Genomic DNA, 57,671 nt, shown 5'->3' on the forward strand with positions numbered 1-57,671 from the left:
GCTCGATGGCACCGAAACTCCGTCGGTCTCTTGCGCCCCATGCTTACATTAGGTTCTCATGGAGTAGCAGCGTTTCCATCGAGTCAGGTTTGCAGTTCCACCGAACCCCGACGCGGTGAGAATCCGTGTGGAGTTCACGGACTGTGGCGGGTGGGACTGCTGGGAGTGCCAAGCCCCCGGTACTCCTATCCTCAGCATCCACCGACCCTCGTGGTTGTTTTTGCCCAACAAGGGTCGAGTCAGCGTCAACGGACTCGGAGTTACTTTGAGTCTGCGTACAGCAGTCAACTCCACTCGTACGCTGTGAGCGTACGATGGTCATCAACTGGTTCCGATTACTGCTTGGTTGCTTGGGGCGGGCAGGCCGCCATCGTAGGACTGGGCGGGAATCGCTCCGTTCCCTGCCTGATTCCTACTCTAACAGAGTGTCGCCTGCCGACTTCAACGTTAGCTTTCAAATCTCGGTTGGGCTTCATCACGCGGATAGATCCCCAAGTGACGGCGCGTATCCACGGCCTGAAGACCGTGGTATTGCGCCTGTTCAGCGTATAATTGGGGCCTTCCACAGTTCGGGCCGAGACCTGTACCAGGTCCGGCAGTGATAAACGCCGCAATCGCCACGGCACGGCCACTGTGATCTCGAGCAATGGTCCGGACAGCCCGGAGACCCGAAGGTTGGCCGTTACCGATGCCTACTCGACGTTTCGCAACGGATACGAGACAGTCGTGACGGCGTACTCGAGTGGATCGTTGGTGTTTGATTACTGTACGCGGTTTTCAGCCGACGATCGAACAGATTCCGCCGATCGGAGCTGCCCGAACTGAACGAACAGCGAGCGAGCAACGACCTCCCGGTCGGCGTCACTCTCAGTTCCGATCGATTGTTTCGACGGCTCAGTTGAGAATTACCGGGGTGTTACAGGGGTCAGTAGCCCGTCTATAGTAATGAGTTCGGGTAGGTTGTAATCGAACCATGCTCACGCATCGATTATCTCTCCACGGTGGGACGACGATCCGTCGGCTCGAGACGCCGTCTCGAGGGTCAGGACGACTCGATAGCGGAGACTCGCTTGGACTCGCAGGCCGACACGACGCGAGTCGATCGACGACCGCAGGCGGAACATTTGATTGGTGATTGATATGTGTGGAATCATCGGCCACGTTGGGAACGGTGACGCGCTCGAGACGCTCCTGACCGGCCTCGAAAACCTCGAGTACCGTGGCTACGACTCGGCCGGCGTCGCCGTCCAGAACGGCTCCGGCATCAGCGTTCAGAAGCGGTCGGGAAAGGTCGACGAACTGAAGTCGTCGATCGACGGCGTCTCGATCGAGGGCTCGGTTGGCATCGGCCACACGCGCTGGAGTACACACGGCCCGCCGACCGACGAGAACGCCCACCCGCACACGGATGAAACCGAGGATGTCGCGGTCGTCCACAACGGGATCATCGAAAACTACGCCGAACTCAGAGAATGGCTCCGCGCGAACGGCTGTGAATTTACGAGCGACACCGATACCGAGGTCATCCCCCATCTCATCCAGTACTACCTCGACGACGGCCTCGAGAGCGAGCGCGCATTTCGACGCGCTATCGACGATCTCGAGGGGAGTTACGCCGTCAGCGCCATGATCGCCGACGAACACGTCCTCTATGCGGCCCGCAACGGGTCGCCGCTGGTCGTCGGCATCGAGGACGACGAGTTCTTTCTCGCCAGCGACGTACCCGCCTTTCTCGAGTATACGGACAACGTCGTCTTCTTAGAGGACGGTGACGTCGTTATCGTCGACGACACCAGCGTCGAGTTCACCGATCTCGAGGGGAATCTGGTCGATCGGGATCACGAAACCGTCGACTGGGACCCCGGTCAGGCGGCCAAAGGCGAGTACGATCACTTCATGAAAAAGGAGATCACCGAACAGCCGACGTCGCTGGCCCAGGCTATCGAAGGTCGAATCGACCCCCAGGCCGGCCGGATCGACCTCGAGGCGTTCGACGATGGCGCGTTCGCCGACGTCGGGAGCGTCCAGCTCGTCGCCTGTGGCACGTCGTATCACGCCGCGTTGTACGGCGCGTTCGCCCTCCGGGACGCCGGCATTCAGGCGACAGCAGTGCTTGCAAACGAGTACAGCGTCGCAGCCCCACCGGTCGACGACGAGACGCTCGTGGTCGCGGTCACCCAAAGCGGCGAGACGGCCGATACGCTGCAGGCGCTCCGGCTGGCCGACGCCGCGGGTGCCGAGACCCTGACGGTAACGAACGTCGTCGGCTCGACCGCCGCGCGCGAAGCCGACGACGCGCTGTTCATCCGGGCCGGCCCCGAAATCGGCGTCGCCGCGACCAAGACCTTCTCTTCACAGGTCGTCATGCTCACGCTGCTCGCCCAGCGCATCTCCACCGACCTCACCGGCGAAGCCAGTGTCGACCTCGAGTCACTACTTGCGGACCTCTCCCGGCTTCCCGACAAAATCGAACGCGTCCTCGAGGAGTCCAACGCCGAGCGGATCGCCCGACAGTACGAAGACTGCGTGTCGTATTTCTTCATCGGGCGGGGTCTGGGCTACCCGGTCGCGCTCGAGGGGGCACTGAAGTTCAAGGAGATTACGTACGAACATGCGGAAGGATTCGCCTCGGGCGAGCTCAAACACGGGCCGTTGGCGCTGGTCACGCCCCAGACACCGGTCTTTGCGATCTTTTCGGGACAGGAAGACGAAAAGACGCTGAAAAACGCCGAAGAGGCTCAAACTCGTGGCGCACCGGTTATCGCCATCTGTCCGGACGACCACCCAGCGGTCGAGGTCGCGACGGATCACCTGTCGATTCCTGACACGCGATCGGAACTGGCCGGACTGCTTGCAAACGTGCAACTCCAGCTCGTTTCCTACCACGCAGCGAACCTTCTCGATCGGCCGATCGACAAGCCACGCAATCTCGCGAAAAGCGTCACTGTCGAGTAACTGCTACGTTTCTCTTTCGTCCGTATCCGCGGCTCACAGTAGGCGTCAGATGACGAATCGAGAACGGGTCACGGGGCCTCGGACGTAGCCGCCAGCCGACGGACATAGTCGTCGGCCAGCGGTGGTGACGATCCTCCGGCCGCCTGGAGCCGCAGGACGAGAGGCCACCCCCGTAGCCCCACGTCCAGCCGTCTCCATCACTCGGACCCACACTCGACGACGTCGGAATCGGATCGGAGGAATGCGGTGATCGAGTACAGCGTGTTACCGATCGACACCCTCCACTTCGATTTGCTTATCGACGGCATATAAACCCCACACCTGATGATTACGGGAACCCGATCGAGTCCCGTTGAGCAACCCGAGTGGCAGTATCTCTCGAGACCGATGCACTCGTGGCTCGTCACCGGTCGCGCTCGACGATCTCGCCCGGGTTAGTCGTCGCACCGGCAGTCAGCGTCAATCCCGGCGTGAGACTCGAGTTGATGCCGGTTTTGGCGTCGTCACCGACGACGACGCCGAATTTTCGTCGCCCAGTCGAGATCCGTCGGCCCTTCACCGTCAGGCGAACGTCGCCGTCGTCGTGACGGAGGTTCGCGACGGTCGTCCCGGCACCGAAGTTGACGTTCCGACCGAGGACGCTATCGCCGACGTAGGAGAGATGGCTCACCGTCGCGCCCGACGAGAGCACGCTGTTTTTGATCTCGACGGCGTTGCCGACCGAGGTGTCCTCGTCGAGCAACGTCGCCCCGCGGACGTAGGCGTTGGGCCCGACCGACGCTCCCGACCGGATCAAGACCGGTCCCTCGACGACCGCACCCGGTTTCACCGTCGCGCCCTCCTCGACGACCACGTCGCCCTCGAGATGGGCGGCGTCGCTGACCTCGCCGTCGATCCGCCGCTCGAGCTCGCCGAGCTTCCACTCGTTGGCCTCGAGAAGTTCCCAGGGCCGTCCGACGTCCATCCAGCGATCGGTCGTCACCGGCGTGACGGCGTACTCGTCGATGACACGTGCGATGACATCCGTGATCTCGTGTTCGCCGCGTTCGCTCGTGGCGACGTCGAGCCACTCGCGGGCGGCCGCCGGGAAGGCGTAGGCGCCGGCGTTGGCGAGGTTCGTCGGCGGCTCGTCGGGCTTTTCGACGATGTGGCTAATCGTGCCGTCGTCGGTGCGCAAGACGCCGTACTGGCGTGGGTTGTCCACCTCGACGGCACAGACGGCTGGCGAGGCGTCGAACAACTGTTCGATCGCCGCCGGATCGTACAGGTTGTCGCCGTTGAGGACCGCAAACGGCCCCTCGAGGTGCTCGCGGGCGACGTTGACGGCGTGGGCGGTACCAGCCTGTTCGTGCTGGACAGCATAGCGGACCGGCACGTCCCGATAGCTCGAGCCGAAGTACTCCCTGACGGTCGTCGCCTCGTAGCCGACGACGAGGACGATTTCGTCGGCACCCGCGGCGATTGCCGCGTCGACAGTGTGGGCGACGAGAGGTCTGTCGGCCACCGGCAACATCGGTTTCGGCACTGATGCGGACAGCGGTCGGATCCGCGTTCCTTCGCCCGCCGCGAGCACAACTGCTTGCATACCGCAAGCTACAGCGGACCGGCGGATAATTATGTCGCGGCTACCGGGTCGCCAGTTCCACACAGCGCTCCCCTATACCGACGGTGGTTCCCCTCCTGGGGAGAGGAAAACGATCCATTTCTCGAGAGTAATATCGAATTACGCGCGGTTACGGCCGTCACACGTCCGATAGCAGGACAGTCTGTGACGCCGACTCCTCGTCGATGAAAGCCGAAACTAACGCATTCAACAGTCGTTATGGACTCTATAGTAAATACCGTTCTGTCGGAACGGGCTGGTGATGTCGACGGATTCATCCGAGACGAAGTGGACGCCGATGACGACTCGAGAGCACACGAGTGCCCCACGCTGTGTCAACTGTGGCACCCAAGTGACACGCCAATTCGCCCGCGTCTTCGGCGACAATCGTGACGTCGTCCACGCCTGTCCCGACTGCGCGACGTATCGTGAGATGAAAACCTCCGATTTCATCCCCAAAGACGCCCGATAGCGGGCTTCGGCTCTCCACCGCGCCCTCGCTCGCACGGTCGCTTGGCTGACCGGCCGTGGTCGGCGTCCACGACTCCTTCCATCGCGACCCTGATACGGTTTACTGTAAGTCGTTGCCCGCGCAACCGCGACCCGGACGGCGGTTGCGCCGGTAAATCGGTACAGCAATCCGTATGAGTCGCCCCCAGCACCGATAGACGCCCTGCGACGGACCGCTGTCGGTCAGTGTCGCGAAACACAGACGGGCCGTGGGTGCGACGGTCCATCGGGACGCCAGCCCGTACGAGCGGCGGAGACGGGTTTCCGACTGCCGTTAGCACCTCCCTATATTTCTAAACTGTTGTGGCCGTATATATGCCCGAGTGCCATCACGGACTCACGACCGATATGAGTACGACGGACCACCCGAATATCGACGACAACGAGGCGATTACAGCACTCTCTCCCAGCGCGAAGCTCGTCTACAAGGTGCTCGAGTACGAGGGACCGATGACTCAGGCCGAAATCGCAGCCGAATCGCGACTCTGTGCACGGACCGTTCGCTACGCGATCAGGACCCTCGAAGAGGAGGAATTGCTCACTAGCCGCGTCTGTCTCGACGACGCCAGGCAGTCGAACTACTGGATCGAGGAATAGCTCCGTTCGCCGCGACGCTCGGCCTCGTCAGCGCAGTTTCCGATACTGATCGACCAGCAGATCGAGACCGAACATCCCCGAGGTGATCTCGAAGTGGGTCTCGAGTCGGGGGTTGAACTTCGCCTTGTACCGGTTGATGCTCGGCACGCCGGCCCCGACCATGTCGTAGCGGTCGTGACCGAGCTCGAGGCCGTCGCGCATGACGTGCCAGTCGAGCACGTCGTTGATCGCCAGATCGACGTCGGCGTCGGGTTTGACGCCACCCTGCCAGCGATACCGCGTGCGGTCCGATTCGACGACCAGAATGCCACCGACGAACGTCCCGTCGACGCGACAGACGTACGGGCGAATCGCACCGTCGGGCAGGCACTCGTAGACGTCGCGTGCGAAGCCGGCGTTCAGGTGAAACGATCGATCCTGGTTGTCATACCGGGTGGCAACCTGCTCGACGATCCGATCGACGTCGGCGGCGTCACCCTCCACGATCTCGTAGCGCTCCTCGTCGGCGTTCCGGATGTTACTCCGCGCGTCGCTACTGAAGCGATCCAAAAGCTCGTCTTCGGTTCCCTCGAGGTCGACGACGTAGGTGTAGCCCGGCTCGACGTCATACTCGTTCCAGACGAACGGCCGGACATCGTCGAACTCGGCGGCGACGAACTTGGTGTAAAGGGGTTCGATCTCCTCGTCGATCCACTCGAGACAGCCCTCGAGGAAGCGTTTAATCCGTCGATCGGCCTTCCGTTGTTTGAGTTTGTCGACGTTCAGTACGGCGGGACCGAGATAGGGCGACCACGAGCGAGGTGCCGGCGAGAAGGCACCGGTAACCGGCCCTTTGGTGAACTCGAAGATGGGAAAGAGTCCGACGGCTTCCTGGCCCTTGAAGCCGGCCAAGAGGTACGGTCTCGTGTCGGTATCGTCGGCCTGGAGCCGCAGCGCTTCGGCCCGATAGAACGGATTCGTCCCGTCGGACCGTTCGACGTATCGGTTCCACTCGTCACCGTCCGTCCGTGGATTGAGCACGCGAACCTCGACGCTCATAGGTACCCCAGATCGGAAAGTCGATCTTCGACGGTTCCGTCGTCGGTCGCCGCGATCGGCTCGGACTCGTAGTCTGGATACTCGACCGTACCGATGTCCTCGACGATCGGTATCGTCTGCCCGTCCATCGCGGCATCGATCGGCACGTCGAACAGCGCACAGATCGTCGGCGCGACGTCGAAAATCGTCGGATTCGCGGCTTCGATCGACACGTCCTCGTCGAACGCCGGACCGCTCGCGGCGAGTACGCCAGTCCGTTTGTGGTTCCACGACTCCATCGGCTCACCGAACTGCGGGACGCCGAGATCGGCGCTGAGGGCGGTGTCGAACTCGGCCGGGACCGTCACAATATCGGGTGCCCCCTCGAGATATGGCCCCTCGAAGTAGGTCTCGCGTGGCTCGACGGCGTCGAACATCGGCTTGCCGGCGGGCGTCCGAACGGCCGCGAGTGCCTCGATGAGATCGTCCCGAACCGCGTCGTAGTTCTCGGGGGCGACGACCCCCTCGGGCTCCCGACCCTCGAGGTTGATCCGAACGCCGAGTTCGCTCTTCGAACGCAGGTACGCCCGCGAGTCCGGAAAGTCCACCTGCTCGCTGGCGGCCCGAATCATGTCGTTGGGCACCCGACGACCGATGGGTTCTTTGAGCCCGACTCGATCGAGCGCGCCGGCGACCCGCTGGGTCGTGATCCCGACGCGGGCAGCGACGTTCATCGCCCGCTGGAGCGCACTCGGATCGCGCTCACCGGCTTCGGTTCCCTCGAGCAGGTCGCTCTCCCAGACCGCCGACCAGTTGGGCATCCCCTCGCCGCCGCTCTGTGGGGCGACGTCGCCCCGTTCGCGGAGGAACTCGTTGATCCGGAACTCGGGGCCAGATACCTGCCCGATGCCGTGGTCGCTGACGACGAGTACATTCTCGGGCTCGACCGCCGCGAGCGTCTCGGCGAGTTGCCGGTCGACCGCGCGGTAGACAGCCTCGATCGCGTCGGCGTCGCCGGGTCGCTCGTGAAAGACGCTGTCGGTTTGTTGGAACTGGAGAAAGCCGAAATCGGGATGAACGCGCCGACAGAGATACCGAAACGCTTCGCCGCGACAGTCGACCGTTCGTTCGTAGCCCTCGATCGATCGATCGGGGTCGGGCGTACTCTGTGGGTAAACCCAGTACTCCCCGCAGGTCCGTTCGACATCCTCGAGAAGCCCGCTGGGATGACACTCCGGCTTCTCCGGGGCGGTCATCCCCGGAATCAACGCGCCGTCGAACTCCCCGGGCGGGTGCGTAACCGGGACGTTGACGACGACGCTCGAGAAGCCGTGATCGTCGAGTAACTCCCAGACCGGTCGTGCCTGGACGTGCGTCGAATTCACCACGTCCCACTCGTAGCCGTCGAACGTGAGAAAGTCGTACACACCGTGTTTCCCGGGGTTCTTGCCGGTGTATAGCGACGGCCACGCACTCGCCGTCCAGGGCGGAATCTGTGACTCGAGCGGACCGCCCACCCCCTGCTCGACGATGCGCTGGAGCGTCGGAATCGCCCCCGACTCGAACAGCGGCTCGAGGACGGGACGACAGCCAGCGTCGAGCCCGACGACGAGTAGACGCATGTCGTCTACTGCGGTCGAATCTCCCATGGGCTACGGTCCGTCCGTCTCTGCTTTGTTATTCGAAGACTTTCGCCCTGTAGGCCAGGACTTCACACGTCTCACTCGAGAAGATAGTGTCGGTGAACTGATGGTCGGCGATGCCAGATACCGGACGACTAGTCGGAGATGTCGGCGCCCCGAGCACTGTAAGATCCGATTGTCTCGGGTGGAACCGCCGTATCCTCACCATCACTAAGGCGACCGTTCGACGAGTCCCGTACACAATGTGTGGGTTGCTCTCTGGTACCAATCGATGGGTGCCGTACGCATGATCAGTGGGACACCATCGCTGTTCGTGGCGTCGCTCTCGTCCAGGCGACTGGCCGGTATCGAATCGTTCGTCGACGACTACGCTCGCGAGTTCGTTCGCTACGGCTCCGGCAAGGTCGCTCTCCGCGACGGACTCGCAGGTCTCGTCGAGGCGGGACAGAACGTCCTCGTCCCCGCCTACCTCCCCGATGCGGTCGTCGAGCCCTTTTTAGAGCTCGGGCTCGAGCCACGACACTACGCTATCGAACCGTCACTCGCGCCGGATGTAGCGGATCTGGAGCGACGCATCGACGCGAACACGGCAGCCGTGCTCTCGGTCAACTACTTCGGTTTTCCCCAGCCAGGACTGTCGGAACTGCAGTCGATCGTCGCCGACTACGACTGCTATCACGTCGACGACAACGCCCACGCCCCGCTGAGCGTCGACGGCGACACGCTACTTGGGACGCGTGGCCACCTCGGACTCACGTGTCTCTGGAAGCTGTTGCCGACTCCGAACGGTGCCTTGCTGTATCTCAACGACGAGTCCGTCCGCGAGCGCTACGACCCCTCGACTGCAAGCGGCATCAGCGAGAGCATGAACGGGACGGACTATCGATTCGTACTGACGTCGATAGTCGGCGACCTCCTCGACGAACACGGCCCCGTTCGCCGGTCGATCGACGCGATCCTCGAGGGTCGCCAGCAGACTCCCGCCGTCGGGAGTCCAACAGCACGATACGAGGCCGGCAAGAAGCCGATGTCGAAACTCGCCGCCCGTATCGCCGACGACGCCGATCCCGAACCCATCCGGAGCACTCGCCGCGAAAACTACCGCGCCTGGCAACGGATCCTCGAGGACCACGACCACCTCGAGTTCGTCTACGAGTCGTTACCGCCGGGGATCTGCCCCCAAGCCGCACCGGTCCGGGTCACGGACGCCGAGGCGGTTCGAAGCGAGCTTCGCCGCTGTGGGGTTGGGGGCGTCAAAAGCTGGCCGCGACTCCCATCGACCGTTCGCGACGATCCGACCTACGCGACGGCGACGACGCTCGCTCGAGAGATCTATACGCTGCCGGTTCACCAGCACGTCGACACGGCCGCGATCGAGGCGGTCGGCGACCGGCTTCGGTGTTGAGACGAGTCGTCTCACCCGTTGCCGGTGCAACCGCACCGTCCTGCGGGTGCAGCTAACCCGTACAGCAACCCTAGGCGTCCGGCGTGGCCGCCGTTCATTCACTCGAGGGCGTCGAGACGCCGTCGCGTTCGCTCGAGCCGACCAGATCCAGCCGGGAGCGAACGTCCTCGGCGAGTACGTATCGCCGTTTTTCACGACGGTCGAGCACCGACTCGGTTCGAAGCTCCGAGAGCAACCCCTGGACGGCGACGGCTGACCGGTCGACTCGATCCGCGACCGATTCGGTCTCGAGTGGCCCCTCGCGAGCGATCGTCGCGATCACGCGAGTCGCCGTCTCGAACGTACACTGCGAGCGACCGCTTGCCCCCTCGACCGCTGGGACCACCCCGATCGTCTCGAGGACATCGACGAACTCCCGGCGCTCGTTCGCGACGACGATCTCTGCCGGTCCGTCCCCGTCGTCGACGTTCGTGTAGCCGAACTCGATCGCGTCGCCGTCGCCCTGGACGATCGGATCGGTTTCGGGTTCGACGTTTCCGACCGCCGCCTGAACGGCTTGGTCGTCCGCAGCCTGGCTCGAGTCGGTGTCAGGCCCGTCCGCATCGGTGTCGCTCCCGTCCGGGCCGGCGTCGGACTCGCTCGCCGTGGTCTCGTCGCCGTACTCGCGCTCGAGTTCGCTGACCCGGCGACGCAGTCGCTCGTTTTCCATCCGCAGCCGATCGACCGTCTCCGTGCGGGACTCGAGCATCGCCTCGAGTCGCTCGGCGTCTTCGATGGCCTCCTCGCGGTCGGCTTCGGCGGTTTCGAGGTCGTCTTCGAGCACCTCACACTCGCGCTCGAGTTCGACGACCTCCTGGTGAAGTCGTCGGAGCTCCTCGTCGTTACCGTCGGGCAGTTCGGTCTGGACCGTCTCGGGATTGCTGAGCGCGTCGGCCATCTGCTTGGCCGCATTCGAAACGTCCCGAGCGGACTCGAGTTCGTCTTCCAGGGTTTCGATCCGTGTTTCTTTCTTCTCGAGTTCGTTCTCGAGCTCCTGGATGCGGTCCTGTTCGCGCTCTTTCCGCTCAGAGATGTCCTGTAAGTCCCCCACGAGCGCGTCCGAGACGGACTTGAGTTCGGGACGTTCGAAGTCGTCGAGACCGGGTGTCGCGCCGGCGTCGAACGTTCGTTTGCGCCGGAACTGGATCTTGCGGACGTCCGCTTCGGTCCAGTCGGTCTGGACGAACGCCTGGCCGTCGTCGAGATCGGAGACGAGTTCGGTGTACTCGGTGTCGATGATCCGGCCGACGACGTTGGTGTCGTTGTCCCAGGTCAGGCGGTGCCAGACGAGCCAGTTCGCCTGCGTGATGAAGTCCTTCTTGACATCGGCCGGGCGCTGACTGATACCGAGAATGCCAAGGCCGTGCTTGCGCCCGCGTTTGCCGATCTTGATCAGGAGCTTGCCGGTCTCGCCGACGCCGCCACCTTCCGGAATGTACTCGTGGACTTCCTCGACGACCAGCAGGAAGGGTTTCTTGAGTTTCTTCTCCTTGACGAACAGCTGACGGGCGGTCTCTCGCAGGAGTTCGTCGGCGACCTCCTCGTCGAGATACCCCGACACGTCCAGGATGATCGGGACGTTCTCTTCCAGGGCCAGCGTCGCCATCTGCTCGGCGTGTTCGGGCCCGATCTGGATGTCACACTCCTCGTCGGCCCCGGCGTGGAGCATCTCGTACTCCTCTTTCAGGCCGTAGTACTCCCCGTCGGTGTCGACGATCAGCAGGGGAAAGCCCGACTCGAGCAGTTCCTCCGCGATCACGGAGGCCGTGTTCGACTTCCCCGAGCCTGACTTCCCGGTGACGAAGCCGCGACCGGTCAACAGTTCGACGACCGGCAGGGAGAACTCGCGCTCGTCCTCGGTCTCGCCGACGAGGATCGTCCGGTCTTCGCTCACGTTCCGTCCACCTCGCCTGCGAACGCCCCGTTCATACTATCAGTACAGTTTCAGTCGGACACCTTGAATATTGGCCTCGGGTTCGAGGCGAAACTGATACTGTCGGACAGCAGTCAATACGAAGCCGAGCGTGTATTCGGGGTCGTCGCCGACGGTGACCAACCCACAGTACGATCGGCTTCACGGAGTTCTGTCCGACAGCATGAACCGGCCGCTGAGCCACGCAATCGGCCCGTAGAAACGGGTATCCTGTCCAAGGAACCCACTCGCAACACGTTCGGCAACTTCGCGGATGCCGCCGTCGACATCGTCGAACAATCGACGCGACGGAACACGTCAGCATGGTCGACGTTCCGGGCGTCTCGCGCGCACTGACCGAGAAGTTGCGGCCGTCGAACAGGCAGAAACCGTCGTTATCTGTGACTAATCCATCCTCCACAATACTTTAATGAAGGCAGCGTGAACGAGAAGTCTAGACAGATATGACGGGATCCTCACAGGAAGTTGGAGGGACAAACGGCGAGCTCTCTCAATTTACGAAAAATCGCTTCTTCAAGGGCAAACTGATGACCCCACGGATTATGGAGATCGACCGCTCGTATCACAGCGACCGGCTACAGACGATCAACCGCCACGTCACGGGGTCAGGTGTCGTGTCCGGACTCGAGGTCGAGTCGTTCGAACCGGTCGGGGACGGACTCGAGGTCACGATCAGGCCGGGATTCGCACTCGACGGACGCGGACGGCCGATCGTCGTCGAGCAGACGACGACCACGACGCTGCCAGCGGTGTCGTCGGACGAAATCTATCTGTTCATCGAGTATGACGAAGTTCCGGTCGAAACCGTCCCGGTACCGGATACCGACGGCGCAATCGAGGCGGACGCCGTCCCGAACCGACTCGTCGAAACCTTCGAACTCACGCACCGGGAGCGACCACCCAAGACATCGTGTGTGCCCGACGCTCTCGATCTATCGGCGGTGGATCCGTCAAACGGTGATCTCGACTCGTTCGCGCGAGACCTAACGAACTGGTACCACGAGACGAACAGAGTCGACCCGGAATCGGTCGACGATCCGGCCGTCTATCTCGGCGGCTACGAACGGACGGCCGATGGCTCGTGGGTCGAAATCACCGACGAGAGCGCACGCCCATACGTGTACGATCACGAGATGCTCTTTCACTTGCTCGTGAATCACCTCGCGAACACGGACAACCCACACGAGACACCGGTCCACGAACCGGCCGACCCGAATCCAGACGTTGCGGACATCGAAAACCGACTCTCGACGCTCGAGGACTCACTACAGGAGCTGGAACGCGAGAGAAATACGTTTGCACGGTATACGCTCCGAAAGACGATCAAGAACCGTGCCAGGTTTTTCGACGATCTCGGCGATCGTATCGAAGCCCATCACGGGGAAAGCAGTCGGTTAGCTCGGGAGATCGTTCGATTGTCCGGTAGCAACCTCGCGGACGGAGAGAACGTACGAAAGGCGTATATCCAACGCCTTTCGGGGGTGCTCCCAAATCTCATCGAGATCGGCGAACAACTCGACGGCGTCGTCACGGAAACCTCTCTCGAACGGTATCTTCGAGCCGTTTCGCAGCTGCAGTCGACGCTCGAAACCGATGCCGAACTGATCGAGGTAATCGATGCCGACGACCGCGTCTGTGAAGCCGTCGACTCACTCGAGATTCTCGTCGATGTCGTCCCTGATGCCTGACCTACGGTCCGTCCGGGGACGAGACTGCACCAGACGCCCCAAAAGGCCCGTAGGTAGCATTCACGGGACATTCTAGCAACGTTCGTTACTCGAGATGATGGAAAATCTGAACGGAATATTCCATGTAAATATCGAAAAATATATTAATATAATAGATATAGTACTTAACGTAGCACGTATAGAAGAGGATATAAATGCCAGAGTATCAAGCACCCGGTGTTTACGTCGAAGAAGAAAGTGCTGGAAGCAAATCTGTCGAAGGTGTCAGTACTAGTACGGCAGGATTTCTGGGACAGACGGTCCGTGGACCGATCGAACCACAGCTTATCACGAGCTACAACGAGTTCGAGCGCATCTACGGCTCGAGTCCCCCGGAGTCGGATCTAGACGTCGCAGTCAACGGGTTCTTCAAGAACGGTGGAAGCCGTTGTTACGTCGGCCGGGTTACTGCGGCCGACCCCAACGACGTTGCGACGAGAACGTTGATCGACGACGAAAAGAACGACATCATCGAACTCGAGGCGAACGGTCCAGGGGACTGGGGCGAAAACGTCGCCGTGATCGTTCGAGACGGGCAACACCCCGACCAGTTCGATATGGTCGTTCGGTACTGGTCGTGTGACCGAACGGAAGTGATGAATCCCGACGACGACCGTCCCGAACCCTCGCCGGCTGTCGAAGAGGTATTCGACGGGCTGTCGGCCGATCCTGTCTCCAACCAGTTCTACGAAAAGCAACTGACGAGTTCCGTTCTGATCGACGTCGAGTATCTCGACGACGGGCGACCGAAAAACGGGCTCGTTTGGTTGAGCAGAGACGACCACGAAGTCCGTACCGACGGCGGTGTCGTCGAAGCCGACCGTGAAGACGTGGTGCACATTCCGGACGATCTGGACGAACTCAACGACGCGGACCTGGAGTCGATCGCCGAACGCGTCGATATCGACGCGGAGCCATCGTCCGACGAATTCGCCGACGAACTCGAACGAATTCGAGATGGCGACCGGGACGTCGATATAGAGGTCGTTACGGAACCGCCAGCACAGGTCGACGTCGAGCCCGAAGCCGAACTCGAGTCCGAGACCGACGACGAGGTTACACTCAACGATTACGAGGGCGTCGATAAACCCGGGCTTCGAACCGGTCTCGCAGCGTTCGAAGCGATCGACGACATCTCCATCGTCTGTGTACCCGACGAGAACGATGTCCAGGGTTTGACGGATTCCATCGTCGCCCACTGTGAGAATATGGGTGACAGATTTGCAATCCTCCAGTCGCCGCAGAACCCGGGGCCAGTCTCCGAGATGGAGACACCAGTCGATACCTCGTATGCGGCGTACTACTATCCCTGGATCAACGTTCTGGATCCGGTAACGAACCGCGAAAAGCTGGCCCCACCAGGCGGCCACATCGCCGGGATTTACTCGCGTAGTGACATCGATCACGGCGTTCACAAGGCTCCAGCAAACGAACCGCTCCGGGGGATCGTCGGCTTACAACGTGACATTACCAAGGGCGAACAGGATGTCCTGAACCCGAAGGGTGTCAACTGCATCCGGAGCTTTCAGGGACGAGGGACCCGCGTTTGGGGTGCCCGTACCTGTTCCAGCGATCCCGAGTGGAAATACATCAACGTCCGTCGTCTGTTCCTCTACATCGAACAGTCCCTCGAAGAAGGGACGCAGTGGGCCGTCTTCGAGCCCAACGACGAGGACCTGTGGGCGCGCATTCGCCAGTCTACCGAGAAGTTCCTGAAAACGGTCTGGCGCGAGGGCGGTCTGCAGGGGTCGACAGCTGACGAGGCCTTCTTCGTTCGCTGTGGCGAGGAGACGATGACCCAGGACGACATCGACAACGGTCGCCTGATCGTCGAGATCGGTATCGCACCGGTCAAACCTGCGGAGTTCGTCATCTTTCGAATCTCGCAGGACACCAGCACCGCCTAACTGTACAGGTTCCAAACTACCCACACCGATACTAAATATACAACACACCAATGGCAGAACACGGACCCCTTCCAAGCACGGAATTCAAGGTTGAGCTCGACGGCGTCGAAGTACCCGGTTTCCTCGAGGTCAAACTACCCAAGCAAGAGACCGACGAGTACGACTATCGCGAGGGTGACGACGCGAAACACACTCGCAAGATGTTTGGCGACGTCCACTACTCGCCGCTCGTCCTTGCTCGCGGTGCCGACGAAGACAACGATGCCATCAATGGTTGGCTACAGGCCGTCCAAGAGGGCAACGAGGACGAGGCACGGAAAGACATCGCCGTCGTGATCATGGATCAGGCAGGCGATAACGCGATCCGGTACGAGTTCTCCGAAGCGTGGATTCGAGAATACGAACCGCCGACGCTGAACGCACAGGCTGGCGGCGGCGCCGAGGCCCTCGCCATCGAGACCTACACCGTCGAGTTCGAGGAGATGGAGCGCAAGAACGCATGACGAAACAGACGCTGTCCGGGCACGGATACGCCCTCGATCACACGTGGTACAACGGCAACTGCCGTATCGACAGTGAGGGGTGTCTCCACACCGACAGTGGTTCCTCACACGCACACTGCAGCAGTATCACCGTCACGTACACGGGCCACGAATGAGCGATCACACACTCCAGACCGAGTTCGAGTTCACCCTGCCCAGAGGCTACGTCGACGACGATGGGACGTTGCACAAAGAGGGGCGGATGCGATTGGCGACCGCAGCCGACGAAATCAAACCGCTCCAGGATCCGAAAGTCCAGTCGAATCAGTCGTATCTGACGATTACGTTGCTCTCGAGAGTCGTCACAGAACTCGGGACGCTCGAGACGGTCGAGCGAACCGTCATCGAGAACCTGTTCGTGACCGATCTCGAGTACCTGCAGGCGATGTACGAACGGATCAACAACCGTGGCCACAACGCGGTCACGACCGGCTGTCCGGAGTGTGCCCACGAGTTCGATGTCGACGTCACCTCCGGGAGACCCACCGTCTCCGGTGACGACTGGGAGTTCGACCCACCGGCTGCCACGACCACTGGGGACGAGAGCGCGGCCGTGACCCACGGTACAGACACAGCGACCGCAGTGACGGGGAGCGCGGACGACGGAGACGAGGAGATGGGTGAGCTGGCCCAGGGAAATCCGACCGAGTGATCCAGTTGTACGATCGCGAGACGCTCTACGAGGAGGTCGCGTTCGTCGCCTATCACTTCGGATGGAGTCACGACGAGGTGCTTGCGCTTCCCCACTGGGAACGGCATCGATGGTGTGACGAAATCAGCGAGATCAACGAGCGGATGAACGAGGCGCCGTCCCGGACACAGCAGCGCCAGAACCAGCACGGCCAGTCAGGGAGCATCCTCGAGGACGAGGGAGATGGCATCGTCCTCCAGAACGCCCTGGAGGATCTGTAGCCCACTCTCGTCGAGCCTCGATTTCACGTACTACTGATGACATACACGGATCAAAGCGACCCATACACGCAGTATAATTTCGACGTACAGATCGATGGCGAGCGAGTCGCCGGGTTTTCGGAAATATCCGGAATCACGATGCAACTGGAAACCGTCCAGTATCAAGAAGGTGGCGTGAACGATCACGTCCACTCGCTGCCGGGGACGTTTTCCCACGCGAACCTCGTGATGGAACGGGGGATGACCGAGGACGCGACGTTTTGGCAGTGGGTTCAAGCGGTCATGAGCGGCAACGTAACCCGAAAAGACGTGGTCATCACGCTTCAGGAGGACTTTCAGGGACAGAGCGTCTGGGGCTGGGAGTTTACCGGCGCGTACCCGACCCGATGGCAGGGGCCCGACCTCGTTGGTGGGAAAAACAGGATGGCCTTCGAGTCGATCGAGTTGACCTACCAGCGATTCGAAACCATCTCGGGATTACCAGACTGAGTGGCACAAACACGGGACAGGAATCAATCGTGGACGGCTACGAATTATCGGGGATGTCGAGCCGGTCTGTCGTATCGTCGTGCTTGTCGGAGTCTGTATTCTTGCCGACACGAGTCTCCCGTTCGTCGACACGCACGAACTCTTCCTCGGTCAACGATTGGATGACTACCGGAGTAACCTCGATCGAAGCGGTCGGACGATAGGTTGTGCCATCAAATTGAGACCACAGCGACAGTATCTCATCTACTGGTTCGTCGACGAGCGTTATCGTTACTGGCTCGCTCTGATAAAGGGGTGTCGTCGATTCTGCCGGATCGATCTGACAGTTATCGTGAAGGATCTGTAGCGCAGCGCCCAGACGGGTTCCCCGCTCGAGGGGGCCGGATCGTCCGTCGCCAGTTGCTGCTCGTGACTCCTCTTGGTCAGTGCTGTAGGCGGCTAGAAGATACCGCACCGAAAGCGTAAGCGGTGGGTCGGTGCGCATATTCCCGGTTATCTGCTTTGCTGCCGTTCCGCTCCGGTTGTCCGTTGTTATTCGGTACGGACACACCGCGAGTTCGAGCCCAGAAAGCGCGTCGACTGCATCCGGAGAAACCGCTTCGATCCCTGCTGGGTCGAGCGGATAGGGCTCTTTCGTTGCGTGTTTCTGTAACAGTTCGACGATCGCCATCGTAACATCAGCTATCGCGCTGTAAGTCATCGTTCATGTCGTTATGGTTGGCTTGTGTATTTTGTCTGCACTCACACGAATCCGGCAGGAGTGCGTTGGCACCGTTCTCAGCGGGTAGGCTGGTGACGGTCCTTTTGCTCGCGTTCCGTCGGTCCCTGGAGATACTCGAGATACGGCTCGAATTCACTCGCCTGAATCCGACTGTTCCGATCGCGTTTGTACTGTTCGAGCGCTTCGACGACGTGTCGCATCGTGATCGTCTCGGCGTCGGCCTCGGCGGCGTAGATCGCGATGTGTTTCGCGAGTTTGTCGATCGTTCCGCCGCTGTACTCGAAGTCGGCGAGCCATTCGGTGTCGATGTCCTCGACGGGCATCGACGGTGGGAAAATCGACCCCCAGATCGCCCGTCGGATCGCGGCGTCGGGTTTCTCGAAGCGGATCGTATGCGTGATGCGCCGGGAAAATGCGGTATCGATGTTCTGTGCGTAGTTCGTCGTCAACACGATGATGCCGTCGTAGTGTTCGATCCGCTGGAGCAGGTAGTTCACTTCGACGTTCGCGTACCGATCGGTTGCGTCCGAGACTTCCGCCCGATCGCCGAAGATGGAGTCGGCCTCGTCGAACAGCAAGATCGCGTTCGACTGTTCTGCGGCCTGGAAGATCTCCTCGAGGTTCTCCTCGGTTTCGCCGATGTACTTCGAGACGACCGACGAGAGGTCGATCTTGTAGACGTCCATCCCGACTTCGTTCGCCAGCACCTCGGCGGCCATCGTCTTCCCGGTCCCCGGCAGTCCCTTGAACAGGGCGACCACGCCCGCGTTCTTGTCGCGGTCGCGAAACCCCCAGTCGTCGTAGATGCGGCCGCGGTTCGTGACGTGGGCCTCGAGGGTCTCGAGTTGGCGTCTCGTCTCCGCGCCGAGTTTGATGTCGTCCCAGGACAGGTCGGGCTCGATGTGCTGTGCCAGGTCCTCGAGTGCGTCGGAGGACTGGGCGCGACAGCCCGCGCGAACGTCGTCGACTGTCGGCTCGCCGTCGGCAGCCAGCGTTCGGGCCGTCGTCAGCGCCGCCTCCAGCTGTCCCTGGGTCAGATCGAACGTGCTCGCCAGCCGTTCCGGATCGATATCCGCGGGAAGAGAATCCGCGCGGTCCGCCCAGAACTCGCGGCGCTGTGCGATGGTCGGCCGGGAAAATTCCCGGATCGCATCCAGCGTTCGGTCCCGTCGGTTCGACGGCGTCCACGACTCCCGGCCGACGACGTAGAGGCCAGTCTCGAGGTCGCCGACGCGGTGGACGATCGCCTCGAGGGACTGATCCGCGTCGGCAACAGCCTGGTCGGCGTGGTGGAGTACAAGCGGCAGGCCGAGCAGTCGCGCCTCGCGGACGACCGCCTCGAGGGCGTCGGCCGCGAGAACCGCCCGCAGGTCGGCCCGGAGCAGCCGGTCGCTCTCACAGACGGCTTCCACAGCACGGTGCATTCCGGCCCCCGCCGGGCCGTGGAGGTAGACGCGCCGGCCCCGACCATCGGGATCGGGCAGTGCCTCCAGATCCGCCCGACACGCCGGGGCTATTAGCAGGTCCTCGAGGGATGCGTCTGCGTCTGCGATCGTCAGTGGCTGGTCCTGGATTCGGGTCTCCCGCTCGAGGTGCGTTTGCAGCGTTGGATCGATGCCGTCGCTGTCGAGCAGGTACGACCGAATCCGGTCGTCGACAGCGACGTCAGTCTCGAGTAACGATGCCGACGGATCGTCGGAACGTTTGAGTGTCACGAGGTCGGCGTCGACGAGCGGAGATTCATCGAAGAGCAGCCTGACAGCACTGGCGAACACCGCGGGCGAGTCGGCAAACAGGTCGGCGCAGAGCCCGACCGTCGGACGCGAAGTAGACAGTTCATCGGTCAGGCCGGTCATCGCATCGGTGACGCCGGGGTCTAGGTCGGGCAACAGCGCTACGACCAGCACATCACGATGCGGTGGCTGCAGATCGAACGCGTCGACGAGGTTTCGAAGGCGAAGTTCGACACCCTGTTCGTGGGCTGCGTTACACTTGCGCTCGATACGGTCCCGTCGCTTCCGAAACCGATCACGGTCTCGTTCAGGAAGTGCATACTCGAGGGTAGCGGCCGACGCGACCGGCTCCCCGACTCCGTCGGCTTCGTCCATCGATAGCCCGTCCTGGGTGAACCGTGACGTGGCACTCTCGCGAAACGTCTCCAGACGCGCGTTGGCCAGCTTGCTTTCTTCGAGGAGATGCTCGAGTGTGTCGTAGTAGGGCACCAATATCCGTTCTATTGTCTACCTGTGCAAAATATATTTTGTGTATCTCGATCTAGTATTTTAGCTCAAAGTATTAGACAACAAATTTTATAGCAAGATAAGACAAATAGGAGAGCAAGATGGCATTTCGATCCGCCAGAGTGAACGCCGACGAATCGGCGGCCGATCGCCGGGATTCGGCGACCGCGTGGCAAGACGCCGCCGATTCCGCCGACTCGCCCGCCGCCGGTGGGAGAGACCAGTCGCCCGCGCCCGTCGATGCATTCGGGGTCGACCCAACCAAGACCCAGCGTGCGACGCTGCAACGTGCGGCCAAACAGTACGGCAACGACGACACCCGCCAGTGGGCTGCCGAAGGGATGCCCACCGACGCGATGGGCACGCCCAGCGAGATGGCGGCCTTCCGCGAGCGCCAGCAGGCTCGTCCCGCTGCAGTCCCACACGATATCGAACAGCAAAACGAAGCCTCGCTGCACCGGAACAAAGCCGCTCACCGTGATCACGAACCCGCCGGCGAGGCTGCTGTCCCCGAATCAGTCCGGGAGGTTGTCTCCGAACCCGGCCAGCAACTCGAGGGCGAGGTCAAAGCCGGCCTCGAGCAGCGGTTAGACGCCTCGCTGGATCACGTCCAGATTCACACGGGGCCGACGGCCCAGCAGGCCTGCGAAGAGGTCAACGCCCGCGCGTTCGCGGTCGGGAACCACATCGCGTTCGGTCCGGGCGAGTATGATCCCGAGAGTCCGAAAGGACAGCATCTCATCGCCCACGAAGTCGTCCACACCCTCCAGCAACCCGCCGCTCCCATCTCGATGATGCCAAAAACCGAGGTCGGGATGGAGGTCGACCCCGATCCGGCCGCCGAACGCGAGGCTGACGAAATCGCCGGCCAGATCATGCGTGGCTGGGAAACCGGTCTCGAGGGTGAGATGGCCGATACCGAAATCCACGTCCAGCGGTTTACTGGGGCCATCGCCGATATCGGGAGTACTGCGGCGAGTATGGTGAAGCTCAACCACGAAGCACAGAAAAACGCTCAGGAGGCCGAAGCCGAAAGTTACGCCCAGATGGGTGGCACCGAGGGCTCGCTCGAGGATCGGGTCGAAAATCTCGAGAAGCAAGTATCCAAACTCGGCGAGTACGTCTCTGAGCAGGTCGCCCCCGCCTCGACCAAACGACAGATGGTCACCGAGGCTGGGAAGGACGCCCTCTCGAGTGGGGCCGGGTTGGCAACAGGTGCGGGCATTGCCGCCTTAGGACTGGCAGGCCCGCTGGGTGCAATCGCTGGTGCGGCGCTTGCCGGGGCTGCCACCAAAGGAATGATGGATACGAGCTCTGCTGTTAGCCAGACTGCCAAGCAGGTCACTCCTGACTGGCTCGACGAGTGGGGTGACTCCGTTACTGATCGCCTGCCAAAATGGCTCGGTGGTCGGGATGAGGATGAAGATCAATACCATGGTGGTAATGAGATTGATGGGATCCGGTGATTAATATGAAGGCGACTATCCCCGGTGAAAATGAAGAAGGGATCGGTGTCGACGTTATCGATAATAACGGTGCAGAACATGAGATAACGTTCGAAAAGCAGTCGAATGAGATTGTCTATCACCAGTGTGAGCAATATGCAGACGACCCAGCTAATCGGACTCCTGAAGAAAATGAGTATAATAGGCAGGCCCGCAGATACGCCCGTTATTACGTCTTCCTGAACCGCGGTTACGACACGGTCGACCCGAAGTGGAAAAATCCCGTCCACCTGCAAGCAGTTCGCTCGGCGATCGATTCGATGGACCTTGAGGAGTTCGAGTCCCATTTCGGCGATCTCTACCAGCAATTGAAGAGTCACCACGACGACGACACGGAGCGCGTCCTGCATCCTCCGTCAGATTCCCAAGATGAAGACTATCACCTCTACCGCAAGCATGTTTACCTCGGCCTCGATCCCCTCGAGACCGACCTCGCGGATGACGCTCGAGAACTGGCCACCGAGTTCGGGCTCGATTTAGACCAGCACGCACCGACGGAAACGTCACTGTCGGGACTAACTGACGATGGCCTCAAGGCATGGACTAGCTTTTCTACTGAACTGTTCGAACGTTCTGACGGGGACGAACTGGCAGAATTGGCCGAAGGGTTCTACGTCGATACCACCTCTGAGCTGCATATGGCGTATCTCGACCACGACGGCATCGAGCAGGTGACGACGGCGATCGAACCCGACAGGGAACCCGATGCTCGGCTCGAAGTGTCACCAATCGAACCCCGGTCGATGGAACACTTCAAGGCTGCACTCGAGTTTAACCTGATCTGCCAGATTCGAGACTGTTTCATCCGCATGGGCGTTACCCCACCCGAAGAGTTCCAGGTGCTGGGTGTCGGTCTCATCGCTGCTGTCCAAGCCTACGACGAGGTCGACTTCTACCCGGATTATCATCTCATTCAAGACGACGGCACCTTCTACGGGGACATCAACTCGAAATACTTCTCAGATAACTCCCTGCTCGGCAGTGTGAAATCACTGCTGAACTGACCGAACCCCATGTCGACACGGACTCTCAGTACAGATTGCTCGAGACTCGCACCGATTCTGTCGAACTCTGCGAGCAAGTGGGCTACGAAAAACTGGAAACGTTCTCGGAACGCAGACTCGGACACCGAGACGAGCGAGAAGTCACGAGCACAGACAGCGGACACGTCGTCTTCGTCGGCTGCTGTCCGAAACGGGAGTCCTCAACCGCTGGCGGCGGCCGCCCTCGAGCGAGACGCGGCCAAAGTCGAGACCCACCTCGAGGCAGCGACGTTCGATAACTCCGCTGCGACCGTGGAGCTGGCCGACTCGGCGGCCCCGCGTCTGTTCGGTCGCGATCAGGGAGAAATTCAGCGTTCCCTCAAGGGCACTGATACGAGCACTGACGAGGTCCCCGGGCAAGTGCTGGACGTGCTGAGCAACGGTGGCCAGCCACTCGACGGGACGGTTCAGCGCGCCCTCGAGGAGCGCATGGACGCCGATTTCTCGGACGTGCGCATCCACACGGGCGGCACTGCAGCGAAAGCAGCCGAAGCCATCGACGCGAAGGCGTTTACGTGCGGGAACGATATCGTGTTCAACTCGGGCGAGTACGAGCCAGAGTCGCCAGAGGGACAGCACTTGCTCGCACACGAACTCGCGCACGTCACACAACAGAACGGTGGCGCGCCGATTTCGATGATGCCTCAAGAGGGTGCAGATCTCGAGATTGACCCCGATCCGCAACTCGAGCGCGAGGCTGATCAAGCGGCCGAACAGGCGCTTTCCGGTGAGGAGCCGCTGGTCGTGAATCGGATGGGGACGGATGTGCACATTCAGCGGATGCCTGCCGGTGCTCCAGTGAAAGGTGCAGAAGGTGGCGCGGGCCTGGCCGGCCGGGTGAGTGCCATTGAGGAGTCACTGAGTGAACTGGAGCCGTTGAAGTCACTGGCCGATCGGACCGACGAGCTCAAAGCACAACTGGACGGTTCGGGCGACGGCGGGGTCGCGAAGAAAGTTGGCGCGGCCGGTATTTGGGGCAGCGTCGGTGCCGCACTCACCCAGGCTCAGCATGCCGGTGCCGACGCCCTCGGCGTCGAAAGCCTCCTCGGCAACCTCACTGGCGATGCCCACGCCGACGCCGTTCTCGGAACTGTCATTGCCGGGACCACCGCCGCGAAGATCACTGGTGGCAAAGAAGGCATCTCCGCGCTCAAAAAGCGCGCCAAAGCGTGGTTCTCCGAGTGGCGAGCCAAGAGTAACGAAGACGAGCACAAGAGCCGGGAGGATGGGCAAACCGACGATTCATCACTCAAGTTTTGGTGATGAGAATGAAGGCAAAAATTGTTGGGGAAGATGATGTTGATGTGGGAGTGGAGGTCGTCGATAATAATGGTGCCGGACATCGTATTGTAGTCGGGCATGATGGAGATATAAACGGTCATTCACAAGAGGGGTATTCAGATTACCCGGAAGAACGCTCAAATACAGAAGGAGAGTCCATCACTCAGGCTCGCCGCTATGCAAAATATCACGTCTACCGAGAAACAGGGTACGACACGATTGAGCCGCGTATGAATCCGGATCGGATCGCTGCGGTACTCGCGGCCGTCCACACGATGGACGACGATCAGTTCGAGTCGCTGTTCGATCCGTTCCACCGGCAAGTCGTCAGCTACGACGATCCGTCAGTCGACCCACCGGTCGATTCCCTCGAGTACGTCGATCGCGAGGAGTTCAAACTGTACATGCTCGACGTCTACCTCAAGGAGGATCTCGAGGAGATCCGAGCGACCGCGGACGCGTACAGCGACGAACTGGCGACGATTGTTGACGAAGTCGAATCTCAGACCGACAGTGGCGGTCTCCGACAGAAGGTTGCCAGTTTCGCCGGCCAGGTCCAAGAGCGAACGGCGTCCGGCGACATCGAGCCGCCAGAGTTCTCTATCGAAGCAGTTTCGGATGTCCACATGCTCTACTATGAGGACACTAATGACGATCGCGTCGTCGAGGGCAACCGGCCGCTCGATCGTGAGCCCGATTCCCGACTCGAGTTCACACCGATGCCCGCCCACCCTATAGAGCAGTTTCGGCCCCTAATCGAGGAACACTTGCTCTGCCAGATCAGAGACTGCTACGTCGGGATGGGCGAGGAACCGCCCGCACAGTACCGCGTGCTTGGTCACGGCCTCTACAAATTCGCCCAGAAGTACCGCCACTTCGATTGTTACCCCGACTACGCCGATCCGAACGCCGATGTTCCAGGCTACAGGCCCTAAGTCAGACCTGCAGATAGCATTCATGAGTGTCGAATTCCGTTTCGTGTCGCCGCAGTCGACAGCGAAAAACTCATTGACCCCTGACTGGCGGTCGAAGTTCGCACCGACGCAGACATTACAACGTGGACAGCCATGCATTCAACAAGGCGGTGGCCAGCCACTCGAGGGGACGATTCAGCGCGCCCTCGAGGAGCGGATGGACGCCGACTTCTCGGACGTGCGCATTCACACGGGTGGCTCGGCGGCTGTAGCCGCTGAAGCGATCGACGCTCGAGCCTTTACGTGCGGCAACGATATCGTGTTCAACTCAGGCGAGTACGAGCCAGAGTCGCCAGAGGGACAGCACTTGCTCGCACACGAACTCGCGCACGTCAAACAACAGAACGGTGGCGCGCCGATTTCGATGATGCCTCAAGAGGGTGCAGATTTCGAGATCGATCCCGATCCGCAACTCGAGCGCGAAGCGGACGAGGCCGCAGCGCAGGCACTGAGTGGTGAGAAGCCGCTGATCGTGAGTCGGATGGGGACGGACGTCCACATTCAGCGGACGGCCACCGACGACGGTGGACTCGCGAGCCCATCCCGGATTCGCAAAATCGTCTCCGAAGAGATCGAACAGCGCGTTCCCGAGGCGGTAGACAAGCGATTGGAACAGCGATCCGAGGAAATCGAGGAGATGCTCAGCGGCTCGGGCGAACGTGACGAAGCGGCGTTGGAAGACCTCGGTGTAGATCCCGAGGCGATCGAGGGCGGAGAGAGCAGCGTGTGGGAACGGCTACGCGACGGGGCAACCGACAACCGAACGGCGGTCACCGCCGGAGTCGGCGCAACCGTTGCAGCACTGACGACGGTCGCATCCGCCGGCGCGTTGCCGCTTGCTGCTGGTGCTGCCGTCGCTGCCTCTGGAGCCTTCGCCTCGAGTATGCTCGGCAAAGGGGCTGCCGACGCCGCACTCGGTGAAGAGAGCAGTCTCTCGCCGGAAGAACTCGCGACGATCGTCGAAACGGTCAAACGTGAACTGCGAGAGAGTGGCGAGACTGGAGCGGGTGACTCGACCGGTGACGCAAAGAGTAGGAGGGGATAAATTATGGACGCGATCATAACCGGCGAATCTGAACGAGTTGGTCTTAGCGTCATCGACAACAATGACGTTGAGCATCTCATTGAAATGGATGAAAGTGGCGCGGTCAAATACCATGAGCAAGACGGCTACCCCGACGACCCGTCCAAACGCACCCAGGAGGAACACGAGTGGGTCAATCAAACGCGTCGATTTGCCAAGTTCTACGTCTACCGGCAGCGTGGGTACGAAACAGTCGACCCGCTTTCGAACCCGGATCGGATCGCGACCGCCGCGATGGCCATCGCCAACCATCCCGAAGACACCTTCGAGGACTATTTTGGCGAGTTCTACCAGCAGATGCGCCACGACGCCGGCGAGGCGTCGCCGGTCGTCGAGGTTCCGGATCTGCCACCGGTGACCGTCCCACGCGTCGAACAGGACATCTACCTCGGGCTGGACGAGACCGATACGGCAACCTTACTCGAGGAACTGATCGCCGACGGGACCCTGGAAGCAGTGATTCGAACGGTCGAACAGGCCACCGACAGTGGGGGGCTCGTGAGTCGTATCCAGCAGGCTTTCGCCAGCGACGAGGAGATCGATACCTCCAGTGTGGCAGAAACGTTCAGTGAGGGCATCATCGAGGCCATCGGACCGGTTACGATCCGGTGGGCAAACGGCGACCGCGACGAAGCAGTGACAGATGAGTCCGATGGAGCCGTCCCGAACCGCCATCCTGACGCCCGTCCACAGATGTTCGGCCGTGCGTACCAGTTCGACGACTTAGAGGACTTCCGCCACTCGCTAGTTCGCCACCTGTGCTGTCAGGTTCGTGATTGTTATATCACGATGGGCATCGCTCCACCGGAGGACGTTCGAATTCAGGGGCCGGGGTTCTACGATCACATCGGCTGGTACAGCAATCACGACTTCTATCAGGATTATCACGATCCACAGGCGACGATCACCGACTGGCAAGAACAGCACACGCCCGACGACGCGTACGATCTCTCAGGGCTGCTCGAGTCGGCCTAAGGATATCTTGCTGCGATAATCTCGGCCCCACAACACATAATTTACTGCGCTTACAACTCGGATACATCGACTATCGATGCTCTCACGGACTGTTTGCCGCGGTACGGCTGGCTTGCCGGGAAGAGGGGCGCAATACGATATCGAACACCGAAACGAAGCCTCGTTGCACCGGAACAAAGCTGCCCACCGTGATCACGAACCCGCAGGCGAGGCTGCCGTCCCCGACTCAGTGCAAGCGGTCGTCTCCGAACCCGGCCAGCAACTCGACGGCGAGGTCAAAGCCGGCCTCGAGGGGCGATTGGACGCCTCGCTGGATCACGTCCAGATCCACACGGGGCCGACGGCCCAACAGGCCTGTGAAGAGGTCAACGCCCGCGCGTTCGCGGTCGGGAACCACATCGCGTTCGGTCCCGGCGAGTACGATCCGTCCTCACCAGAGGGCCAGCACCTCATCGCCCACGAGGTCGTCCACACCCTCCAGCAACCAGACGCCCCTCTCTCGATGATGCCCAAAACCGAAGTCGAGATGGAGGTCGACCCCGACCCAGCCGCCGAACGCGAGGCCGACGAGATCGCTGGCCAGATCATGCGCGGCTGGGAGACCGGTCTCGAGGGTGAGATGGCCGACACCGAAATCCACGTCCAGCGATTCACGGGGGCCATCGCCGACATCGGCAGTACTGTGGCGAGTTTCGCGAAGGTCAACCACAAAATACTGAAAGGCGCTCAGGAGGACAAAGCTGACAAGTACGCCCAGATGGGTGCCACTGAGGGCAATATTGAAGAACGCGTCGAAAATCTCGAGGACCAAGTGTCAAAGCTCGGCGAGTACGTCTCCGAGCAGGTCCGGCCCGCCTCGACCAAACGAAAGATGGTCTCCGAAGCCGGGAAGGACGCCCTCTCGAGTGGAGCCGGGTTGGCGACTGGCGCGGGGATTGCCGCGTTAGGACTGGCAGGTCCGCTGGGGGCGATTGCCGGTGCGGCGTTGGCTGGGGCCGCCACCAAAGGAATGCTCGATACCAGTCCTGCCATCGGTCAGACTGCTAAGCAAATGGCACCCGGTCGCGTCCATGAGAAGGCTGGTGCCTTGCGCGACCGCCTGCCAGGCTGGCTCGGTGGCCGGGATGAGGATGATGACGAGTGGGAAGCGAGTAACAAGACGGACTTCTAAGTATGAGGGCAGAAATTAAAAAAGAAACGAATGATGGGTTCGGAGTTCTAGTTACTGACAATAATAATGTCAAACACAAAATTGGAATCTGTGATGACGGGGAGATTGATGGTCATGAGTGTGAGGATTATCCATCAAAACCTGAAAAGCGCACTCGAGAAGAAAGCGAGTACGGTAAGCAAGCCCGCCGCTACGCCCAGTACTACGTCTTCCTGAACCGTGGTTACGATACAGTCAATCCGAAGTGGAAAAACCCAGTCCACCTGCAAGCGGTTCGGTCGGCGATCGATTCGATGGACCTCGAGGAGTTCGAGGACCACTTCGGCGATCTCTACCAGCAACTGAAAAGTCACCACGACGACAGCACCGAGCGCGTCCTGCACCCGCCGGCAGACTCCCAGGACGAGGACTACCACCTCTATCGCAAGCACGTCTATCTCGGGCTCGATCCACTCGAGACCGACCTCGCCGACGATGCACGAGACCTCGCTGCGGAGTTCGGGCTCGATTTAGACGAGCACGCACCGAACGAGACGCCACTAGCGGGACTAACCGATGATGGCCTTGATGCGTGGTCCGGGTTCTCCACGGAGTTGTTCGACCGCTCCGGCGAGGAAGAATTGGCAGAGTTAGCCGAGGGCTTCTACGTCGATACGACCTCCGAACTGCATATGGCGTACCTCGACCACGATGGCATCGAGCAGGTGACGACGGCTATCGAACCCGATAGAGAACCCGACGCCCGGTTCGAAGAACCACCGGTCGATCCCGGCACGCTCGAGCAGTTCCAGCACGGATTGTCGTTCGATCTGGCGTGTCAGATTCGGGATTGTTTCATCCGAATGGGCGTTATGCCACCCGAGGAGTATCAGATTCTGGGTCTGGGCCACATCGCTGCTGCACTCGCCTACGAGGAGGTTGAGTTCTATCCGGACTACCATGCTCCTGACGAGGACGGGGCGTACCTCTCCGACCTCGACTCGAAATACTTCGGTGATGACTCCCTGCTCGGCAGTGTGAAATCACTGCTGAACTGACCGAACCCATGTCGGTACGAACCTACGGTACTGATTCCTCGAAAACTGCACTAATACGTTCGAGTTCCGCGGGCAAGTGGTCCATAGAAAACTGGAAACGCTCCCGGAACGCGGACTCGGACACCGAGACGAGCGACAAGTCACGGGCACAGACAGCCGACACGGCGTCTTCGTCAGCCGCTGTCCGGGATGGAAGCCCCAAACCCCTGGCGGCGGCTGCCCTCGAGCAGGACGCAGCCAAGATGGAGACCCACCTCGAGGCAGCGGCGTTCGATCACTCCGCTGGCGCTGTGGAGCTCGCCGATTCGGCGGCCCCGCGTCTGTTCGGTCGCGACGAGGGTCAGATTCAGCGCTCGCTCGAGGGGACCGACACGACCATCGACGAGGTGCCCGGCAAGGTCCTTGGCGTCCTGAGCAACGGTGGCCAACCGCTGGATCAGCCCGTCCAACGCGCCCTCGAGGGGCGATTGGACGCCTCGCTGGATCACGTCCAGGTTCACACGGGGCCGACCGCCCAGCAAGCCTTCGAAGCCGACGTACTGAGCGGGACTGGATAACCTCCGTTCACAGCACAGACGATGGCACGCCCTGCTGCAGGGATCTTACGCTCGTGTTACGGTGTTCCGCCGAACTGTCGCTCGAGTTCCTCGTAGTGGTGTTTCGTCGCGTCGTCGACGCTCGGCGTGGTCGTTTTGATGGCGTGATCGAAGTGATCGGCGGTCACCGGAATCGTGTCGACGCCGTCGTCGAGGGCCGAAGGGGTAACGGCCTCGACGTACTCCCGTGCTGCCTCCATCGCGGCTTCGCGACAAATCGCTTCGATGTCCGCGCCGACGTATCCTTGCGTTCGACCGGCGAAGCGAGCCAGTTCGACGTCGTCGCCGAGCGACCGGTGTTCGGTGTGGACGGCAAATATTTCGCGACGGGCTTGCTCCCCCGGGATCGGGACGTGGATACGCCGATCGAATCGCCCGGGACGCAAAAGCGCGTCGTCGATGAGATCCGGCCGGTTACTGGTCGCGATCACGACGACATCTTCGAGTTCCTCGAGGCCGTCCAGTTCCGTTAGTAGCTGAGACACTACGCGTTCCTGGACGCCGGCGCCGTCGCCGTTTGACCCGCGCTCGGCAGCGATGGCGTCGATCTCGTCGAAGAAGATCACCGCGGGTGCGTTCGAGCGGGCCTTGTCGAACACCTCACGAACGCCTTTTTCGGATTCGCCGACGTACTTGTTGAGCAGTTCGGGTCCTTTGATCGAGATAAAATTGCTCTGTGCTTCGCTGGCGACCGCCTTGGCCAGCAACGTTTTGCCCGTCCCCGGTGGTCCGTATAGTAACACGCCGTTGGCCGCAGTGAGATGGAGTTCGTCGAAGACCGGTCCATACTCGAGGGGCCACTGGATCGTCTCTCGCAGCCGCTCTTTCGTGGTCTCCAGCCCTCCGACGGCGTTCCAGGACACGTTCGGTACTTCGACGAACACCTCGCGCAGTGCCGACGGATCGACGTTGCACATTGCCCGCTGGACATCCCGATCCGTGACACGGATCGCCTCGAGCGCTGCCGCGTCGATCGTATCCGCTTCGAGGTCGAGCCCCGGGCGAATGCGTCGCAGTGCCGTCATCGCGGCCTCCTTGGCGAGTTGTTCGAGGTCGGCACCGACGAAGCCGTGCGTGTCCGCGGCATACTCCTCGAGCGAGACCGCTTCCGAAAGGGGCATTCCCCGGGTGTGTACCTCGAGGATTTCCCGGCGTCCGTCTTTGTCCGGCACGCCGACTTCGATTTCTCGATCGAAGCGACCGCCGCGCCGGAGCGCGGGATCGATCGCGTCGACTCGGTTGGTTGCCCCGATCACGACGACGTCTCCACGCTCTTCGAGACCATCCAGTAACGAGAGCAGTTGCGCGACGATCCGTCGTTCGACATCGCCGCTGGTATCGTCCCGTTCGGGGGCTATGGAATCGATTTCGTCGATGAAGACGACTGCAGGGGCGTTTTCCGCTGCTTCGTCGAAGACCGACCGCAGTTGCTCTTCGGACTCTCCGTAGTATCGAGACATGATCTCCGGGCCGGAGATGTCCGTAAAGAACGCGTCGATCTCGTTCGCGACGGCTTTCGCGATGAGGGTTTTTCCCGTTCCTGGCGGCCCGTGCAGCAGGACCCCCTTCGGTGGCTCGATCCCCAACTGTTGGAAGAGTTCGGGATAGCGCATCGGCAGTTCGATCATCTCCCGTACCTGCTCGAGTTCGTCGTCGACGCCGCCGATATCTTCGTACGCGATGTCCGGGGCAGATGACCGAGAGTGGGACGTGGACCGGGAGTCGGACGAGGTCCGTTCCCGGGACTGGTCGTCAGTCGATCGCTTCTGGTCTGGCTCGGACGGTCGTTGGTCGACGGTCAGGTTCGTCGACTCGTCGACCACGACGGTGTCGGCTGGTTGCGTCTCCGCGACCTGGACCGGGATCCGTTGTTCGGGGACCGACGATCCAGGTCCGACCCCGAGGGATACGTCGACGTTCTGTCCGAGATCGATCGCTCGACCTTTGAGCCTGCGCTTGACGATCGGCTCGAGGTTGCCTTCGATACGGAGCGTATCGGGGACGGTGACAGAGAGTGTCGTTGCGGTCGGGAGATCGGCCGCTGACACCGTGACACGTTCGCCAATGCTGGTGTCGATCGCCCGACGGACATGACCGTCGATACGGAGAATACCCATGTCTTCGTCTTCGGGATATCCCGGCCAGACGCGGGCGGCTACCTCACCGTCGTTGCCATCGATAAAGACGTAGTCGCCGTTTTCGATACCGAGATCGGCCATTGCTGCCCGATCGACGGCGGCGAGACCGCGACCTGCATCCTTCTGTTTGAGCGAGCTGACGGTTAGTTCCATATACTGTACCCAAAAGTAGAATAATAGATTTCATTAATACTTTTATTTCTCTCTAATAGAAGATAGGCACGGGAAAGTCTGGTCGCGGCCGTAGCGTACTGCCTCCCAAACTGCGTTTCGAGCATCGACAGATGGACGATATCCAATCGGCCTCACTCGGCACCAGTACAGGCGCTTCGGTGTTACGATAGTAATAACTACGACAATTCGTTCCGCCACTAATTGCGGTTCTATCTATCGATGTAACCAAAGTATTTATTGTAGTCTCGTGATGTTTCATAGATAACTAATATATGAACGATGGCGGCACACGCGGATATCGATCGCAGATACCGCTGACGAAAGCGGCTCGAGAGCTGGGGCCGATGCGTCGGCTGCTACTCGACCCGATGGGAACTGCGCGATTAGTTGACTGCCACCAGTACAGCGGTGTACCGTCTTCGGAACCGGTTTTGCCGTGGGATACGCGACAATGACCCGTAGTACAAACGTAACGAAAGCGTCGAAAAAAGTAGTGGCGCAGGTTATCAAACCGGTTCTCCCGGCCGTGATGATCGCAGTCGCGATTGCCGTAACGACAACGGTCACGTTCTGGTTGGCCGGGTGGACCGGCGTTGTGCCACCAGTAGTGATCCCAGTAACGGGCACAACAATGAGTGAGATGCAGGTTCTCTTCCTCACCGCGTTTCTGCTCGGTCTTCTCATTGGTGGCTGTTACCTCTTGTATCGCAACTATCGAGAGGCGTTACATCGGCGCTGGGAGCAGTATTCGACGTGGGCGAAGGCGATGATCAGCGGGTGGATCGCCGCACTCTCGGTTGCCCTGGTGCTATCCGTCGGATACGTTCTCGAATGGCTTACGCTGGCGATACTGTTCGTCGGTGTGTTGCTAAGTTGGCCACTCGCCGTCGGTACGGTGCTGGTGTGGTATCGACGGAGTAGCCGAGCGTCCTCGGCGGTCGATTCGATCAAAGTCGGATACGTACTCACGCGCGGCTTAGAAAGCCGCACGCTGTCGATGATCGTCGGCCTCCTCGTCGCTATCGGGAGTGGTCTCGCGATCGCCGCCCTGACGTGGTATTTCGGGAGATATCTGTGGTGGCTGCCAGTAATCTGTGCCGGACTTGTCTGGGGCGTAGTGACGTTGGGACTCTACAATCGGCGCGAAAATCGAACCGTCGAACGAACCGATCTCGTGATCGCCGACATCACCACCCCGGAGTCTCGAGACGTTCGTGAACTGACTGTCCGGAACACCTCACACAGACCGATCGATCTCTCGGCGGCGTTGATTCGGGATACGGACCTCGACCTCTACAGAACCGGCGTCGACACGACGATCCGGCCGGGAGAAGACGGAACCTTCGAGATCGCGGAGTCGTTTTCCCTCGAGCCGAACGACGACGCGATTAGACTGCCGCTTGGGTACAATCTCAAGCGAGGTGGAGAAACGCCCGTGGTTTTCACGAAGGCAGGAGCGGTTTACTACCTGCAGTGGGCGGAGAAGCCGGCATCGGCGGTCGGTCGCGACAGTTCGAAGCACGTAGCCGAATCAACGACGACCGACGACCGCCAGCCCCCCGCTGAAACGCCCGGCTCGGTGATCGGTTCAACTGGGGCCCCAGCACCGCAGGATTGATACGGACCGTTGTAGTTCTTTACCGGTGATTACCCGGACGGGGTCGGTGATCACCGGTAAAACGCTACAACAATCCGTATGAGACACGCAGTAGCAACTCACCGTCGTACAGTCTACGCCGTTGACGACCCGCCTTCGACCCGCGACAGAAAATACCTCACGCATGTTCGACTCTGACACCGGATTCAGCGTCCCACCGATCGACGACGAGGCGATTCGAGATATCACCAGGAGTACCGACTGGACGGACGACACCGTGAACGTTCCATCGGGATCGCCTGCAGCAATCGCCGGCTCGATCGGACGAATTCTCGGCGACGCTGTCGTGAATCGACACGCCACACCCAGCATTCGGACCCGCCATCGCGATCTACTCACGCTCGATCCATCGAGACTGGCCGGGGGGTTTGCACTCCGGATCGTCGAACGGTATTCGACGATCGACCCGACGTACCGACGCCGTGGGCGGACCGACGCGCAGGTGGCGAACGGGGATTCCACAGCCGACACGGCCGAACTCGAGACATCCACGTTCGAGTCGGCGGCGGGAAACGCGGAGGGGGGACGCTTGCTCTCGGGAGTCTCGGTATCACCGTTTAGAACCGAACCGGGTGATCGAGTGCGCTCGTGGGTCGGGGACGAGGAGACGGCGCCAGATCGGACCTCCCCGCGAGGCCGAAGCGGTCCACAGCGTAACGACCCGCTCGGAACGAAGCCGCGCTTGTCCCGCGGGGACGTGTCTCCGGTTGCGGGGGTCGACGTGGATCGGCGGAGTGGCCGATCTGACCACGACGATCACGACGAGACGAGTCGTCCTTCGTTCACGGGTAACGGCGACGTGGGACGACCCGACGACGGAAACGGACACAGACGAACGGATGCCACGACTGAATCGTCGACAGCTACCGGCGGCCACCGTGCCGGACGGGACAGACTCGAGCAAGCGCCGGAGTCGAGCACCGAAAGCCGCCCCAGTGGAGCCCCGGCGACTCCCGTAGCGACCAATACGACTCCAGCCGCGGGCACCAATTTGGATCGGCGGATCTCGTCGGAGCGAGGGCGCACGAGCGGGACCGACGCCCGTTCGTCGGTAGCGAGAAATCGGGGAATCGCCTCCCGAACGGTTCCAATTGGATCCACAGCAACTCCGATCCGATCGTCGACCCGATCGGATATCGACGACAATCCGCAGCTTCGATCGTTCCAGGCGACGCCAGTCCAGTTCGGCGGTGCTCGAGAAACGGCACGGACCGTCCCCTGGATCCAGCGCTCCGCCGCCAGTCAATCGGTGGCGACCGAGCCCCTGCCAGTTTCGGATCCATCGTCTCAACGGACGGAACGTGAATTCCGACAGGGTATCGAGAGCGGTCGGGGGCGCACCTGGATCGACGCGACGAGTGTTCCCTCGGCCGGAGATCTCCAGCGGTCTCGCAATCGAGACCGGCGAGAGACCGGTGTGACCAGCGCCGGCGAGCGAACGGGCGACAGTGAACCAGTCGTCGCGGTTCGCGACCACGGTCCGGCGAGTGCCCACAGTGTGAGGACACACCGCGACAGCGAGGTGATCGAGTCGCCCTCGAGACGAGGACCGAACCAGACCCACCAGGAGACTGCCACGACAGCTGACGGCGTTGTTCCGCAAAGTGCTGTCGACACTTCTGTCACCGACGGCGATCGCGGGACGACACGGACGGATCGACCGGTTCGAGTTGGTCGTCGGGGGCGAGCAGTGACGTCGGCGAGAGCGACATCACGCGACGGGATCGTGACCGGACAGCACGCGGTGGGAAAGCACGGATCAGCGCGCCAACGCCACGCGATGCGACGTGCGGGCGACGGCCTGACCGCAGCCAGCACGTCGGAAATGAACGCGACGGATGCTCGAACAGCGACGACAGTCGACAACGGGCGTTCGGGTCGATCGAGCAGCAGTGTCGCCACCACATCCGCAGCGATCGGCGACCGGTCTACGGAGACGACGATATCGGTTCTCGCTACGCCCGCGAGCGTCCCGCGCCAACGCTCCTCCGGTGTCCACCACGAATCAGCGATCGGGGTCGCCGGGGGGGATGACCGACCAGCCAGTACGGGGCGAGGATGGTCACGGGACGGTCGGCGCCCTTGGACGGCCTCGTCAGCGGTGTATCACTTCCACGATTCCACGACCGGGCGCGACCGGCGCCCGGTAACTACTACGGCGGGTACCCGACGAAATACGAGGGTACGGAGGCCAGATACGAGGTCCCAGGAGACGCCGAGTGCGGAAGACAGCGTACTCGTCACATCCACAGGACAGACGACGAAGACTGGTATCCCCGACCTGGAGACGAACCGTCGACGGAACCCCTCCCTCGATCCATCGCGAGAGTCCCTCGAGCACCGGTCGTCCCCGGTATCGGTGTCTCCTGGGGCCGGATCCGAAACGGGAATCGGTCGACGACTCGCTCGACTCGCTCGTCCCCCCGGAGTGAGCGAAACTGTCCAGTCCCCCGGCGAAGCACCCGAGGGGCGGACCGCGATAGCATATCCGCCCACCGGCGTCGATTTGAAAGACGCCACAGGCGGCCGGGAGACCGAATCGATGAAAGCGACGAAACCAGCTGTCACGACCGATTCGATCACTGACGCGAGAGCGGACCGCGACCGGCAGCCGGACCGGACGGCTGGACGCCCGATACGAACGGACCGCTCGAGGAGTTCGTTGCGAGTGGCCAGACGGGATCCATCGCCCGTGAACACGCCGGCCGGTCGGACCGAACGTGACCGCACGAAATCCGCGATTTCCCGGGCCAGCAGCTCCACCGTGACGGGTGCGTCGGCCCGGCCATCTCGAGCCGGCAGTCCAACCACTGCGAGTGAGTCGTTGCTGGCGCGGCGAGTCGGCGACGCGAGCGACCGCATCGCAGCATCCGACCGCATCGACGACGTGACGGGAGTCCAACATGTCGATCCCGGATCGAATCGTCCGGACGGGTTCCGCGCTCGAGGCGCAGTAGTGAATCCGGGATCCAGGAGCAGTCAGAGACGGTCGCTGGACGCGCGAAGCACCGGCGACACGCCGAGCAGCGACGACCGAACCGGAACGGTAGCCACCACCGGCGTCTACCGATCGGCGGAGGGGTCGGAGCGTCCGAGCCCGGAGGACTCGAGCAGTTCCCCCGTCCGATCGTCACATCGACCGGTGAACCGAGAGCACATCTGGAGACACCGGCCACGAGAGAGCACTCATCCCCAGCAGACGCCGACGACGGCAGAACAGCTGTCGGCGATTCGACGGAGTGGCGATACGATGGCAATGTCTCGAGCGACTGCGGGGGCAATCGATCACGCTGTCACCCGTTCCATAGCACGGCAACGACCAGTTCCAGAGGGACGCGGTGACATCGGTGACCGAAGCGTGTCGGTAGAATCACCGAATGCCGTTCCGCGGCTGCAAACCGGACACAACAGGACTGATGCGCCGACTTCGGAGACAGAACGTACCGGTGCGACCGAACGTCGTGTGCCGTCACACAGTATGCGGGCGGGGCCGCCCGTGTCCGAGAACCGCAGGTCGAGTCCCGGGTCGTCGCACGAGGTGCCACCGCAGCGGACAAACGGTGATCGAACGAGCGGTATCTCTGGCCGGACTCCGACCGACGGTACCGACGGGTCCCGAGTCGAGCAGGCACCGAACTGGCCCGGAGAACGCGAGACACCGACGGCACTCGCGACGAGTGCGTCTGCACCCAGAGACAACAGTTCGATCGACCGGGTGTCCGTTCCAGGAACGATCGGGAGCGGCGACGGTTCCCGACGGACAAGTGACAACGACGCACGGACGAGTAGGAACCACGCACCTGGACACAGCCGCGCTGTCGACTCAGCAGTAGCTCCCACCCCGGTGCGAGCGTCTCGGACCCAGCCCGAGACGGCGGAATCGCGAACGGACGTGTTACAACCGGAAAGAGCGGCTGTGACGGACCGAATCGAGGTCCACACACGCTCGTCAACCCCTCGTCTCGCTACGAGCAGCGGTGTGTCGCGTTCGCTGACCGAGCCGGCCGGTTCGTCTCGAGACGAGCCGGCAGTTTCGACCCATGGCGATCGCGGTCGGCCCCAGAACCGGCCCACCTCGTCGAACCCGGAATACGGTCCGACAGGGGCAACGCGACTCGGGAACGATACTCGAGTGGTCCAGAGACAGTCTCACCGGCGTGAGACCCCGCCCCGATCACGGTCGGAATCAGCGGTCAGTCGACAGACGAGTGACGGTCCGACGGTCGGATCCGCTGCCGACGGCGGGTCGATCGAGACGGTGACGCTCGAGCCAGAACGTCAGCAACCGCCTTCGATCCGTCGGTTACCGATTCGTCGTGTGGACGGGCACGCCACAGTCGTCGGAGTGAACACCCGATGGCAGCGTTTCGCCGATACCTCGTCGGCACGTACGGCATCGAGTCGGGTTCGCTCGGCTGCCAACGTCCGGGAAGTCGAACCGGTCGCATCCAATTCCAGATTCAATATAAGTAAATATAAGATACAGCAATCAGAAAGAGAAGGTGAAGAGTCGATGGGAGGGACAGTTAGCCCGGGCCGGCCCGGTCTCGTCTATCGGACATCTCGATCGACCGGGATCACCGATGCCGATGGGGACGAGCCTCGGTACGACACCACAGCGCAGGCACCAGCACCACACACCAACAGGAGTCGAGTCGACGACCATCGTGGGGACAGCGTTCTGGCGTCCCGTTCGGGTCCAGACGCCGGCGGGCATTCGTCCACGATGGGGACTGACTCGAAATCGAGGCGTGCCGGCCGGGACGGGTCCACACGTCCGCAAGCGAAGAGACGGAATCGCGATTCGCTGGAGCGCCAGGGAGGCAGCCGCCGACGTGAATCTGTCCCGAATCGAGCAGCCATCGACGGTGAACACCATCCCGAATCCGACCGACCATCGACTCGAGTCTCCGGCCGAGTCGATGGTTCCGCGACGTTGCCCGAGGCCGTGCCAGCCGACGACCGATTCGACGGGTCCGACAATCGCCGCCGCGGCCGGACCGACCAGCAGTCCCGGAGGACGACACAGCTCCCTCAGGACCACGGTCCGACACGGTCCAATCACGCCCAGGCTAACGACCGGTCACGGTCCGGTGGCGAGCGTATCGACATCCCGTTTCCGGATGAGTCCTTGCGGTACGAGGCCGACGTCGATCGGGTTGTCGAACGGCTCTACCGGAAACTCGAGCGTCGGGAACGAATCGAACGCGAACGGAGGGGGAAGCAATGACGAACGGAAAGCTAGAGAAGGCACAGATAACCATCCTCAACGGCAAAAAGCAAGGTGACCAGATCGAGTGTAAGTTCAATCCGAGTTCGTACACGCTCGAAAAGAGCGTCAACTACGGCGAGATGAAAGCCACGGGATCGGGCGCATCGATCATGCAATTCGTCGACGGCAACGCAGAGACGCTGTCGATGGAGTTGTTCTTCGATACGACGGACGAACTCGGTTCGGAGAACTCGTCGTCAGCGCAACTCGATGTCCGTGAGAACTACACGAAATACATCGATCACTTGCTGGCTGTCGACGGTGAACTCCATGCACCGCCGGTCTGTCAGTTCGTGTGGGGGGATGGGATCGATTTTACCGCACTAGTCCAGCGTGCAAACAAACAGTTCACAAAGTTCCTGCCAAGCGGGATCCCGATCCGGGCCCGAGTGTCGATACTCTTCAAGGAGTACAAGACGGCAGATTATCACAAATCGGAGGTCTCCCCCGAGTCGACGGACAAAACGAAAGTGTGGACGGTTTCTGAAGGAGATACTCTCTGGTTGATCGCAGACGAGGAGTACAGCGACCCAGCACACTGGCGAACGATAGCGGATCAAAACGAGATCGACAACCCCCGTGCAATCGAGCCGGGTGAGAAACTCGAGCTGCCGCCACTGTAGTATGAGTACGGACACGACATCACGTCCGAGTAACTATGACGACGACCGTCGAGTCAGGGACGGTGATGAGACGTGAGCTACAGCGCCGACAACCATCCTCGCTACTCGCCGCGGTTCAAGGTGATGATCGGCGACCAGACGTTTCAGGAGCCGGGTGGTCGGATCGCCGACCTGGTCGTTGAGACGTCGTTCGAGGGTGCAGATCGGTTTTCGTTCGGCCTCAACTTCCCGTTCGACGAGGAACTCGACGAGTTTGCAGGCTTGTCCTGGGACGAGTTCGAGGTCGGAACGGACGTCGAAATCGCGATGGGATACGGTGACGACGGTGAGTTGACACCGCTGCTGTCGGGGAAGATCAGATCGATTACCGGCGAGTTCACCGTCGATCACGGTCCGGAAGTACAGGCCGCCGGCTACGGGCTGTTGTGGGATGCGATGCAGGGGTCGCGGGCGGACTCGTGGGAAGCGTCGACTATCGGCGACGCCGTCGAAGACGTGCTCTCGATGTACCCCTTCTCGTCCGTCGACATCGAGAGTGCAGATATCGAACGCGAAAAGCTCGTCCAGAACGGCTGTAGCGATTACCAGTTCGTACACGACCTGGCGACCACGTACGGCTTCGAGTTTTACGCAGAGCGTGATACGGTGAAGTTCATTCCACGGTCGTCGGCGATTTCGGACGAACCAGTTGCACAACTGTGGTACGGCGAGGACCTTCACGACTTTACCGGCGAGATTTCCCATCGCCGGGACACCCACGAAGTCGAGGTCAGATCGTGGGACATCGAACGGAAAGAAGAAATCATCGAGACTGCGGGCAGTTCAGACGCCAAACACAAAGAGGTATTCAGCGTGCCAGCTATGTCACCAGACGAAGCCGAACAGATCGCACGAACGAAACTCAATCAGTTTTCCGACGAAGTCGTCCAGGGATATGGCGAAGCCGACGGAATCCCCGAAATCCGCGCCGGAGAGACGATCAAACTCGTCGAACTCGGCGATCGGTTTTCCGGGATCTACCACGTAACGAAAGCGACCCACCGGATGGGTAGTGCTGGCTACCGGACGACGTTCGAAGCAGTCGAGGTGGGATCGTGAGTCAACCGGGGGTTTTCGACGGGGAGACGACCGAGGACGGCATACAGGGTGTCGTTGTCGGTATCGTCACCGACAACGAGGATCCGAAAGATCTCGGTCGGGTCAAGCTACAGTTCCCGTGGCGAGATGCCGACGACGAGAGTCACTGGGCTCGCATCGCGACGCCGATGGCCGGCGACGGGTACGGCGCGTACTTCCTGCCGGATGTCGACGACGAGGTGCTCGTGGCGTTCGAAAACGGAGACATCCATCGACCGTACGTCGTCGGTTCGCTCTGGAACGGCAAGCAAACACCACCCCAAAAGAACGACGGTGACAACAACGTGCGAGAGATCCGTAGCCGGAGCGAACACCGGATAACCTTCGACGACGACAGAAACGGCGACGGCGGGAGTATCTGTATCGAGACCAGTGCCGGACACGAAATCGTCATCGACGACGCGGCCGATCAGGAGACGATCACGATCCGCGACGACGATGCGACCAACCGAATCGTCCTCGATTCGTCGGACGACTCCGTCGCGATCGACGCCGGCGACGAACTCGAGCTCTCCGCAAAACACGTCACGATCGACGGCGACAAAAGCGTCGAAATTAGCGGGGGGACGACGGTCGACATCAAGAGCAAGAACACCGTCGATGTCTCGGGGAAAGCGAACGTCGACATCGACAGCGGCGGCCTGATGAGTATCGACTCGACGGGGCCGTTGACGATCGAAGGCGCCATTATTCGACTTAACTGATCATGAAACCTGCTGCACGAATTGGCGATGGGACCGCTCATGGGACGCCATTGATTGGAACGGGGAGTCCGAACGTATTCATCGGCAACCGACCAGCGTGGCGGGCGCTCGCCGACGTTCATAGCTGTCCGCTAACTTCCGGCGTGGTCCCACACGTCGGTGGGCCAGTGATTGGCGGTAGCCCGACCGTCCTGATCAACAATATGCCGGCGGCGCGACTGGGAGATACGATCGTCGAGAATGGCCCTCCGAACAAGATCGTGTCTGGATGCCCGACTGTGCTGATCGACTAACCATGGCCGAGGAATTTCTCGGGACTGGGTGGCAGTATCCGGTCACGACCGACCACCGTGGTGACATCGAAACGTCCGACGCGGAGGAGGACATTCGCGAGTCGATTCGGATCATCTTGGGAACCGCGAAAGGCGAACGTGTCATGCGACCCGAGTTCGGCTGTGACATCCACGATCACGTCTACTCGGCCGCCTCGCCAGCGACCCTGAATCTCATCGAGAGTAGCATCCGCGAGGCGCTGGTCCGGTGGGAACCCCGCATCGATATCGAGAACATCGACGCGACGACAGCGAACGACGATCCCAACAGGATCCTGATCGAGATCGAGTACTACGTTCGGACGACGAACAGCCTCTCGAACATGGTCTATCCGTTCCACATCACGGAAGGTGACGGATGAGCGGAGAAAACAGACGGCTATGCGACTCATGAATCGATCGACGGCGGACGAGATCGTTCGTCGTCGAACCGATCGATGGCTCCAGACCGCCCGAAACGAGGTCTGTCGTACCGACACAGTATGACCAGTCCGGAACCGATCATCGACGACCGCGATCAGGAGGAACTGTACGAGACGTTGCGCCGTCGAGCAGCTGCATACACCGACGATTGGGACCCGGAGCGTGGAGACGTCGGTCGGACGCTCGTCCGTATCTTCGCGTCGTTCGAAGCCGACATCCGGAACCGCCTCAACGAGGTCCCGGAAAAACAGCTTCTCGCTTTCCTCGATGCACTGGACATCGACCGGCGGCCACCACAGGCAGCCCGCGTCCCGCTCTCGTTTTCGGTCTCCAGTGATCTCGAGCGAAACGTGCCAATCCCCGGCGGAACGACGGCGATTGCGGATCCGGCCGACGGCGACACACAGCAGTTCGAGCTCTCACGGGAGGCGGGATTCGAAGCGACCCCTGCGTCGCTGTCCGACGTTGTCGCGGTTGCGCCGAAAGACGATGCGATCGTCGACCACGGCGCGCTGCCGGAAGGTGAACCAGCACGGCTGTTCAGTGGCGCCTCGATACAGTCTCACGCACTCTATCTGGAAAACGAGAGCGCGCTCAACGTGGCGCCTGGCTCGAGCTTTGGGCTCCGGATCGAGTCTCGAGATGGCGCGGAACGGATTTTCGAGGAGACGCGCTGGGAGTACTACGGGGAAGACGAACACGGCGAACTCGGCTGGCACCGTCTCGAGCGCGTCGTCGACGGTCCACCCGAGTCCGACGATGGCGGTGTCGTGGAGCTCCAGGAACAGTTACAGGAACACGCGGGGACGAGTGGGACCGACACCAGCGACCGTGAGGACGTCACCGAACAGCGGTTTCGCCCCCCCGGCAAACCGACAGTGCACGAGGTCAACGGCACCGAGGGGCGGTGGATACGCTGTTCGTTACGGAACGACACGGTCGTCCCAACGTGGACGATCAGCGCTATTTCGATACACGTGACGAGCAACGACCGGGATGGTGGGCTCGATCCCGATATGTTGCTGTCGAACGACGTTCCACTCGCGCTCGAGGAGGGCCGATTTCGTCCGTTTGGGCGCGTTCCGCATCCGCCGGTGACGTTTTTCGTCGCCTGTGAAGAGGCGTTGACGACGCCAGGCGCCACGGTGGAACTCGAGTTCACCCTGCCGAACGAGTCAGCATCCGGTGGCGAGCGTGGGACAGACCGGTCGATCGACGGCGGCGACGATACTGGGACTGATCGTAACCCGTTGTCGGGGGCGCTGCCCGACCTCGAGGGGGCAGAAACGAACGTGAACATGGGGCTTCTGGACGGGCCGCCCGAGATTTCCTGGGAGTACTGGAACGGAACGGGATGGACGCGACTGGAATCCGTCACCGACGGCACCGACGCGTTTCGAACGGCCGGTCGCGTCCGGTTCGAAGTCCCATCGGACATCGCCCAGACGACGGTTGCGGGCCACGACGACATCTGGATCCGCGCGCGTCTCGTCAGTGGAACGTACGGCCAGCCATCGCTCGAGGGATCCGACGGTTCGATGCCCCCAACACTCGTGAACCGAACCGACCCACCGGTTTATGCAACCCTACGCATCGAGTACGATCACACCGATATCGGGTTCGAGACGATCGTTCGGCAGAACAACGGCGCGTACAGCGACGATCTGACGGCCCGTCGATCCGGGTTCGATCCGTTCGTTCCCCTTCCGGACGACGAACAGACGGCGTATCTCGGGTTCGATAAGCGACTGGAGGACGGACCGATAACCCTCTTTTTCGTCATCGACGACGCCACGTATCCCGAAACGTTCGACCCTGGCGTTCAGTGGGAGTACTGTGTCGACGATGGTGGCCCGACCTGGACGGAGCTGGACGTTCGCGACCAGACCGGCGGACTGACCGAACGGGGAATCGTCATGGTGACGTTTCCGACGCCGACGGACGAGGTCGAACTGTTCGATCGGCGGCGACACTGGATCAGGGCGCGACTGACGAAAGACCAGTTCACGATCGATCCCGACGGCGACACGTCGACGACGCCGGCGAATATGACCACGGAACGAACGACCCTTTCCCCGGTACTGTCGGGGATCTATCCCGATACGCGGTGGGCGTACAACAAGGTTACAATCGAGGACGAGGTTCTCGGCTCGAGCGACGGCTCCCACGAGCAGTCGGTCGCCTGCTCGCACGCACCGGTGATCGATATCGATCTCTGGGTCGACGCCCTCGAGACGATGTCGGCCGGCGAACGACGGCGTCTCCTGGAAGAATGGCCGGCGGATGTCAGCCGGGACCACGACTCACGTGGCGAATTGAAGGCGTTCTGGGTCCGATGGGAAGTCGTCGACGACTTCCTCGAGTCGGGTCCCCAGGACAGACACTACGTCGTCAACCGGACGTTGGGGACGATTCAGTTCGGAGACGGAGACTGTGGCAAGATTCCGCCGAGTGGGCAGGACAATATCAAAGCTACGTACACGACTGGCGGCGGAAGCGATGGAAACGTCGATCCGTGGACGATAACCGATCTCAAAAGTTCGATCGCACTGGTCGACTCGGTCACGAACCCGACATCGGCCAGCGGTGGGACCGGCATCGAGTCGTCGACGACGATGGTCTCACGGTCGACGAACTGGCTTCGTCACCGGGGCCGAGCAGTGACTGAACGTGATTACGAGCAGGTTGCAATGGCCGAGTTTCCGGAACTGGCTCGCGTAACCTGTGTTGCCGATACGGAGAACCCGGTGACCGTCTACATCGTTCCGAACGCACAGCGGGAGAAACCCGTTCCGTCGATGGAACTGAAACAGCAGGTTCGCCGGACGCTTTACGACTGTGCACCCGCGTCGGTGGTTGCAGACGAGACCCAAGATATCGTCGTCCGCGGTCCGGAGTACAGTGAGCTATCAGTTCGAGCGACGGTGCAGGCACACAGCGTCAAGAGCGTGTCCCTGCTTACATCGGCGATCGAAGACCGACTCGACGAGTTCTTACATCCGTTGACGGGTAACGATGGCACAGGGTGGGAGTTCGGGACGCTTCCCTCGCAGGACTCGCTCGCCGATGTCATCACGGCCGTCGACGGGGTGGGGGCCGTCTCGAGCATCGGTACGTCGGTCACGGTCAACGACGGGCAACGATCGCTGGCCGATCGGTGCGGGCAGGAACTGTTATCGACGGATACGCTGGTTTGTCCAGGACGACACCAACTCGCAGTAACGATACCGGAGGAACAGTAATGGGACTCGATCTACCCGAACTCGACGACAGGGAGTACGACGCGTTACTCGACCAAGCGACGAAACTGATCCCGGCGTACTCCGAGGAGTGGACGGATTTCAATCCCCACGACCCCGGAATGACGATCGTGGAGGTGCTCGCGTGGCTTACCGAGACCCACACGTATCAACTTGACCAAATTACGGACGACCATCGGAGGAAGTACCTTCAGTTGGTCGGCTATCGGCCACGAGCACCGACAGCGGCGACGGCCACGGTTCGGGTCGGCGTTCCCGAAGCACTCGGCGGCAAACGGCTTCCGGCAGGTGCACAACTGGGCGTGACCGACGGCGTCGACGACCGGTACCAGTTCGAGACGGAGAGAGACCTCGTCTGCGTAGACGCCTGTGTCGACACCATCATCAGCGACGTGGATGGGGGGAGCGATCACAGCGAAGCAAACGCCGCCTCGGGATCGTATTATCGGCCGTTCGGTCGCCGCGTCGACGAAACCGATACTGTGTACGTCGGATTCGACGACGATCCGTTCGCCGAAACGGATCGGGTCACCCTGTACGTCGCGTATCACGACGACGACCTGCCAGATCCACCCGAGCCGACGGACGACGGACGGCAACCGACGTTCGATCCCTCTGTCGAACTCGCCTGGGAGTGCTATCGAGACGATGGCTGGGAACGGTTGACCGTTCTCGAGGACGAGACTGACTCGCTGTACCGAGGTGGTATCGTCGAACTCGAAGCCAACCCCACAACGCAGGCCCGGAGATCCGAGTCGGTTCCGTCCCAGGTTCCCGACAGCGCGGCTGCCTGGATCCGCTGTCGCGTCGATACCGCCGGCTACGAAATACCACCGCAGCTCGATAGCATCCGAACGAACGTCGTCACCGCGACACACGCAACGAGCGTCGAAACCGAACGGTTGGATCCCCTATCCGACGGATCCAGCTCGAGAACCGTTCGGGAATTCGATAACCAGACGTATCGCTTCGCAAACAAACCAGTGCTCTCTGCACGAGTGTTCGTCGATGGACAACGGTACACGGAGGTTCCCGACTTCGACGCCTCCGGGCCCGAAGACTGCCACTACGTACTCGACCGGGAGGCAGGATACGTAACCTTCGGTGACGGATTCAACGGCACCGTTCCGCCGGCAAACGCGACGGTCATCGCCGACTACGTGTACGGTGGCGGAGAACGCGCCAACGTCTCGGCGGCAGCCAGCTGGCAACTCACCGATCCGGGGACCGATTTCGAGGCCGAGGCCCGGACTCCGTCGATCGACGTGGCGCCGCTTGGACCTGCGAGTGGTGGGGCCGACGGTGAAACGGTCGCGGAGGCGTTACAACGGGCCAAACGCGATCTCGATCGGCCGAATCGCGCAGTGACAGCGTCGGATTATCGGCGTCTCGCTGCACGGACACCTGGTCTCAGGATCGGCCGGACGCACGTAACGGCCGACAGCGAGGGGGTGACCGTGATCGTCATCCCGTACGCGCCGGCAGATGTCCCGAGCCCCGATCCGAGTGCGGCGTTCCTCGATACCGTCCGCACGTACCTCCGGGAGCGGACCCTGTTGGGCGATCGATTCACCGTCGTCGGACCACAGTACGTCCGACTCGAGATCACGGTGAGTGGTGAGGTCCGCCCACAGTACGCACACAGCGGCTTCGAATCTGCGATCGTCGATGCGGTCGAATCGTACTTGCATCCACTCGACGGGTTCGATGGCGACGGATGGCCGCTCGGACGCTCGCTCGAAATCGAAGCGCTGCGCGACAGTATCGCGGATGTCGATCCCGTTGGAAAGGTATCGGACCTTTCGGTCACCGCACACGGTGGGACGCCCAGCGGCGACCGGATCAGGATCGGCGAGACGGCGCTGTTTTCGGTCGAGTGCGTGACAGTCGAGATGCAACGATCCACACTGCGAAGGGGATAGAAATGACGTTTTCCTACACTGTAACGACGAGTGAAACCGACTGGCAGGAGTGGGCGACGCGAAACGTCCAGCTCACCGACGGCGGTGTCGCGCTCGCGGAGACGACCGCGATCCGTTCACGGCCAGTTGGAGAGTCGGTCAGCGACGTCACTGTGACTTCAACCGGCGTTCGATACGTTCTCACGACGGACGGCGACGTCTACCGCTACGAGGGGACATCCGAGACCCGGAAGCTGGTAGTCGACGGCACCAGCCGTCGAGAGTGGACGCCGCGGTTGATCACGGCGAGTGACTCCCGGCTGTTCGTCGTCGACGAAACCGGGTCGGTCACCGCCTTCGCTCCCGAGACGAGACGAGAAACGGAAACGTTCGAGACGGCCACTGACGTCCCGACCGCGATCACCTACGAGCGTGGGACACTACACGTTCTCGACGAATCCGGGTCGCTCGTCTCGATCCGCGGGAACGAACGGGCCACGAACCGATCGTCGGTCCCCATCGTCGATGTCGCGACTGTGCCGGACGGTATCGTGGTACTAACGTCGACGGCGGACGGACACGAGGTGTGGCGGTTTCACTCCGACCAGGACGAAACACACAGCGACAAACTGCTCTCGGCCGGGGACATCGTTGCCGGCAGAGACCAGTTCACACCGACGGCGATACTGGTTGCCAGGGGATCGATCGTCCTGGCCGGCCACCTCGAGGGTCAGGACGAACACGCGCTCTTCGAGTACGAGCCGGCAACCGAACACCGTTCTCGCCTGCTCACCCTCGAGAACGCAGGGCCGATCGAGACGCTCGTCGGAGATGTGTCCGATGACGGCCTGTGGTCGATGTATGCAATCGATTCGGACGACCGATGTCTGGCGCTGACCGAACGGGTCGAATACGTCCAGTGTCCCAATCGAAACGCCCACACCGGTTTCGCCGTGACGAGATACGATTCCGGAACCGACCAACTCGAGTGGCACCGGCTCGTTCTCGACGTCGCTCGCGTTCCGGCAAACACCAGGGCCCGAATCCGATATTACGCGACGGACGAACCGCTGGTGTCGCTTACGGCTGGTGGGACGCGACCGGCAGAGTCCGCGGATTCCCCGGACGATCACGCGCAGTTTGTCCCGGCCGACGCCCGCGAATCGCTTCGATCGATCGGCGTGACCTCCGGGCTAGAACTGGTGCGTACTGGTGCCGAAACGATCGCAACACACCACGAATCAGCGTCGCCGGAGACGGTTCGGGAGTGGCAACGGACGGTTTTCGATTCGCTCGTCGCTCGCGCCGAATCGACGTGGGCCGTCGCTGACGTAGACGAGTACCCAGACGTCTTGCTGGACGACGCGACGGGCCGATATCTATACGTCGCGCTCGAACTCGTGGGCACGCCGACCGAATCACCGCTCGTCGACACCGTGACGGCGTACTGTCCGCGCCAGTCGTATCTGCGCTACATGCCGGAACTGTACCAGGAAGACGACCAGTCGGCGGCATTTCTCGAGCGGTTTTTGTCTATCTTCGAGACGTCGTTCGTCGATATCCAGTCCGAAATCGAGGGTATTACCCGGTATGTCGACCCGTACGGCGTGCCGAGTGACTCGCTCGAGTGGCTCGAGGACTGGCTGGCGGCCGACGAGTATCGCGAGTGGCCCGAGAGTGCCCGCCGCGAATATCTCGCACGGGCACCCGAACTCTACGAACGCCGGGGAACACGAGCAGGGTTGCGCGAGTTGATCGAACTGTACCTCCGTCATGCCGTCGGCGAGAGACCGGACGAGTCGGGTCGCTCGTCCGGCGATACGCCGACTGGTCACCGGTTGTTCTTCCTCGGGCCCGCGGACCTCGAGCAGGCCACCGACGGTACCGCCGGTGGGGGCTACGAGTCACTGGTTCCGGCGGACGGGTCGGTGGCCGTCTGCTGTGGGCCGTTCGACTCCCCAGGCGACGAGGCCGGGGTCGAAACGATCGTCGAGACGGAAACACCCGCACACGTCGACGTGACGATGCATCCGATGACCGACGAGTTCGAACTCGGCCGGGCGGCGTTTCTCGGGATGAATACGCGACTCGGCACGGAGTCGTTCTCGCTCGGCGATGCGGCGCTCGGTCAGGATACGTACCTGAGTCCGTCCAACGAGCGATAACTCGGTCGATCGAACTCGTCGCCTGTGTACTGGGGTACCGTCGGCGGGTCGAGATCCCACTCCAAGGAGGGTCGGATGGAGGGCTGGAACAAACCAGTGACACGATAGCAGGCCGACGGCGATCAGTCGCTACCGGTTGTTCATGGACCGTTCTCGCTACCGATCGCCGTCGTGTTCGGTAACCTGTTCGCTGTCGACCGTCTCCTCGCGCACCGTCATTCCCTTGCGGCCGAGGTGCTGGAGCTGTCGGCGGGCGAAGTCCTCCTCGCGGGTACCCCGCGTCGCGAGCACGTAGACGAGCGCGCCGCCGGCGGGTCGCATCGTCCGGCCCGCACGTTGGGTGCCCTGTCGCCTCGAGCCGCCCAGTCCGGAGGCGACGATGGCTAGATCGGCGGTGGGGAGGTCGATCCCCTCGTCGCCGACCCGAGAGACGATCAGCAGGTCGCGTTCGTCGCGTCGGAACGCCTCGAGGAGGCGACGACGCTCGTGGTGGGGCGTCTCGCCGGAGAGGAACGGCACCTCGAGCGCGTCGGCGAGTTCCCGACCTTGCTCGAGATAGTCGACGAAGATCAGGGCCTTGCCGTCGGGGTGGGCCGACAGCAGGTAGCGCACCTCGTCGATCTTGCCGCGGTTTTCGGCGGCGATCCGGTAGCGTTCCCGGCCCTCCGCGGAGCTGTAGGCGTTTCGCTGTTCCTCGTCGTCCCAGGGTACGTAGCGAATCTCGAGTTCGGGTTCGGCGACGAAGCCGGCGTCGAACAGCGCCTGCCAGTCGGTGCCGATCGGCGGGCCGACGAGCGTGAAGATTTCGGTCTGGCGGTCGTCCTCCCGGATCGGGCTCGCGCTCAGGCCGAGTCGGTGCCGAGACTGCAAGCGCGTGCTCCGCCGATAGACATCGCTTGGCACGTGCTGGCACTCGTCGAAGACGACGAGTCCCCACTCGCGGTCGTCGAACAGCGAACGGTGGCGATCCATCCCCGCGATCTGGTAGGTCGCGATCGTCACGGGCCGGACGTGCTTTTGGCCGCCGTGGTACTGGCCGACCTGATGGGCCTCGAGCGAGGTGTATTCGAGGATGGTGTCGTTCCACTGGCGCGCGAGGTCCCGACTCGGGACGAGCACGAGCGTCTCGCCGCCGACGTGGGCCATCGCGCCCATCGCCGCGACGGTCTTGCCGCTGCCCGGCGGGCCGACGAAGACGCCCTCGCCGCGCTCGGCGAATCGGTCGACCCAGGTGCGCTGGTACTCCCGCAGGGACACCTCGAGAGCGATCGCGAGATCCTCGCCCGATTCGAGGTCGCGGTGATCCTGGACGGGATACCCCGCCTCGTAGAGGATGCGCTTGATCGCGGCTTCGGCCCCCTCCCGAACCCAATCCTCGGTCTCGGAGATCGGCGCGTGGACGTGTTCCTCGTCGAGTTTCTGGCGGGCGACGTTGCCCATCACCTCCGGGTTGTCGCCCTCCAGCACCGTGTAGCCGTCCTCGTGGGTCGTCAGCCGAAACTGGTGGGCCCGATCCCACTGACTCCGGACCCACTCCTCCAAGGGATCCGAGCGCTGGTCGAGCGCCTGGCGCATCGTCCGCTGGAGGTCCGCGAACGAATCGTGTGGCGCTTGCCAGACGTCCGCCGGGCGAACGACGTACCGATAGCTCTCCTCGCCGTTTGCGTCTTCGAGGTGGGCGAACTGGGAGAGTTGCGCGCGCGTGAACTGATCGGGCCGATCGACGACGATCTCCCGGCGCTTCGGAAAGACGACGACCCGCTCGCGGTCGGTCAGATCCTCGAGTTCGGTCGGATACCAGACCACGGGGTCGGTCGAGACGGACAGTCGCTGCAGGTCACCGGCCTCGGCCAGGGCCTCGAGTCGCTCGGTGGCCACAGCCTGCGAGTACTCGAGGGCGTCGGCGACCGATGCGGCCGTCAGCACGGGGCGGCCGACGTGCTGGCTCGCCTCGTGGAACGTGGCGATCGAGAACGGTTCGTCGGTCGGCGCCGGTCGGTCGCCGTCCCCGTCGGCGGGGAGGTCTTCGGTGGGGTCGGCGGATTCCTCGTCGGTCACTGTCGGGGGGTAACGGGACAGCGGGTAAACCGATTTCGTTCCCCCGCACGTGACTGTTGATCGAGCCAAGCACTACAACGAGATGGTAATTGACCACGGATTTAAGTACACGATGGCGAATCTATTCGGATATGTCGACCGTTTCTAGCGAGCCGTTCGATCCGGGCGATGGGGAGGCAGACGGAAGCAGAACCGACCTCCGTGAGCGGTACGAATCGCTGCTCTGGGCGTCGATGGATCGATTGGGGATCACCGAGAGCGTCGAGCGCAAGATGGTCACGGCAGTGTTGTTGCAGTTCTGTTCGACGATCGCCGTCTTCGCACTGCCGTTGGTCTTTCTCGGCCCGGCCGAGGCATTTGCCGTCTTCCCGACGAGCCAGATCCTGCTCACAGTCGTCGTCTTCGCACTCGCCGTCACCGCGTTCGTCAACACGATGTTGATCGCGAGACGGGACATCATCGAACCGATTCAAGAGCTCCAGACTACCGCCGATGCGATCGCAAGCGGTCAACTCGAGGATCGACCGCCAGAGACCGACCAGGTCGACGAGACTGGGGATCTGCAGCGGTCGTTTCGCGACATGCACGCGTACCTGACGACGGTGGCGGACCAGGCTGATGCACTCGCCAACGAGGAGTTCGAAGCCGACGTTCTCGAGGAAGACGTTCCCGGCGAGTTCGGCGACTCCCTCGAGCGGATGCAGACCGGCCTCCAGAGCCGGATCGACGACCTCGAGGAGAGTCGCGAGCGGATCGAACGCCAGCGTGCAGATGTCGAACGTCGAAACGAGGCACTCGAGACAGACGCCGATCGCATTCGGTCGGTGTTGGCGGCGTGTGCCGGCGGCGATTTCACTAACCGGGTCGAGATCGAGAGCGACCAGGAGGCGATGCGCGAGATCGCGACGGGCCTGAACGTCATGCTCGACGACGTCGAGTCGACGCTGCACAGCGTCCAGACGCTCGCCGACGAAGTCGAAGACGTCGGTCGTGACGTCTCGACGAGCGTGACGGAGATGGAACAAGCGAGTGCAGACGTCAGCCAATCCGCCGAGGAAATTTCGATCGCCACCGATGAACAGAACGATCGGTTCGAGGACGTTCGCGGCGAGATGGCCGACCTCTCGGCCACGATCGAAGAGATCGCGTCGACGGCAGACGGCGTCGCGGGCGTCTCGAGCGACGCCGCTTCTCGCGCGCGCTCGGGTCGAGAAACTGCAAGCGACGCGATCGACGAACTCGAGCGTTTGGAGCGTCGGTCGGCGGCGATCGTCGACCGTATGGAGGCCCTGGATGCGGAACTGGCGAACGTCAGCGAGATCGTCGAGATGATCGACGAGATCGCCGAGGAGACGAATCTGCTCGCGGTCAATGCATCGATCGAGGCTGCCCGTGCGGGTACAGACGGGAGTCGGTTCGCAGTGGTCGCAAACGAGATCAAATCGCTCTCGGAGGAGACCGGTGAGGCGACTCGAGAGGTCGACGAGATGGTCAGCGACGTGCAGGCGTCCGCCCAGGAAGCCGTCGAGGAGATCCGACAGATGCAGGCAGATGTCGTCGAGGGCTCCGAGACGATCGAAGAGAGCCTCTCGGTGCTCGAGGAGATTGCCGATCACGTCCAGGAGGCAAACGACGGCGTCCAGTCGATCAACGACGCGACCGACGAACAAGCACGAACCAGCCAGGAGGTCGTCGCGATGGTCGACGAGGCGACCGATCAGAGTCAACGAACGCTCCAGGAAACCAACAGCGTCGCCGCGGCCGCGGAGGAACAGACCGCCACGGTGTCACAGATTTCGACGGCTGCGGAGTCGTTGTCCGAAACCGCGACGGAACTCAACGGCCAGTTAGACGAGTTTACCGTCTCGAGTTAAGCGTACTCGGGTCGAGACGGGGGCGGTTCGGCCGCTGTCACGATCGGAAGGCTGCCTCGATTCGCCGGCGGCATCGAGTCCAACTTATATGCCGTCCGAGCACGTACGTCGTCGTATGTTCCGTGCGATCCTGCCGGAGGGTCAGATCGCTTGTCAGCGGTACGAACACGCCGAAAATGGCCTCGAGTTGTACGACGAGGACGACGAGTTCGTCGCGTTCGTCCCCTATGCGACGCTCAATGCCCTCGTCAGTGAGAAAGCCTACACCGGTGACGAACGGTCGATTATGTAAGAAGAAATAGCCAACGAGGTGGTCGTGGCGATCACGTTGCCGGTGTCCGGTCGATTGCCTCGAGTTGTTCGCGGTACCGGTTACGGACCGTCACGACGGTCGTCTGTGCGGTTTCGGCGACGGCTCGTTGCGGGATCGTTTCGTCACAGAGCAGCCCCGCAGCGTAGATCGCCGCGGCGGCGAACCCCGTCGGTGATTTTCCCGAATGGAGCCCTTGCTCGGTCGTTTTCTCGATAATATCGACCGCTGTTGCCTCCACGTCCTTGTCGACGTCGAGCTCCGAACAGAACCGCGGGACGAACTGCCGGGGGTTCGTCGGCTCGAGGTTGATGTCGAGTTCGTCGGCGATGTAGCGGTAGGTGCGTCCGATCTCGCGCTGGTCGACCCTGGAAACGGCGGTTACTTCCTCGAGGCTGCGGGGGATGCCTTCTTTTCTACAGGCCGTGTAGAGAGCGCTGGTGGCGACGCCTTCGATCGACCGTCCGCGGATGAGATCCTGTTCCAGTGCGCGTCGGTAAATGACGCTTGCCGTCTCCTTGACGGGTTTTGGAACGCCGAGGGCGCTGACCATGCGGTCGATCTCGGAGAGTGCGTACTTGAGGTTGCGTTCACCGGCGTTTTTCGTTCGAATCCGTTCCTGCCAGACCCGGAGCCGGTGGAGCTGTCCGTGTTTGTCGGCGGACATCGAGTGACCGTTGGCATCCTTGTTGCGCCAGTCGATCGTCGTCGTCAGCCCGCGGTCGTGCATTGACTGGGTCAACGGTGCGCCGACGCGGGAGAGTTCGTCGTGTTCCTGGGCGTTGAACGCGCGCCACTCGGGTCCATAATCGATGGGATCTTCGGTGAGCACGAGCCCACACTGTTCACAGACTCGCTCGCCGCGATCCGGATCGTGAACGATCGTCTCGGTCTCGCAGTCGGGACACAGCTCGACGTCCCGTTCCTGGGACTCACTTGTAACATGATCGATGATAGACTGCGTCATCAGTAGGCGGATGAATCCGTGCCGGCACTGTAAGGGGCTCACATGGTTTACGCGGGAAACACCGACTTACTGTCCTGTCGGCTGTAAGTCAGTATCGACGGGAACGAGCCGCGTTCGTCGTGGGCTATTTCTTGCCGTCTCCCCTGACGTTCGATCAATCCGGCGATCAGTACCACCGGTCACTGATCGCGTCCAATGGGCCGCTGCAGTCGCGGTCGGATCGACGATTCGACGAGTCCGCCCACGGTTGACGCTCGAAGTATGCATACGAATTATCAATCGACCGATCGTCTCTCGGTGTAAATTCACGGTTCATCCCGGAAATCGATCTTTTGGTTCCAAACCGTCGTACGATTTATGTCGGTTGGGTCGGACGTGTAGAAGCAGTGCTGTATCGCCGATGATCCTGACTAGTCCCAACGGACCGCTGGCCACATACGAGACGTATATACGCACCGTCTATCGGGCGGCAATCGGTCGATACGGGAGACGGTCGCCCGGCGAGAAGCGTGGGGGGCGAGACCGGCCGCCTCTCGCCGTTGGACCGGTCCGCCGAAGTCGTCCCGTACCAACTTTGCAGCCGATGCAAAACGTGACCGTGTTTAAGAGAGTCACTGTTGGTGTACAACGTGGTGTGTCAATAGTGACTGCGAATCGCCGTTCGACTGTACAGCGGCCCCGTTCGATCCGTCGCCGTACTGCAGTTTCGACGTATCGTGGCGCCTCCCTTTGGATCGATCGAGTGCCGTCCGGAGGCCAGCGATAATGTCGTCGATCGATACCTCTCTCCCCGACGAAATCGCCTCGTCAGTGTCTAATTCTGAAGACGACGGGGGGCTCTCGAAAGACGTCATTTTCGAACTACTGAAGAACCGCCGTCGACGCGAAGTGCTTGCGTACTTGCTCGAGGCCGAGGATACGGTAACCCTCGGCGAGCTCGCCGAACAGATCGCTGCCTGGGAAAACGACACGGACGTCAACGCCCTGAGCTCCGACCAACGAAAGCGCGTCTACGTCGCCCTCTATCAGACCCATCTTCCCAAGATGGACGACGCCGGAATCGTCGAGTACGATCAGGATCGCGGGCTCATCTCGCTGTCTGACAACGCCGACTTACTGATGATGTACCTCGACACAGACAATCATCAGCAAGACCGGTGGGATCGGTGGTACGCGGGGCTCAGCGTCGTCGGGATCGCCATCGTCGGTGCGACTATGCTCGGCGTGCCACTGGTTTCGACACTGCCGACGGTCGCAGTTGCCGGAGGCGTCGTCCTCGCGTTTCTGGGTCTGTCGATCGCCCATACCGCGACGAATCGACAGCGCGAACAATCCGTCAACGGTAAACTCTCCCGTATCGACTGATCGCTATTCGATTTCGCCGCGAAGCGGGCCACAGTGGATTGGCATTGCTACGAATGCCGCCGACAGTCGTTCTGATGACTGCGATTATATCCTCGAGAAGGACTTTTATTCACGCCGTTCGTACGGACGACTGGCTCCCGATCCGCCGTCCAGTACCGGAACAGTTCGCGTGCCAGCTTGCTGTTCTCCCGGGGGCCACTTTCTGTCGCCCGATTAGGACCGGACTGGCCTCGAGACATCACTACTGATTGCGGGCGTTGTACTGCAGATCGGTCGTCGCGTCGCCAAGCAGCGTGAACGACTCGAGGTTGCCGTCGAACCAGTAGGCGTCCAGTCCGTCCGCGATCGCACCGCGAACGGCCTGATCTTCGACGACATCGTCGTCGTCGATCGTCGCGTCACGATACTCCGACTTGACGACCGGCCCGGTCGTCTCGAAGGAGTACGTACTCGGTTCGTCGGTATCGGTCGCATCGATGACCAGCGCGTGTGGTAGCAGTTCGTAGTCGCCGTACTCGCTCGGATCGATCTCCGCCCCGTCGACGAAGACGGCCGCCTCGCCCTCGCTAAAGGTCACGTCGGTCACGGCGCCGGAGAACCGAAACGCGAGCGTCGAATCCGTCACCGAACTTTGGACCGTCGACCCCGCAATCGTCGTCGCCTCGTCGGCGGGATCTTCGTCACCCTCGAGTTCGATCGTCCCGTCGACGGTGATCTCGAAGTTCGTCGGCGCGCCACGGCCCTCGACCTCGAGAAGGTGGGGGAGTTGCGCGCCGTAGTCGTCGGGATCGACCGCTTCGCCGTCGAGGATCACCGTCGCCGGCCCGTCGACGGTGAGTTCCTCGAGGTCGCCGTCGAATCGGAACGCGTCCTTCCAGTCGGCGACGACGCCGTGGGCGACGCCGTCCTCGATAACGGCTTCGTCGTCGATCGTCGCGCCGTCGGCCGTCGAGGGCCGGATCTCGCCGGTCGCGGCGAACTCGTACCGCGTGACGTCTTCGGTCGAACCGTCGAACAGTAGCAGGTGCTCGAGCGCCGAGTCGTCTTCGTCGTCATCGGGACGCGAGTCCGAGTCGGTCTCGCCCGCTGCGGCTTCCCGTGGCGTCGTCGGCACGCCGTCGGGAACCGAAAGGTCGGGATCGCTCGAGACGCCGTCCCGTCGCAGGCCACTGCCTTGGACGGTGCCGCTGATCGCACCACCGGTCATGCGTGCGCTGCCGCTGTTGCGCATGACCATCGCGTAGGGGTACGAGCCGGCGGCGAAGTGAGAGTCGTCGATGGCGACCGTGTTGCCGGGCCAGACCCACACCGGGCGCCCGGAATCTTCGACGTAGCCGCCCCACCCGGGGCCGTAGTCGGTGTCGTCGTTGTAGGCGACACAATCGGTGATGACGTCCTGTCCGCC

Annotated in this window: 42 protein-coding genes (1 of these 42 running past the window's edge); 32 read left to right on the top strand and 10 right to left on the bottom strand. The window is 61.7% G+C overall.

Features of this window, described 5'->3' with window-relative positions; all coding sequences use genetic code 11:
* The first annotated feature begins 1,140 nt into the window (after window positions 1–1,140).
* Window positions 1,141–2,955, top strand: a complete 1,815-nt coding sequence (gene glmS / locus D8Y22_RS10560) for a glutamine--fructose-6-phosphate transaminase (isomerizing) (protein ID WP_141464677.1) — start codon at window positions 1,141–1,143, stop codon at window positions 2,953–2,955.
* 403 nt (window positions 2,956–3,358) lie between these two features.
* Here the strand turns inward: glmS and glmU are convergent, their stop codons facing one another.
* Complete coding sequence (gene glmU / locus D8Y22_RS10565; protein WP_141464678.1) at window positions 3,359–4,540, bottom strand: bifunctional sugar-1-phosphate nucleotidylyltransferase/acetyltransferase; 1,182 nt, start codon at window positions 4,538–4,540, stop codon at window positions 3,359–3,361.
* 280 nt (window positions 4,541–4,820) lie between these two features.
* On the opposite strand from glmU, the gene D8Y22_RS10570 reads away from it, so the two are divergent.
* Entirely contained in the window at window positions 4,821–5,030 is a 210-nt protein-coding gene (locus D8Y22_RS10570) for a DUF7563 family protein (protein ID WP_141464679.1), read from the top strand.
* A gap of 386 nt (window positions 5,031–5,416) precedes the next feature.
* Entirely contained in the window at window positions 5,417–5,665 is a 249-nt protein-coding gene (locus D8Y22_RS10580) for a MarR family transcriptional regulator (RefSeq protein WP_246084402.1), read from the top strand.
* Window positions 5,666–5,692: 27 nt separating this feature from the next.
* On the opposite strand, the gene D8Y22_RS10585 is transcribed toward D8Y22_RS10580, so the two are convergent.
* A complete protein-coding gene (locus D8Y22_RS10585) occupies window positions 5,693–6,703 on the bottom strand; it encodes a lipid II:glycine glycyltransferase FemX (RefSeq protein WP_141464681.1) in 1,011 nt (336 codons plus the stop codon).
* Window positions 6,700–8,331, bottom strand: coding sequence for an alkaline phosphatase family protein (locus D8Y22_RS10590; protein ID WP_141464682.1), 1,632 nt, complete (start codon window positions 8,329–8,331; stop codon window positions 6,700–6,702). Before D8Y22_RS10590 ends, D8Y22_RS10585 begins: the two co-directional genes overlap by 4 nt.
* A gap of 280 nt (window positions 8,332–8,611) precedes the next feature.
* On the opposite strand from D8Y22_RS10590, the gene D8Y22_RS10595 reads away from it, so the two are divergent.
* Window positions 8,612–9,730 (top strand): DegT/DnrJ/EryC1/StrS family aminotransferase, encoded by a 1,119-nt coding sequence (locus tag D8Y22_RS10595; RefSeq protein WP_141464683.1) that lies wholly within the window; start codon window positions 8,612–8,614, stop codon window positions 9,728–9,730.
* 94 nt (window positions 9,731–9,824) lie between these two features.
* On the opposite strand, the gene D8Y22_RS10600 is transcribed toward D8Y22_RS10595, so the two are convergent.
* Window positions 9,825–11,663: an ATP-binding protein gene (locus D8Y22_RS10600; RefSeq protein ID WP_141464684.1), complete on the bottom strand. Its 1,839-nt coding sequence runs from the start codon at window positions 11,661–11,663 to the stop codon at window positions 9,825–9,827.
* Window positions 11,664–12,145: 482 nt separating this feature from the next.
* Here D8Y22_RS10600 and D8Y22_RS10605 point away from each other — a divergent pair, with 482 nt between their 5' ends.
* From D8Y22_RS10605 to D8Y22_RS10630, 6 genes are all read left to right on the top strand, one after another.
* Window positions 12,146–13,390, top strand: coding sequence for a V-type ATPase 116kDa subunit family protein (locus D8Y22_RS10605; RefSeq protein WP_141464685.1), 1,245 nt, complete (start codon window positions 12,146–12,148; stop codon window positions 13,388–13,390).
* 194 nt (window positions 13,391–13,584) lie between these two features.
* Window positions 13,585–15,336 carry a phage tail sheath family protein gene (locus tag D8Y22_RS10610; protein WP_141464686.1) on the top strand — a complete coding sequence of 584 codons (1,752 nt, stop codon included), beginning with the start codon at window positions 13,585–13,587 and terminating at the stop codon, window positions 15,334–15,336.
* A 50-nt stretch (window positions 15,337–15,386) separates the two neighbouring features.
* The gene (locus tag D8Y22_RS10615; RefSeq protein ID WP_141464687.1) at window positions 15,387–15,839 is read left to right on the top strand and encodes a phage tail protein; all 453 of its coding nucleotides are present in this window, start codon (window positions 15,387–15,389) and stop codon (window positions 15,837–15,839) included.
* Window positions 15,840–15,990: 151 nt separating this feature from the next.
* The gene (locus D8Y22_RS10620; RefSeq protein ID WP_141464688.1) at window positions 15,991–16,530 is read left to right on the top strand and encodes a hypothetical protein; all 540 of its coding nucleotides are present in this window, start codon (window positions 15,991–15,993) and stop codon (window positions 16,528–16,530) included.
* Window positions 16,527–16,790: a DUF6760 family protein gene (locus tag D8Y22_RS10625; protein ID WP_141464689.1), complete on the top strand. Its 264-nt coding sequence runs from the start codon at window positions 16,527–16,529 to the stop codon at window positions 16,788–16,790. Before D8Y22_RS10620 ends, D8Y22_RS10625 begins: the two co-directional genes overlap by 4 nt.
* A gap of 36 nt (window positions 16,791–16,826) precedes the next feature.
* Complete coding sequence (locus tag D8Y22_RS10630; protein WP_141464690.1) at window positions 16,827–17,279, top strand: phage tail protein; 453 nt, start codon at window positions 16,827–16,829, stop codon at window positions 17,277–17,279.
* 37 nt (window positions 17,280–17,316) lie between these two features.
* Here D8Y22_RS10630 and D8Y22_RS10635 read toward each other — a convergent pair whose 3' ends face one another.
* Both D8Y22_RS10635 and D8Y22_RS10640 read right to left on the bottom strand, forming a co-directional pair.
* Window positions 17,317–17,979 (bottom strand): DUF4255 domain-containing protein, encoded by a 663-nt coding sequence (locus D8Y22_RS10635; protein ID WP_141464691.1) that lies wholly within the window; start codon window positions 17,977–17,979, stop codon window positions 17,317–17,319.
* A gap of 77 nt (window positions 17,980–18,056) precedes the next feature.
* Complete coding sequence (locus D8Y22_RS10640) at window positions 18,057–20,222, bottom strand: ATP-binding protein (protein ID WP_141464692.1); 2,166 nt, start codon at window positions 20,220–20,222, stop codon at window positions 18,057–18,059.
* A 119-nt stretch (window positions 20,223–20,341) separates the two neighbouring features.
* Here D8Y22_RS10640 and D8Y22_RS10645 point away from each other — a divergent pair, with 119 nt between their 5' ends.
* From D8Y22_RS10645 to D8Y22_RS10685, 9 genes are all read left to right on the top strand, one after another.
* On the top strand, window positions 20,342–21,706 hold the full coding sequence (locus D8Y22_RS10645; RefSeq protein ID WP_141464693.1) for an eCIS core domain-containing protein: 1,365 nt from the start codon (window positions 20,342–20,344) through the stop codon (window positions 21,704–21,706).
* A gap of 5 nt (window positions 21,707–21,711) precedes the next feature.
* Complete coding sequence (locus D8Y22_RS10650) at window positions 21,712–22,749, top strand: hypothetical protein (protein ID WP_141464694.1); 1,038 nt, start codon at window positions 21,712–21,714, stop codon at window positions 22,747–22,749.
* Window positions 22,750–22,758: 9 nt separating this feature from the next.
* Window positions 22,759–24,051, top strand: coding sequence for an eCIS core domain-containing protein (locus D8Y22_RS10655; RefSeq protein WP_141464695.1), 1,293 nt, complete (start codon window positions 22,759–22,761; stop codon window positions 24,049–24,051).
* Window positions 24,052–24,299: 248 nt separating this feature from the next.
* Window positions 24,300–25,004 carry a hypothetical protein gene (locus tag D8Y22_RS10660; RefSeq protein WP_141464696.1) on the top strand — a complete coding sequence of 235 codons (705 nt, stop codon included), beginning with the start codon at window positions 24,300–24,302 and terminating at the stop codon, window positions 25,002–25,004.
* Window positions 25,005–25,077: 73 nt separating this feature from the next.
* Window positions 25,078–26,088, top strand: coding sequence for an eCIS core domain-containing protein (locus tag D8Y22_RS10665; RefSeq protein WP_246084403.1), 1,011 nt, complete (start codon window positions 25,078–25,080; stop codon window positions 26,086–26,088).
* Window positions 26,089–26,172: 84 nt separating this feature from the next.
* Window positions 26,173–27,102 carry a hypothetical protein gene (locus D8Y22_RS10670; RefSeq protein WP_246084404.1) on the top strand — a complete coding sequence of 310 codons (930 nt, stop codon included), beginning with the start codon at window positions 26,173–26,175 and terminating at the stop codon, window positions 27,100–27,102.
* Between the two features lie 163 nt (window positions 27,103–27,265).
* A complete protein-coding gene (locus D8Y22_RS10675) occupies window positions 27,266–28,273 on the top strand; it encodes an eCIS core domain-containing protein (RefSeq protein WP_246084405.1) in 1,008 nt (335 codons plus the stop codon).
* 2 nt (window positions 28,274–28,275) lie between these two features.
* Window positions 28,276–29,310 (top strand): hypothetical protein, encoded by a 1,035-nt coding sequence (locus tag D8Y22_RS10680; protein ID WP_141464699.1) that lies wholly within the window; start codon window positions 28,276–28,278, stop codon window positions 29,308–29,310.
* A gap of 8 nt (window positions 29,311–29,318) precedes the next feature.
* Window positions 29,319–29,867: an eCIS core domain-containing protein gene (locus D8Y22_RS10685; protein WP_246084406.1), complete on the top strand. Its 549-nt coding sequence runs from the start codon at window positions 29,319–29,321 to the stop codon at window positions 29,865–29,867.
* Between the two features lie 56 nt (window positions 29,868–29,923).
* Here D8Y22_RS10685 and D8Y22_RS10690 read toward each other — a convergent pair whose 3' ends face one another.
* On the bottom strand, window positions 29,924–32,197 hold the full coding sequence (locus D8Y22_RS10690) for a CDC48 family AAA ATPase (protein WP_141464700.1): 2,274 nt from the start codon (window positions 32,195–32,197) through the stop codon (window positions 29,924–29,926).
* Between the two features lie 652 nt (window positions 32,198–32,849).
* On the opposite strand from D8Y22_RS10690, the gene D8Y22_RS10695 reads away from it, so the two are divergent.
* From D8Y22_RS10695 to D8Y22_RS10740, 10 genes are all read left to right on the top strand, one after another.
* On the top strand, window positions 32,850–33,836 hold the full coding sequence (locus D8Y22_RS10695; protein WP_246084407.1) for a hypothetical protein: 987 nt from the start codon (window positions 32,850–32,852) through the stop codon (window positions 33,834–33,836).
* A 4,987-nt stretch (window positions 33,837–38,823) separates the two neighbouring features.
* Complete coding sequence (locus tag D8Y22_RS10700) at window positions 38,824–39,105, top strand: hypothetical protein (protein WP_141464702.1); 282 nt, start codon at window positions 38,824–38,826, stop codon at window positions 39,103–39,105.
* A complete protein-coding gene (locus tag D8Y22_RS10705; RefSeq protein WP_141464703.1) occupies window positions 39,102–39,770 on the top strand; it encodes a CIS tube protein in 669 nt (222 codons plus the stop codon). Before D8Y22_RS10700 ends, D8Y22_RS10705 begins: the two co-directional genes overlap by 4 nt.
* A 72-nt stretch (window positions 39,771–39,842) precedes the next feature.
* Window positions 39,843–40,868 carry a phage late control D family protein gene (locus D8Y22_RS10710; protein WP_141464704.1) on the top strand — a complete coding sequence of 342 codons (1,026 nt, stop codon included), beginning with the start codon at window positions 39,843–39,845 and terminating at the stop codon, window positions 40,866–40,868.
* Window positions 40,865–41,611, top strand: a complete 747-nt coding sequence (locus tag D8Y22_RS10715; protein ID WP_141464705.1) for a phage baseplate assembly protein V — start codon at window positions 40,865–40,867, stop codon at window positions 41,609–41,611. Before D8Y22_RS10710 ends, D8Y22_RS10715 begins: the two co-directional genes overlap by 4 nt.
* A gap of 2 nt (window positions 41,612–41,613) precedes the next feature.
* Window positions 41,614–41,904, top strand: a complete 291-nt coding sequence (locus D8Y22_RS10720; protein WP_141464706.1) for a PAAR domain-containing protein — start codon at window positions 41,614–41,616, stop codon at window positions 41,902–41,904.
* 2 nt (window positions 41,905–41,906) lie between these two features.
* Window positions 41,907–42,305 carry a GPW/gp25 family protein gene (locus D8Y22_RS10725; RefSeq protein WP_141464707.1) on the top strand — a complete coding sequence of 133 codons (399 nt, stop codon included), beginning with the start codon at window positions 41,907–41,909 and terminating at the stop codon, window positions 42,303–42,305.
* A gap of 120 nt (window positions 42,306–42,425) precedes the next feature.
* Window positions 42,426–45,608, top strand: a complete 3,183-nt coding sequence (locus D8Y22_RS10730; protein WP_141464708.1) for a putative baseplate assembly protein — start codon at window positions 42,426–42,428, stop codon at window positions 45,606–45,608.
* Window positions 45,608–47,548, top strand: coding sequence for a putative baseplate assembly protein (locus D8Y22_RS10735; protein ID WP_141464709.1), 1,941 nt, complete (start codon window positions 45,608–45,610; stop codon window positions 47,546–47,548). Before D8Y22_RS10730 ends, D8Y22_RS10735 begins: the two co-directional genes overlap by 1 nt.
* A gap of 2 nt (window positions 47,549–47,550) precedes the next feature.
* Window positions 47,551–49,692, top strand: coding sequence for a phage tail protein (locus tag D8Y22_RS10740; protein ID WP_141464710.1), 2,142 nt, complete (start codon window positions 47,551–47,553; stop codon window positions 49,690–49,692).
* Window positions 49,693–49,848: 156 nt separating this feature from the next.
* On the opposite strand, the gene D8Y22_RS10745 is transcribed toward D8Y22_RS10740, so the two are convergent.
* A complete protein-coding gene (locus D8Y22_RS10745) occupies window positions 49,849–51,750 on the bottom strand; it encodes a DEAD/DEAH box helicase (protein WP_141464711.1) in 1,902 nt (633 codons plus the stop codon).
* A 131-nt stretch (window positions 51,751–51,881) separates the two neighbouring features.
* Here D8Y22_RS10745 and D8Y22_RS10750 point away from each other — a divergent pair, with 131 nt between their 5' ends.
* Complete coding sequence (locus tag D8Y22_RS10750) at window positions 51,882–53,624, top strand: methyl-accepting chemotaxis protein (RefSeq protein ID WP_141464712.1); 1,743 nt, start codon at window positions 51,882–51,884, stop codon at window positions 53,622–53,624.
* Window positions 53,625–53,739: 115 nt separating this feature from the next.
* Window positions 53,740–53,916, top strand: coding sequence for a hypothetical protein (locus D8Y22_RS22370; protein ID WP_174811826.1), 177 nt, complete (start codon window positions 53,740–53,742; stop codon window positions 53,914–53,916).
* A 31-nt stretch (window positions 53,917–53,947) separates the two neighbouring features.
* Here D8Y22_RS22370 and D8Y22_RS10755 read toward each other — a convergent pair whose 3' ends face one another.
* Window positions 53,948–54,901, bottom strand: coding sequence for a transcription initiation factor IIB (locus D8Y22_RS10755; protein ID WP_141464713.1), 954 nt, complete (start codon window positions 54,899–54,901; stop codon window positions 53,948–53,950).
* Window positions 54,902–55,666: 765 nt separating this feature from the next.
* Between D8Y22_RS10755 and D8Y22_RS10760 the strand changes: the two genes are divergently transcribed.
* The gene (locus D8Y22_RS10760; protein WP_141464714.1) at window positions 55,667–56,266 is read left to right on the top strand and encodes a DUF7344 domain-containing protein; all 600 of its coding nucleotides are present in this window, start codon (window positions 55,667–55,669) and stop codon (window positions 56,264–56,266) included.
* A gap of 241 nt (window positions 56,267–56,507) precedes the next feature.
* On the opposite strand, the gene D8Y22_RS10765 is transcribed toward D8Y22_RS10760, so the two are convergent.
* Window positions 56,508–57,671: the 3' portion of a hypothetical protein gene (locus D8Y22_RS10765; RefSeq protein WP_141464715.1), read on the bottom strand. Its footprint extends 603 nt past the window's final position; the window shows 1,164 of its 1,767 coding nt (coding positions 604–1,767); its start codon lies beyond the right edge, outside the window; its stop codon occupies window positions 56,508–56,510.

Source organism: Salinadaptatus halalkaliphilus (assembly GCF_006543045.1).
Taxonomy (GTDB): Archaea; Halobacteriota; Halobacteria; order Halobacteriales; family Natrialbaceae; genus Salinadaptatus; species Salinadaptatus halalkaliphilus.

Excerpts from the sequence above, each read along its gene's own strand:
- glmS (WP_141464677.1), top strand. The coding sequence starts at position 1,141 with ATGTGTGGAATCATCGGCCACGTTGGGAACGGTGACGCGCTCGAGACG.
- glmU (WP_141464678.1), bottom strand. The coding sequence starts at position 4,540 with ATGCAAGCAGTTGTGCTCGCGGCGGGCGAAGGAACGCGGATCCGACCG.
- D8Y22_RS10570 (WP_141464679.1), top strand. The coding sequence starts at position 4,821 with ATGTCGACGGATTCATCCGAGACGAAGTGGACGCCGATGACGACTCGA.
- D8Y22_RS10580 (WP_246084402.1), top strand. The coding sequence starts at position 5,417 with ATGAGTACGACGGACCACCCGAATATCGACGACAACGAGGCGATTACA.
- D8Y22_RS10585 (WP_141464681.1), bottom strand. The coding sequence starts at position 6,703 with ATGAGCGTCGAGGTTCGCGTGCTCAATCCACGGACGGACGGTGACGAG.
- D8Y22_RS10590 (WP_141464682.1), bottom strand. The coding sequence starts at position 8,331 with ATGGGAGATTCGACCGCAGTAGACGACATGCGTCTACTCGTCGTCGGG.
- D8Y22_RS10595 (WP_141464683.1), top strand. The coding sequence starts at position 8,612 with ATGATCAGTGGGACACCATCGCTGTTCGTGGCGTCGCTCTCGTCCAGG.
- D8Y22_RS10605 (WP_141464685.1), top strand. The coding sequence starts at position 12,146 with ATGACGGGATCCTCACAGGAAGTTGGAGGGACAAACGGCGAGCTCTCT.
- D8Y22_RS10610 (WP_141464686.1), top strand. The coding sequence starts at position 13,585 with ATGCCAGAGTATCAAGCACCCGGTGTTTACGTCGAAGAAGAAAGTGCT.
- D8Y22_RS10615 (WP_141464687.1), top strand. The coding sequence starts at position 15,387 with ATGGCAGAACACGGACCCCTTCCAAGCACGGAATTCAAGGTTGAGCTC.
- D8Y22_RS10620 (WP_141464688.1), top strand. The coding sequence starts at position 15,991 with ATGAGCGATCACACACTCCAGACCGAGTTCGAGTTCACCCTGCCCAGA.
- D8Y22_RS10630 (WP_141464690.1), top strand. The coding sequence starts at position 16,827 with ATGACATACACGGATCAAAGCGACCCATACACGCAGTATAATTTCGAC.
- D8Y22_RS10635 (WP_141464691.1), bottom strand. The coding sequence starts at position 17,979 with ATGACTTACAGCGCGATAGCTGATGTTACGATGGCGATCGTCGAACTG.
- D8Y22_RS10645 (WP_141464693.1), top strand. The coding sequence starts at position 20,342 with ATGGCATTTCGATCCGCCAGAGTGAACGCCGACGAATCGGCGGCCGAT.
- D8Y22_RS10650 (WP_141464694.1), top strand. The coding sequence starts at position 21,712 with ATGAAGGCGACTATCCCCGGTGAAAATGAAGAAGGGATCGGTGTCGAC.
- D8Y22_RS10655 (WP_141464695.1), top strand. The coding sequence starts at position 22,759 with ATGTCGACACGGACTCTCAGTACAGATTGCTCGAGACTCGCACCGATT.
- D8Y22_RS10660 (WP_141464696.1), top strand. The coding sequence starts at position 24,300 with ATGAATCCGGATCGGATCGCTGCGGTACTCGCGGCCGTCCACACGATG.
- D8Y22_RS10670 (WP_246084404.1), top strand. The coding sequence starts at position 26,173 with ATGGATGAAAGTGGCGCGGTCAAATACCATGAGCAAGACGGCTACCCC.
- D8Y22_RS10680 (WP_141464699.1), top strand. The coding sequence starts at position 28,276 with ATGAGGGCAGAAATTAAAAAAGAAACGAATGATGGGTTCGGAGTTCTA.
- D8Y22_RS10685 (WP_246084406.1), top strand. The coding sequence starts at position 29,319 with ATGTCGGTACGAACCTACGGTACTGATTCCTCGAAAACTGCACTAATA.
- D8Y22_RS10690 (WP_141464700.1), bottom strand. The coding sequence starts at position 32,197 with ATGGAACTAACCGTCAGCTCGCTCAAACAGAAGGATGCAGGTCGCGGT.
- D8Y22_RS10695 (WP_246084407.1), top strand. The coding sequence starts at position 32,850 with ATGAGTGAGATGCAGGTTCTCTTCCTCACCGCGTTTCTGCTCGGTCTT.
- D8Y22_RS10705 (WP_141464703.1), top strand. The coding sequence starts at position 39,102 with ATGACGAACGGAAAGCTAGAGAAGGCACAGATAACCATCCTCAACGGC.
- D8Y22_RS10720 (WP_141464706.1), top strand. The coding sequence starts at position 41,614 with ATGAAACCTGCTGCACGAATTGGCGATGGGACCGCTCATGGGACGCCA.
- D8Y22_RS10725 (WP_141464707.1), top strand. The coding sequence starts at position 41,907 with ATGGCCGAGGAATTTCTCGGGACTGGGTGGCAGTATCCGGTCACGACC.
- D8Y22_RS10730 (WP_141464708.1), top strand. The coding sequence starts at position 42,426 with ATGACCAGTCCGGAACCGATCATCGACGACCGCGATCAGGAGGAACTG.
- D8Y22_RS10735 (WP_141464709.1), top strand. The coding sequence starts at position 45,608 with ATGGGACTCGATCTACCCGAACTCGACGACAGGGAGTACGACGCGTTA.
- D8Y22_RS10740 (WP_141464710.1), top strand. The coding sequence starts at position 47,551 with ATGACGTTTTCCTACACTGTAACGACGAGTGAAACCGACTGGCAGGAG.
- D8Y22_RS10750 (WP_141464712.1), top strand. The coding sequence starts at position 51,882 with ATGTCGACCGTTTCTAGCGAGCCGTTCGATCCGGGCGATGGGGAGGCA.
- D8Y22_RS22370 (WP_174811826.1), top strand. The coding sequence starts at position 53,740 with ATGTTCCGTGCGATCCTGCCGGAGGGTCAGATCGCTTGTCAGCGGTAC.
- D8Y22_RS10755 (WP_141464713.1), bottom strand. The coding sequence starts at position 54,901 with ATGACGCAGTCTATCATCGATCATGTTACAAGTGAGTCCCAGGAACGG.
- D8Y22_RS10760 (WP_141464714.1), top strand. The coding sequence starts at position 55,667 with ATGTCGTCGATCGATACCTCTCTCCCCGACGAAATCGCCTCGTCAGTG.